The sequence below is a fragment of the Streptomyces sp. NPDC030820 genome (assembly GCF_055572075.1).
Genome location: NZ_JBVIEB010000002.1, coordinates 777,933 through 835,003, shown reverse-complemented (window position 1 = coordinate 835,003; position 57,071 = coordinate 777,933). Strand labels below are relative to the sequence as shown.

Here is a 57,071-nt window from a genome sequence, read left to right as displayed (position 1 = left end):
CGGAGCCGCTCCAGGGTGCCCCGGGGGCCACCAGTGCCCCCTTCGACCAGCGTCTCGATGTGGAGGTCCGCCGGCGCTTCGGCCAAGGTCCGGACTAGTCGTTTCGCCCAGGACAACGGGTAGCCCTGCTCCGGTGCCGAGATCTCAATGGAGGTGCGCAGTTTGCCGGTGCGGAGGTCAGCGCTGATCGCCAGAACGCCGGGCGTTCCCTCGATGCGCAGTTCCGCCTGCAGCAGCCCGTCGAGGCAAAGCTGATCGGCGAGACCGCTCCGGCGTGCTGCCGGATCCGTTCCCCTTTTGACTCGCTGGACGGGCAGTACTTTCTGTCCCAGTTCACCACCCAACCCGAGACACACCTGGCGGATCAGCCGCTCCCAGCTCTCGACGACCTCCAGTGCGCGTGTATCTCCCTGGCACAGGGTCTCGTCGTCGATTCCGTTGCGCACAGGCACCCAGGCCGGGCCCATGTTCTGGAAGCCGTGGCAGCCGGAGTTCTCATGCTGCAGGTAGTGGAGCAGTTCCTGGAGGAGCCACGCGTGCGCCCCGCTGCTGACACCCTCGTGCCGGATCAGCATCTGCGCCTGGTGCGCGACTTCCGCCCACGAAAGGTGCCGAAGCGCCACTTTGTGCTTGCGCCGTCCGTCGATCTTGACGTCGACGAGCGGGCTGCCCTCCAACGCGACATCGTTCGACATCGTGATCACGGCCTCGTAGCCACGGCGCGCGGCGATGTCCATGTACGCCTGTACCTGATCGGGCTTGAGGGCGTTGCCGTTGGTCTTCGTCTCGACCAGCGCCGTCCACAGCTTGCCGGCCCGCTCGACGCGGATCACCCCGTCAGGGCGTCGCGGTGTATCGCCGTGCGGCAGGGTGACTTCGGTGTAGGTCTCCATGCGGCCTGCTGGCGCCCCGAAGCCAGCGGTGAGTCGCCTGCCGAATTCAGGAACCTGTGCCATCACCGACAGCAGCACGGAGGTGGCCCGCATTTCACGATCCCGGTCACTCTTGAGCGCAGACACCGGGAACAGCCGAGCCACCCTCCAAGATTCATTCTCAGCCAGGGTCTTTTTAACCGTCTTGGGCAGAGTGACCTTCTTCTTCGCCGTACGCGGTCGAGCAGTCGGCTTCTGCGGCTCGTCGCCGTCTTCGGGGCGACGAGGAGATGGAACGACCCCCAGCGATCCTTGTGATATCGGCTCGTCGGCCGAGGCCGGACCCGTCATGTCCGCCTGATCGTCGCTCGCGCCGACCTGCGCTTCCACTGCCGTCGCATCGTCATCGATGTCGACGCCGAAGTCCGTTGCCAGACCAGCGAGACCAGCGTCGTAGCCCTGGCCCACAGCGCGAAACTTCCATTCTTGTCCGCGCCGATACAGCTCACCAAAGATGATCGCACTCACCGAGTCGACGTCATTGATGGCAAAGCGAAGAAGATCATCACCCGCCCCGTCGGCCAACGACAGCCTGACGTCCTCAAGTTCCCCGAAGCGCGCTCCGTCGTAACGGCTGGCAGCCACGATTATCCGGTCGACGTCAGCCGATACCGCAGTCAAGTCGAAGCTGATCCGGTCCTCGTTCCCGTCCGCCGTCGGCGTCTTGCCCAGAAGCTGCACACTTCCGTCGGCCGCGACTGGGTTGTTGTAGAAGTAGAAGTCGGTGTCACCGCGGACCTTGCCGTTCACGTCCACCAACAAGACGGAGACGTCCGCGTCACCCTCGCCAGTCGAGCTCCCCCAGCCCAAACTGACGATCACAGACCCAACGTTCTCACTCAGGGCTGCCAGAGCCACATTCGAGCCCTTGCTCATTTCATACACGTTGCCCCCCAATTGGCACAAGTCGGGCATAAAGGCCTGCCCCGACCGCCTGACATACGACGCAGTGTGACGCGCCGCACACGAGTAACTGTAGTGCCCACGGAACTGAACCGCGGGGACAAGCCAGGATTTCGGGCGCTATCCCCCGCACCCGACTGAAGCCCGACCCCCAGCCACCCGAAGGCCCGAGCCTGACCTCACTCGCGATCACTCGTACTCACGCAAGAGCTCTTCGATCTTGCGGTCGGCGATCTCCTGCCGTGCATCGAACGCTCCAGCAGCACCCGATCCCGCTCAAGCGTCGCCCACTCTCCGACGGTCAGACAGTGATTTATCTCATGAAGCGGTCAGACCAGCCCTATCTCATAAAACCCGATATAGCGAACATCGAACCGGTCGCGACTGCGCGGGAGACAGCCCAACACGCGAAGATCCCGCTGCCACCTGGACTGAAGCCCTGCGACAGCCAGGCCGGCACGCGCGCCCTCGACGGGTCGCCCAGGCCGTGCGGGACGCTCGACATGGACATAGGGGATCGAAGCAGACGAAGCAGTGACAAGCCACACAGGGGCAATCCCTTGCCTCACGGACGGCCTCAAGGTGGGATCGCAGACCACGGCCGAGCATGGTCTAGTCCACCACGAGGAGCATCAATGCGCAGGATTCATGCGCGGCGGCGCACTGCGGTCGCCGCAGCCGGGGTCACCAGCCTCACCAGTTTCGCAGCGATAGCAGGGCTTCTGTCTGGTTCCGTCGCCGTCGCTGCACCCGTGCGACCGGCGCAAGAAGTCAAGCCCGTGCCGGCGGCCGGACAGCAGTCGAAGAGCGCGCCCGGCAGCCTGATGACCACTGCGCAGTGCCGGGCGAAGTGGGGGTTCGACTGCTACAACGCGCTCCAGTACCGGCAGGCGTACAACCTGAACCCGCTGTACAAGGCAGGAGTGACCGGCAAGGGGCGCACGATCGTGATCGTGGATCCGTTCGGCTCGCCGACCATCCAGAAGGACCTGGACGTCTACAGCGCCCGGTTCGGCATGAAGAGCACCCATGTCGACGTGGTCAAGTGGGGCAACGTCCCGCGCTTCAACCCCAGCGACGCCGACCAGCTCGGCTGGGCCGGGGAGACCACCCTCGACGTGGAGATGGCGCATGCCGTCGCCCCGGACGCGCACATCGTCCTGGCGGAGACCGGGGTCGGCCGGATCGGGGACGGCACCACCGGCCTGAAAGAGGTCATGGACGCAGAGAAATCGCTCATCGACCGCGGCGTGGGCGACGTGATCAGCCAGAGCTGGGGCGTGGCGGAGAACAACTTCCCCGCCTTCAGCAAGGGCGACTTCTCCAGCATCCAGAACCTGCGGTACGCCTACAAGGACGCGGCCAAGCACCGTGTGACCGTCACCGACGCCTCCGGCGACAGCGGACCCACCGACACCACCTCGAACGGCCAGACAACCTATCCGTACCGGGTCAACGCCTGGCCGACCGACGACCCCCTGGTGGTCTCGGTCGGCGGCACCCAGCTGCACCTGGACGCCAACGGCAACCGCACCGCGCCGGACAGCGTCTACAACGACCACGGCGCCAGCGGCGGCGGCCAGTCCCACGTCTTCGCCCGTCCCTCGTATCAGAACGGGGTAGCCGGCAATCACCGCAGCACCCCGGACGTCTCCATGTCCGCCGCGCTGAAGGGCGGCGGATGGGTGTACTCCAGCTACGACCCCAAGCGGGTCGGCTGGGAGGTCTACGTCGGCACCAGCGAGGCCAGCCCGCTCTTCGCAGGAATCGTGGCCCTGGCCGACCAGGTTGCCGGGCACCGACTGGGAGACATCCACAAGGCGCTGTACTCGCTCTACGCGAAGTCCTCGTCGAACCCCTCCACCGGGATCGTGGACGTGAAGGACGGCACGAACAACAGCTACGCGGGAGTCACCGGCTACACCGCGGTGAAGGGCTACGACATGGCGACCGGTGTCGGAACGATCGACGCGGCCCGCTTCGTCCCGGCCCTCGCCAAGGCGGGCTGACCCCATCCTGTCCCCGCGGCGCGGGCGCCCGGCATACCACTGCCGGGCCCCGCGCCGAGACGGCGGCTCATACCCGCAGACGTACGCCGCCGGAAGTGGCCGTGTGGCGAGGCCTGTACCCGAGGCGTGGACGGGATCTTGGAGCGTCGCTGCAGGTGAGATCCAGGAAATGGCGAAGCCCGCACCACGGCCAGGCGCCCCGCCCCGCACGAATCATCACGCCACGGGGCTAGCAACGGGCGCCCATGAGGACTGCCGGCACTCTGCCGAGGCGACCAACTCAGTCCTGGTCCCAAGCCTGACGATGGCGAGCAACGCTGTACACCTGCTCCACCTGGTCGGCCGTGAGCACGCCTGAAAGCGGAGCGAGTGCCGCTACTTGGCGCTCCTGGTAGACCCGGACACTGAGCTGCGTAGCGACCACTTTCAGCTCGGCGACACCGACGAAGACGAGCACTGGCTCCACAGGTACGGGGAAGTCGCAATAGCGCTCAAGCACTCGGACGACTCGCTTGGCCTCCGCCCGGCTCTTGCGTGCGTATGGAGCCGGTTTCCCGTAATCGACTTTCACGGAGTCATCCCCGATCCATACGGCCCTCTTGTGGTGGTGCTTCGTATTGATGCTGAACACCCCACCAGGCCCGATCAGTAAGTGATCGATATGCACTTTGTTGGCCAAGGGGATGGAGTGCAGGACGCGCCAGCCGTGGCGCCCTAAGCGGTTCAACTCGGCTCCCACTCGCCGCTCCCCCGCCAATCCCATATTCGGTGCAGCGTGTGGCCACTTCATGGCGAGATACTTGAGCGCGAAGTCGTACCAGCTCAGTGGGGACTTCTTCTGCTCCATCGAGGTCGGCAGACAAGTCTCCGTGTCGAACTCTTCGCCGCCACGCATGGCACTCATGAGCTTCGCCCGGTAGTGATCGGCGAGCGCCTTGGTGCGAAATGAGTCCGAGAAGACGTTGCCCGCGACGGACCAGCGGACACCATACGACGGGGTCTTGGTGTCCCCCTTGCGTACGCTCCAGACCTTGACGTCGAGAGACTTCATGCAGCCCCCTCCAACTGCCGGAGCCACGAGGCGAAATCACTGCGCCAAATACGGAGCTCACCGTTGGGGAGCTTGAACGCGGCCGGCCCTTGCCCCAGCTCGCGCCAGCGATAGAACGTCCGCCGAGAAACACCGCCCAGCTCGTCCAAGACTTGTCGAACAGTCATCAGTTCGTCGCGGCGGGCGTCCATGTCGGTTCTCCTTCCGTTGCGAGGGCGGGTTCAAGGGATGCGGCAAGCCAGGCTTCGGCGCGGGACAGGCCAGTTCCGGCGAAGACCCAATGGGCGAGGACGAGCGTTGTCTCGCCGTCCTGCGGCACGGGTGGCGCCGCTTGCGCCCGACGCCAGGCGGCGCGCGTCGCGGAGGGCGCCGAGGGTGGTCGAGTAGCGGCGGGACTTGGTGGAGAAAAGGCCGCGGAAGCCAAGCATGTGCGCCCAAGCACGGAGCCGGAGGTCCGCCAGCTCGGGACGCGCGCCGAGGGACCAGGCGGTACGGATCATGCGCCGGGCGTGTTCGGTGATTCGGGCGTGGGCCAGCTCGGCGAGGAACCGAATGGGCCGGTCGAGGGTGCCCGTCGCTGTCTCGGCGCCCTTGGTGGCGTACTTGGCGATGTAGGCCGCCACGGCACACACCACGCTTGGCCGGGCGTGCCCGAGTGGCTGTGCGCGCTAGCGGCGTTCCTCGCCCTGCCCTGCATCCACGTCCGCCGAACTATCTGAAACGCGTTGCCATACAAGCCCTGCCGCACGAGCGGCAGAGCAGCTTCACTCCGCGGAGGGCTTATGGTCACCCTGACCTCGCCAGGTGGGATGCCAATCCCACATCCAGTGCTTGAGCTGCAACTCCCGGAAACTGCGGGCGCCTTCATCGTCGGCCAGTAGATGCAGCAGACGTTCCGTTTCTGCCAGCCCAGGCTCGCCGGCTTCCGAGTCCGATGCCTCCGCCCAGAGAGAGGGAAGGCGAGCAACGTCGTCAGGGCACAGAAGCCTCGGCCCCCAATGACGAAGGAACGTGAGCTTAGGCTCAGCATTCGTAGGGGAGAGGAGCACACGCGTTTCCCACGCCGCGCCGATTACGGCGCAGTCGGGTGAGCGGTAGAGCGCCCCGAAGCCGTGGAGCAGCCACCGAACCGTAGCCGTGCACCACACGTGACTGCCGATGCTGTGGGCGCTGACGTCCCGCACGGAACCGAGTGCGACTGACGGAGGCCCAAGCCAACGGTCCGCGAAGGAGTGGGATTGCACGCCGACACCACGGTGAGGAGCCGTGTTGCACATGAAAGGGTGCGTGAACGCCGTCGTGGACGCCGCGTACTCCGTAACTGCCTCCAAGCTGCTGGGCGTACGAAGGGCTTCCTCCACCTTTTCGGCATCGGCCTCGGCTGGCTTCGTGAACCTTGAGATCACCTCGTCCAAAGACGTCAGAATCTCGAACCGTCCCGCGATGTTGACAATGTCGCCGAACATCGCGTCCGGCAACGTCGTTCCGTCTCCGAAGTCGGTCGTGTTTCCGCTAACGAAGTAGACCATCTCGTCGTCGTGGTCCTCGGCGTAATTGACGGCGGTCAGCCAGATTGCTGCGTCGCGTGCGCCGATCTTGTAACCCTTGCCATTGCTGCGGACAGTTCTGCAGGGGGCAATCTGATTAGCCTCGCGATAGGCACCCTCGCGGTAGGCGCCCTCCTTCATCGGAATGACGTCCACGAGGTGGCCATACTCTTTCTGCCAGTGCGCGCGCACTCGATCAAGGTCACGCTTCCCGGGCCCCTGTACTCCACCCCATGGCGTGGCCCGCTTAAGGTCTCGCAGGGCTTTATCGGCCGCCTCGTACTTCTCCTGATAAGCCAGCGCCTGCTTCGCAGCAAGCTCCTCCATCACAAGCCACGGTACGGCTACACGCTCCACGTTGGACGCCCTGATCGCGCGCAGCAACTCGGCGCTGCTACCCCGCAGCGACATGCCCCAAAGGATGTTGGTGTCCAAGATAATCACGCGACTTCCCCTCCCCAGTGGTCCCGATCAAGGGTCTCAGAGAGGCGAGTGCGGCGTGCAGGAAATCGCGCTCCCCGCAGCCCTCATGTCGGCGGGCCTGCTCGATGACACCGCGAGTCTAAAACCGGGCAGGCCAACGGCCCAACCACCCCAGAGTGCTCACAGCTTCCCAAGCTGAGGGCTCAGGCACCGTCACCATGTTCCGGCCGTCACGGGGTGCTCTGGTCGACGGCGCTTAGCATCGTGGCTGAGGCTGGCGGAGCAGCGAGGCATCACCTTGCGTGGTCGGTCGACGTCCTCGCTGGCGTGGCTGACTGGCATGAGCTGAGGTCTGACCGGCCGCCTCGAAGACGTCGGCCCGTCAGTTGAGCACGCCAAAGCCGGTCCGCGCATCTGGCGCCGTTCAAGGACCCTTCGACAGTGGCCAAGGACGACCAACGGCGACCACCAAGTGCGCGAATTCACCACTCCTGAGCAGGAAAAATGCAGTACCAAGAGCCCCGATAAGGCCCAAGGTAAGAAGGCATCGAGGCCGCTGGTCTGACTGTGGTCTTTGACGGCAACGCCGGTGCACTCTGCCGTGCCAGGGAAATCGGTGCAGGACACTGCGCAGGACGCCAGCGAGCCGCACACCCGGCCCTTGGGCCGCTGGAAGGAACTCCTAAAGCGGGTGTCGAGGGCCGATGCCATCCTCGCGATGCTGAGCGAGCACCTGCTGCTGCTCGTCCTGCCAACTCCAGTTGGCCGGCCGAGAGAAGGGCAGGCTTCGGGCAAGGTCGGAGAACTGGTCGGATGGCTCCTGGCTGGCCTTGTTCACCACGATCGCCGAGAGCATCGGTGCTCGTCCGTCTTCGTTGCGGTGAAGGCAAACGTCCTTGAGCAGATAGGTCATGACTCCGCGGTGAGGCGGGATGGAGTCGAAGCCCTGTGCCGCCAACTCGGCGCTCAGCTCCCCGTACGTAATGGTCTGTCCCTGCCGGGCCCGCTTCCGCAGGATCTCCACAGCCGCTTCGACCGCTGCCGGGTACTCCGGGTCCTTGATCCTCATTGCCCTCCCCCATCGCGTGGACTCTGCCCAGCCTGCGCATCGTATCGGCCGGACACCGGCCCGGCACTGCTTCAGGCGGTACAGCAGCGAAGTACAGCAACCTGTCACGATTCGGACGCCTGCCGGCGAGCCCGCACGCTGACATGGCGAGGCCCCCGCTCGGGAACGTCCGCCGCGGGGGCTTCGTGTGGTTTCTGGTTATACTGCCGTCTTTTTTCGGTCGGCCGACTTCCTGCGGTCATCCGCTTTCGTCTTGCTCTGAGCAGGGGTGGCACGTTGCGCGGCCCGAGGGCGACCTACAGGGTTGTGGGCCTTCAAAAGCTGGTGGACGCGCTGAAACGAGACTCCCAGGACGCGCCCTGCGTCCCGCTGACTCAGTTGCTTAGTGAGGACAGCCGCAGCACGCTGCATCGCCTCCCGCTCCCGCTCCACCGCCTTGCGCGCCTCTTCCTGCGCCTGATGCACCGCCGCCAAGGCGTCTCGCACGTCCGAGGGAAGCGTCGGCTCGATCTCGACCGTGACTTTCTCGGGCTCCACATCAAGCATCACTGCGATCGCCTCACGAGCAGCCTCGTCAGCTTGCTCCAAGCGCTTGGCCTGACTGAAGACACCTGGAAGGTCAGGCACCTCTAGAGCCCACCATTCGCCGACGCGTCGCGCAGTAACGCGGTAGGTACTCACCGCCACCACCCCTTCCCGAGCTCTTCTTCCAGCCGCTTGCAGATTGATTCTGCCGTGATCTCGTTGACCTCGCTGTGATTGGGAATGACCACGGGAGTGGAACCGCAGGTCCAGTACTCGTGACTGCCCCGCTGGCGCTGCTTCTCGAAGGGAAGATCCTTCCCCTTGGCCGCTTCTCTGATCTTCTTGATCAGGTCCCTATGCTTCACGAGTATAAGTCTAGTTCCGCTAGAAGAGTCAAGTCAAGCAGCACTAGACACTGCGGTCTCCGGATGCCTAGGGTGGGCTTCCCTTCTCTGGCCTACAGCTCCGTTAGTTGCAACAGCATCGGCAGTACTGGCTCCCGCAAGGCCGGCAACGACGAGGCCTGCCACGCGATGGGCCCACCGCACCGGCGGTCAAGCGCCAAGGGCAGATCTCAGAGGCGAGGGCCAGGCCCGTCTCTCCGGGCCGTGTACGCACGTTCGAATCCTGCCGGGGGCACGCAGCAGTTTCTAGACGGATCAGCCCTCTGACCAGTACTCGTGCCACACCCGAAGGGTGGGACTCAGTCCAACTGAATCCCACCCTTCGCCGTTATCTGGCACTGATCGCGAGTGACTGGCGAGTGAGACGCGAAGCGGTCGATCCACGGATCGCCGCGCACGGGCCACTGGCCGGTGTGGCCCGTGCATGGCTCATGCCTCCTCTATTCACCCGGCCGGACTGGGCTACGGCAGGGGGCCGAGGCTGCCCTCCAGGGTGGTGCGGGTGATCAAGGGGCGGTGCCGGCGGGCGAGGATCTCGTTGGCGAGGTCCACGACCGGCAGGGGGTCGATGTGGTTGTGCACCGCGATGCCGGCGGCCAGCAGGCTGTGCGGGACCGCGTCGGCGTCCAGCAGCACGCGCCAGTCCTGCGGGCAGAGCTCCAGGAATTCCAGGCCGATGAGGCGGGAGATCTCCAACGGGTCGGCGAGCGTACCCGGTTCGGCCCTCAGGGTCCGCAGGCGCGGCAGGTCCATGACGGGCTGCAGGCTGAGCGGTTCGCCGTCCCAGACGCCGATGCTCAGGACTTCCAGTGCGGGGTGCGCGGCGGCCTCGATGCTTCGCACACCGCGGCTGTTGACGTACGCCACGGCCGGCGGCTCGTCGCCCGCGCGCCGGCGGGGGCTGCGCCTCCGCTGTCCGGGGAGCACCAGCTGGGTGAGGGAGTCGGCGATCAGGCCCGCGCCGATGCTCTCCTCGCGGCTGAGGATGATGACCTGCCCGGTGTGCCCGCCCGGTCCCGGGGTCAGGTCGACCGCGAGCCGGTCGCCGTCCCAGTGGCCGAAGACGATCCAGCCGGGTGAACCGACCAGCCCCTGCACCGCAGTGTCGGACCGGGTGTCGACCGCCTCGGCTTCCATGGCCGCGAACCGCCACAGGGAACGGCGTGAGGCGGCGTCGGCGATGTACAGCTCGTCGAGGGGCAAGAGTTGGCAGCCGACTGTCTCGGCGACCCGCATGGCCGACTCGTAGTCGTCGTTCCAGTCCTCCCACCGGGCCCGGGTCACCCGGTACAGCGCCTTGAGCTCGTCGGGCAGCGCGACACCCAGGCGTGCCTCCGCCTGCGTCAGCTCCGCCTCCGTGGCGCCGACGGCGTCGGGGAGGTTTTCGCGCAGACAGTTCTCCAGTGCCGCCGGATCCGCCGCCGGCGAGAGCTTCACGCCGGGCACCGGGTCGGGCAGCCGGCGCCAGGGCTCGAGCAGGGCGCCTTCGACCAGCACGAGCGCGCCCGGGAGCGGCCCGCTGACCTCGGCCTCCACGGCGGGCCCGAAGTCGAGCAGGTCCAGCACGGTCGGGCCGTTCGGGGGCATCCGGACGACGAAGGAGACACCGTCGGCGTCGGCCCCCGCGAGGGCGCCTCGCACCCGCTGCACGGCGTCGAACTCGGGCCGTCTGTCCGCCTCGTCAGACGGATGCCCGTGCATGGTGAACATCGTCCCCCCTGGCATCGGCACGCTGTACGCGTCGGTGCCGATCCGTCCGGCGAGGTGACCGCCCTGAGCGCCTGGCATCGCGGCGTGAGCGGACCGCAGGACGTGCAGCAGCGGCTCCCAGGTCGTGAACTCATGGAGCGTGGACAACAGGGGCCTCCGATCGGCGCGGTCAACGTGGTGGGGAGATTGTCACGGGAGGCACTGACAGCCCACGGACCGGTACGACACCAGGCTCGGCCGGTATTTCGAGGTGGGCCGGCAACTGTGGGGCGGTCAACGGCAGAAGGTGGCTCTGAGCCGGGCCTTCATGAGGAGGGCCCCGGTGGTCGTGCTCGACGAACCCGCGTCGGCCCCATCGACGCCGAGGCCGAGTCCGAGATCTCCGGCCGGCTTCGTGACATCGCGAGGGAGACCGCCTCCCTGATCACCGCGCAGCGGTTCGCCACGACCCGCAGTCAACGGTCGCGTCTGCCCGGTCCTCACGCATCCGCTCCCTGATCCGCGAATTCCGGCCTGCGGCGGTCCTCCGCGGGCTGGGGCGGGCGTGGGGGCGTCGGTGTCGGGCCCAGGGTCGCTTTGCCGTCGATGAGGCCGGCCCTGGCCGCGACGACGCCAGCTTGGAACCGGCTGGTGACGCCCAGCTTGTCCATGATGTTGGAGATATGGCGGCGGAAGGTCCTCGAGCCGACGCCGATGCGGCGGGCGACGACCTCGTCCTTCAGGCCCTGTGCCAGGAGGTTGAGAATGCCGGCGTTGAGATCGGTCAGCGTCTCCCCGTAGGAAACGGCATCGGTGTCGAAGCCCATGCCGGCCTGCCAGGCGAACTCGTACAGGCGATGCAGCAGAGAGATGATCACCGGCTCGTAGACGGCGATGATGCTGGGAATGTCGTCGTCCGACGCCTGGTGTTCCACGAACGCGACATCGTTGCCAACCAGGACGAGGTTGCCGAAGACGTGGTTGGTGGTGCGGACCCGGGCACCCGAGTCGATCATCTGACGCAGCCGGGCCCTGGTGGTCGTCCTGGCCCGGGCCGAGTGCGGGCAGATCAGCCGGAGCGGTACCCCGCTGGTCGTCGGCGGCAGCTCGCACGGCGGAAAGCTCTGGCGCGGTCCGCGGTCGAACAGCTGCATCGCCAGGACTCCCGAGGTGCAATGGTGCAGCGAGTCGGTCAGGTGGACAAACGCCTGCTGCGGGTCGAGCAGGGAGACGACCTTGTCGTTCGGCTGATGTGATCGACGCAGGGTGCTGAAAATACCCGAAATGGTATGCAATCGCTCATGAATGCTTGCGAGTTCCCGCCGCTTTTCGTTGACCGCCTGCTGCAGCGGAATGACCAGTTCGTTCTGCGCGGCGTCCGGGCCTATGGCCCTGAAGCTGTCGAACGTCTCGGAGTACCGAAGCAGCCGCAGATCACGCAGCAGACCGACGGCTCGCTTGACCTCGGCGACCGGCACCCGCAGGGCGGTCGCCACCCGGGATAATGTCGCCGGCTCGTGAGCCAGGGTGTATTCGTAGACGCGGACGACCAGTTCGTCGTCCACCCCGGTCGCGACGTGCTGGAACCGGACCTGCCCGCCGGTATCCGATATGCCGCCGACGGCGGAATGTTTCTTCATGCCCGACACCGCCCAGGAACGTTGTCCGTACGCGTTGCCTGCACGCTCGGCCCGAATTCCGGGGCACGTACTGCGGCGAGTGAACGGTTCGCGTTGTGTGGCTTCGCCATGACCTTGCCCATCAGACGTGTGACACCCTTCTTGGTGAAATTCAGGGAGCCGACGGCCGACCGGTGGCTCCTGCCGGCCGGACCGGCGGTGACGTGAAATCGATCGGCGCTGATGTCGTGGACCGCTTCGCGCATGTGCCGCGGAGGCGGGAGCGGATGCGGATGCCGTGCGAAGTTCGAGCGCGAGGACCTCGCACGCGTCAGCTCGGGTGGGCCGAGGAATGCCGTCACGGAGCGGGTTGCCGTCGCGGAGCCCCCGTGCCACACCGGCACGGGCGCCGGCCCCTCGGTGGGAAAGGGGCATGGCACTCCCTTGGTTGCGGGCCCATGTGGCCCTCGGGCATCCCGTCTTCGGGCGGCGGCCTCGGATGGGAAAGGTCCGCCGCCCGTCCGGCAAATGCCGAGCCTAGAGTGTCAGGACGGTGTCATGACCAGAGGTCAATCGGTCGTTTGTGGCTGCGGCTGCTTCTCGGGTACGAGATTCTCCGCGGGCTTGGCCTTCACCAGCCACAGGCCGGTGAAGAGGGCGGTGAGCCAGGAGGCGGCACCGGCGGTGATGAAGGCGCTGTTGAGGCCGGCCTCGAAGGACGCGCCGTTGGACTCCCGGGTGAGAACGATGGCACCGAGCACCGCCACGCCGAGCACCGCACCGATCTGCCGGGCCGTGCTGCTGATCCCGGAGGCGAGGCCGCCCTCCTGCGGGTTGACCGCCTGGATGGCGGCGCCGGTCAGCGGCGACATGGCCAGAGCGAAACCGCCGCCGGTGATCGCCAGGCGCCACCACACGTTCCAGTAGCTGGTGTCCGCATGGACGAACCCGAGGGTCAGCAGTCCCAGCCCGGCCAGCGACAGGCCGCTGGTGACCACGATCCGGAAGCCGTACTTCGCGGCCAGCCGGCCCGCGTACGGGCTGACCATCGCCATGCCGAGCGAGATGGGCAGGGTCTCCAGGCCGGCGCTCAGCACCGAACTGTGCTGCACCGCGACGAAGAACTGCGAGAAGAAGAAGACCGACCCCATGAGCGCGAAACCGACCATGACCATGGCCGTGTTGGACACCGTGAACAACCGGTTCCGGAACAGTCGCAGCGGCATCATCGGCGCCGGGGTACGTCCTTCCACGGCGACGAACAGCGCGAGAACCACGGCGGCGACGGCGAAGCTGCCCAGGATGGTCGGCGAGGTCCAGCCCTTGGAACCGCCTTCGATCAGCCCGTAGGTCAGCGCCCCGACGCCCAGGATGGACAGGATCGTTCCCGGGATGTCGATGGCCGGTGCGCCGGGGTTGCGGGACTCGCTCAGGGTGGGCAGCGCGGCCAGCACCAAGGCCACCCCGATGGGCACGTTGACCAGGAAGATGGAGCGCCAGTCGAAGGCGTCCACCAGGACGCCGCCGGCCAGCGGTCCCGCCGCCAGGCCGATTCCGCTGACACCGGCCCACAGCCCGATCGCCTTGACGCGTTCCTGGGGAACGGGATAGGCGGCTGCGAGCAGGGCGAGGGAGCCCGGGCTCATCGCCGCGGCCCCGATGCCCTGCAACACCCGTCCGGTGATCAGCCAGTCGAGCGACGGCGCGACGGCGCACACCACGGACGCGAGGGTGAAGACCACCGCGCCGGACAGGTATACGCGCTTACGGCCGAAGCGGTCGGCGAAGACGCCACCGGACAGCAGGAGCATGGCGACCAGCAACACATATGCGTCGACAATCCACTGCAGGCCGGACAGTTCGGTGTGCAAGCGCTGCTGCATGTCTGGGAGCGCCACACCGACGATGGTGCTGTCGAGTAGTACCATGAACTGCCCTACGCAGGCCATGGCGAGCACTACCGACCGGTTCGATCGAACTTCTGTGGACACAGAAGACCCCTTTTACCACTACCGATCTCGATGGATCCTCGCGACGAGCGAGAATGATGTTCGCGCACTAGCGACTTGTTGTTGCCACGGCCAGCCGTGAGCTGAACTCCCGGCCGTGCGCCAGCAATTCACCCGTCACCCGCGCAAGATGAACAGACTGTTCCGGGTTCAGTCGGGGATCGCAGACGCTGCGATAATTCGCGGCAAGGTATGTGTCGTCGATCCGTGTGGCGACGCATTCGCTGACATCGTCACCGGACACCTCCAGATGGATTCCACCCGGGGTGACGCCCGTGTCGTTGCAGGCGCTGAAGAACGCGCGTATTTCCTCCTCGATCGCGGAAACCTGGCGCGTCTTGACTCCTGCTGGGCTGACGACCGTGTTGCCGTGCATCGGGTCGCACAGGACCCGGTCGGCCCAGCCCTCCGCGACGATACGGCTCAGCATGGCGTAGACGAGGTCGTAGGCCCGTCGACGTCCCATCCGGAAGATGAAGGCCAGCCGGCCCGGGATGTTGTCGGGATTGAGCACGGCGTGCAGGTCCATCAGGTCCGCCGGTGTGGCGCTCGGCCCGATCTTCACCGCGAGCGGATTGGCTATCTGGGCGGCGAAGGCGATGTGGGGGCCGGTCAGCCATCGCGTGCGTTCGCCGATCCAGAGCAGATGTGCCGAATGATCGTACGTCCTGCCGTCGTCCGCGCTGCGGCGGGTCTGCGGCCGCTCGTAGTCGAGCAGCAGCGCTTCGTGCGAGCTGAACACGCCCGCTCTCTCCAGGTAGGAGAGGGTTTTGCCGGACTGTTCGTAGGCACGAACCAGGTTCCATGGGTCGGGAGTTCGTTTGCCCGGCGAGAAGGCGGCGTCGTTGACCGCGTCACCGAAGTAGGAGGGAAGTGTGAGTCCTGCACGGCGCTCCATGGGCGCCGAGCGTGGTTTTGCGTACTGTCCGGCGATCCGCCCGACGGTCACGACCGGGCGGCCGGACTTCGCCTCGATCGCATCGGACATGGTCTGTAACAGGGACACCCGTTTCGCCACCGACCGCCGCGTGTTGTCACGGAAGGTCTCGGCGCAGTCGCCGGCTTGCAGGAGAAATGCTGGTTCCGCCAGCCGGGCGCGTAAGCGGCGGATGTCGGAGGCCGGCACCAGAGGTGCCGCCCGGGCCAGCGCGAGGCGCGTGCGGCGCACCTCCGATTCCACTGGCCAATCCGGTTGGTGGTCGCGCTTGTACGTGGCCGGTAATCCGACGAAATCCACTGGCAAAACCCCCGTCAGACCCTATGGATGTGGAACAAGCGCAGCCTTCTAGGACAGCGCGCCGGGCAGCGATGACTCCGCGGCGGTGAGTCGCAGGATCGCATCGAGCAGCTCCGGAAAACGGTCGCGCAGGTCGTCGGTGCGCAACCAGATCCGCCGGCATCTGCCGTCGACGGCCATGCGCACGACCCCGGCCTCGCGAAGGATGCGCCAGTGACTGGTCAGCGTCGACTTCGGCACATCCAAACCATCGACTGCGCAGGTCAGACCGGGATTTGCGGCGGCCCGCCGCACCAACTCCAAGCGCACCGGATCGCCGAGCGCATAGAGCACCGACGCGAGGGTCAGTGTCTCGGGTGCAGGCTCGGGAAGCGGTCGCATGTCCATGACCCTACCACACAGTTCGATAGTTCGGGACTGTCGAACAGTTGGCTAGGCCATCCAGTTGCCGGCGGCCGCGCTCACGAGTGCGGCCTCCTGCCGCGCTCACTGCGACGCGGCCTCCTGACGCTGGTCACGGGCCAGCGCGTCCAGGCGTGTCTGCCAGGTCCGTGCGCGCGGCGCCGGTCCCGCCACGGTCGTACGTCCGACCCATGCGCGCACCGGCCGAACGCCGTGCAGCGCGTTGACCGCCCAGGTTTCCAGGCCGGACAGGTCCTGGGGGCGGGGGCACGCGTAGGCGACACGGATCCCGGAGGCGGCCGCGATCCGCAGGAGCGTTGTCCGCGTGACGCTTGGCAGCAGATCCAGGCGTTCCGCATCCGGCGCGTACAGGGTGTCGCCCCGCCACCAGAGCAGGCTGGTCGTCGTCCCCTCGACCAGCCTGCCGTCCTCGGAGAGAATGATCGCCTCGTCGGCGCCCCGGCGCCGGGCCTCCGACCGCAGATCGGCCAGCCAGTCCAGGTCGGGGCCCTTCACGTACGGATGCCGCCGCTGGTCGGCGCCGTCGTGCACCCAGACCCGGACGCTCGCGCCACGAGCCGGCGCCGTCCGCAGCCACAGATGAAATGTCGGTGAACCGTCCAGGACGCCGAGCTCCATCCGGGGGAACCAGCGGCCGCGGTCCGGAATGCGCTGGAGCGCGGCGCGCAGAAACCTGGATGTGCGTTCCCGCGGCAGGCCGAACGATGCCGCGCACGCGGTGGTGAAACGGTCGATGTGCGTCTCGAGCGCCACGACCCTGCCGTCGGCGACCAGCCACGAGTCGATGACGTCCACGTGTCCGCCCAGCGGTACGGCGGAGAAGGTGCCGCTGGACTCGGACCAGCGCCAGCGCCGGTCTGCGGTGCCGGCGCCAGTCACAGCCGCCGTCCCACGGTGTGCGACGGCAGGGCCCGCACCGAGGCACTGGCTTTGAGCAGCATCTCGTCGAGTTCTTCGGCGGGGCTGGAGTCGAGGACGATGGCGCCGCCGGCACCGATGCTCAGCTCGTCGCGGTACCGGACGGCGGTGCGGATCACGATGTTGAGATCGGCCGTGCCGGTCAGCCCGAGGTATCCGAGCGCACCCGAGTAGATGCCGCGGGCCTCCGTCTCCAGCCCGTCGATGATCTCCATGGTGCGCAACTTCGGCGCGCCGGTCATCGAGCCACCCGGGAAGCAGTGGCGTACACACTCCACGGCGCTGGTCTCCGGGCGCAGGACTCCCCTGACGGTGGACACCAGTTGGTGCACGGTGGCGTAGGACTCCACCGCCATGAAGCTCGGGACGCCGACGCTTCCGATCTCGCAGACCCGGCCCAGGTCGTTGCGGAGCAGATCGACGATCATGAGGTTCTCGGCCCGGGTCTTGGCGCTGCTCGCGAGTTCCGCGGCGAGTGCGGCGTCGCGGACCGGATCGGTGCTGCGGGGTGCCGTGCCCTTGATGGGTTTCGTCTCCACCACGCGGTCGGCGTCGATCTTGAGGAACCGCTCGGGCGACGAGCTGAAGACCGTGACCTCGCCGAGCCGCAGCAGGGCGGCGTACGGCGCCGGGTTGGAGGCGCGCAGCCGGCGGTAGTACGCCAGGTCGTCGCCGTGGAAGGGGACCCTGACCTTGTTCGTCAGGCATATCTCGTAGCTCTCACCGGCGACGAGTTGCCGCCTGCACTCCTCGATGTCCCGCACATAGCCCTCGGTGTCCCGGGCCAGCCACGGGCGCGGATCGACGCTGTCGTCGGCCGTCCCGGCGGCACTCGCCCCGTCGGCCGTCCGGGTGCCGTCGGGCCGGCCGAGCAACTCGACCAGGTTGGCGGCGGTGCCGTCGATCCACTTCTGCGCGGACTTCCTGCTCTCCGTATCGCCGCGGTGCAGGGCGACCACATAGGTGAACTCACGCTCGTGGTCGACGGCGATCAGGCGGTCGGCGAACATCCATGCGGCGTCGGGGGTTTCGGCGCCGTGCCGGTTGTCGGAGCCGAGGTCGCCCTTCAACTCGTAGCCGAAGTACCCGACATAGCCGCTCGTGAAGTCGAACGGCAGGCCCGGGTCGCTCAGTCGGCGTTCGGCGAGCCGCCGGTCCAGGACGTCGAAGACGGTGCCGTTCTCCGCGTGCACACCCGTCGCGTTCCGCACCAGCACGGCCCGGTCGGCACGTCGGTAGGTCAGCACCTCGCTGAGCGGTCCCGAGGCGTCGCCGAGGAAGGAGAACCGGGACAGTCCTGGCTCGATGCGGCTGCTGTCGAGCCAGAAGGCGTACTCCGACTGCCCGAACAGCGCGGTGTACGCCGCCTCGGTGTCCACCGCGCCCGGAACCGCGAGTTCGAGAAGCTGGTAGGCGGCGCGGCCCGGGCCTGCCGGGCGACGCTCGACGGCGGACGCCGGTCGGGCCTGCGCTCGGCCGGGAGCCCTGCCGCCGGTCCTCCCGGCGCGGGCGGCCGTGAGGGCCTTGAAGTTGGCCATCAGTTCGCGGCCGTATTCCGAGGCGATGGACTCGGGATGGAACTGCACTCCCCACAGGGGGCGGGTGCGGTGCCGGATCGCCATCACGACACCGTCCTCCGCCCAGGCCGTGGCCTCGATCGCCTCGGGCAGCGGCTCCTCGATGCACAACGAGTGATAGCGAACGGCGGTGAAATCCTGCGGGATACCGCTGAACAGTTCGCCGCCCTTGTGCCGGACCCTGGTCAGATGGCCGTGTCGCGGTTGTGGGGCACGGTCGACCGTCGCCCCGGTGGCGTGGGCGATCGCCTGATGACCGAGGCAGACTCCGAGCACCGGCAATTCCGCCCTGGCCAGGACCTCCCCGGCATACCCCAGATCGCGCGCGTTCCGCGGACTGCCGGGGCCGGGCGAAATCACCATGTTGTCGAATTCCGCCAGGTCCAGCGTTGCCAGCACTGGATCGTCGTTCTTCAGAACGACCGGCTCACACCCGTTCACCCCGGCGATCAACTGGAAGAGATTGAACGTGTACGAGTCGTAGTTGTCGATGATCAGGCTACGCATGGGAATACGTCCAGACGGTACGTCGGAATGCGGCATCGGCATGTGTCACCCGAGGGTGGGGACGGCGGATCGGGCGTCCCAGGCGGCACGGTGGTGTTCGCGGGGGTCGGGCTCGACTCGACAGGTCGTGTCGAAAATCATGACCGGGCGGTTCTCGTCGTAGCGGGGCCAGCCGGGATCGCCCGTCCTGGCGAACCGGACCCAGCTGCTGCGCAGGGAGCGGCCGAGGTCGGCGGGGGCGTCGGGGCCGACCTGGGGTGCGAAGGCCGGATCGGTGAGCTGGTCGAAGAGGAAGGGGACTTCCAGAAAATGGGCCGCGCCGTAGCGGCCGTCGAAGGCGGGAGACTGCTGCCAGGTGAATTCGTAGGCGAAGGTGTTGCCACCGGCCATGGCGTGCAGACGGGTGAGTTCGATGCAGGGGCCGCGCCAGATCCAGTTGGTCACCGTTTCGGCGAGCTGCTCTCCGAGCGGCAGGTGTCCGTAGAGGGATGCGGCGGCCGCGCGGCAGGCATCGGGCACGTCATAGGCGTTCTGGGCGTCCAGGAGGTCCTGCTCGGTGGCGGAGCCGAACTGCCCGTTGCGTGTCAGGAAGTAGCGCGCCTCGTCGCGGTTGGTGCCGATGAGGAGGTCGACGGAGGACGGAATGCGTTCGCTCAGTGCCGAGTCGGGGAACAGGGTGCCGTCCACGACCGGCATGTAGGGGCTGAACCAGTAGGTGTAGGGGTGCCAGCGGCGGGCGTCGCGGAAGCGGACGTCCAGGGCGCGCTGGCGACGGCCCAGCAGTTCCTTGAGCGGGATCTCCCCCAAGCCGGTCTCGGCGCCCAGGTCGGCGAGGACGCGCCGGGCGACCGCGCGTCCCTCCTCCTCTTCCACGACCAGGGTCGGGCACGGGCTCTGCAGGATGGCCCGGTGCAGCAGCCCTTCGCCGGCCGCGGTCCTGGCGATCGCCGAGATGATGGCGCTGCCGGAGGAGTTGCCGAAGACGGTGACGGCGTCCGGGTCGCCGCCGAAAGCCGCGATGTTGTCGCGCACCCACCGCAGCGCGGCGACGACGTCGTGCATGCCCGCATTGGTGGTGCCGCCCGGCACGGAGAGGAATCCGTCGACGCCGAGGCGGTAGTTCATCGCGACCACGACGACGCCCTCGCGCGCGAAGACCGACCCGTCCGCACGGGGCGTGGAGGCACTGCCGGAGATGTAACCGCCGGCGTGCACCCAGACCATGACCGGCAGCCGGGACTCCCCCGGTGCGGGGGTGTACACATTGAGGCTCAGGCAGTCGGTTCCCCACGGGTAGAGCGGGGTGGCGTCCACGAGCGAGTACGTGGTGGGCTGCGGTGCGGCGGGGCCGTACTCGAATGCCTCCCGCACCTCGTCCCAGGGCTGCGGCGGCTGCGGAGGTTTGAACCGGTTGTCGCCGTAAGGCTCCGCCGCGTACGGGATTCCCTTGAACGATATGACGCCCTCGTGTTCCCGGCCCGCGACGACACCCGAAGTCGTGGTCACCAGAGCCGGTTTCTCCGCGTTCTCGTGTGTGGTCACTGCTAATCCTTTCCGGATACGCTCTGCCGGCGCCGGGTCATCGCTGGGCAAACGCTAAAGAGGCCGAGTTGTGCCTCGCAATTGCCGGAAGGGGCTGGCCGCATTCGGCCAGTGCGACGGTATGCCGGCCGCTGCCGTACCGGTCGCGCAGAGCACGATATCCCCGCACAGCCAAGGCGGCTCGCCGTGGTCGAGCCATGCGAAGGGTGGCCACATGCGGCCGCCCGCTTCCGGTTGTTGCGGGTGTCCACCACCGATATCTAGCGTCTCCGACGTCCGAATATTAAGCGTCTATGCGAGACGAGGATTCGGTGATGGGGGAACGTACCCAGGTACTCGTGATCGGCGGCGGGCCGGCGGGCAGCACGGCCGCCGGACTGCTCGCGCGGCAGGGCATCCAGGTGACGCTGTTGGAGAGTGCGACATTTCCGCGGTACCACATCGGCGAGTCGATCTTGCCTTCGGTGCTTCCGGTGCTGGACCTGCTGGGCGTCCGGGAGAAGATCGACAAGCACGGCTTCGTACGGAAGGACGGTGCCTACTTCGAGTGGGGCCCGGAGAACTGGGATCTCAACTTCGACCATCTCACGGGATCCGGCCGGTACAGCTATCAGGTGGTCCGCTCGGAATTCGACCACATCCTGCTGAACAACGCGGCCGAACTCGGCGTGGACGTACGGCAGGGCGTCAGGGTCACCGAGCTCGAATTCAGCGAGGGCCGGCCGGTCAGGGCGCACTGGGCCGCCACCGGCGACCGGTCCGTCACCGGTGAGATCCGCTTCGACTTCCTGGTGGACGCCTCCGGCCGGGCGGGCCTGATGGCCACCAAGTACCTGAAGAACCGCCATTATCAGGAGGCTTTCAAGAACATCGCGGTGTGGTCCTACTGGCGCGGGGTGAAGCCGCTGGACCGGGGACCCGAGGGCGCGATCGCGGTCTGCTCGGTGCCCTACGGCTGGTTCTGGGCGATCCCGCTGCACGACGGCACCCACTCGATCGGCCTGGTGGCCAAGCGGACCGCCTTCACCGAGGAACGGGATCGGCTCGGCAGCATCGAGGCCGTCTACTTCGACGCGCTCGCCCAGTGCCCGCGGGTCGCCGAGATGGTCGACGGGGCGGAGCGGCTGCCCGAACTGAAGGTCGAGCAGGACTACTCGTACAGCTCGGAACAGTTCACCGGCCCGGGCTATCTGATGATCGGCGACGCGGCCTGCTTCCTGGACCCGCTGCTGTCCACGGGCGTGCACCTGGCCACGTTCAGCGCGCTGCTGGCCGCCGCGGCCATCTCCGCCGTCGTGGACGGCGACCTGTCCGAGGAGGAGGCCGGCTCCTTCTTCGCCAAGGCCTACCGGCAGGCGTACGAGCGGCTGCTGGTGGTGGTGTCCTTCTTCTACAAGAGCTACAACCGCCAGTCGCAGTTCTTCGAGGCGGACAAGCTGACCCGGCGGGAACGGCACATGCTCAACCTGTACGAGTCGTTCCTGCACATCGTGACCGGGGTCGAGGACCTGGACGACACCCGGGACGGCTCCGGCGCGCTGGACAAGGTGGCCGAACGCATCCGCGCCCAGGGCGACATCGACACCCAGGGCGGCATCCTGGCCGGCCACAACGAGGCGATGAACTCGATGCCCGCATCGCCGGAGAAGGCCGTCGGCGGGCTGTATCTCGAACTGGAGCCGAAGCTTCGCATCCGGCGGCTGGTCGAGCCGGCCGTCGAGGCGGAGTGACCTCGGCGCAGAGCGTGACGCTGCTGCTGGCGCTGGCCGTGGTGCTGGTCGTGGCCAAGGCGCTCGGCTCGCTGCTGGCCCGGTTCGGCCAGCCCTCGGTGATCGGGGAGATCCTGGCCGGCATCCTGCTCGGCCCGACCCTGCTGCCCTGCGCTGTGGAACGCACCTTGTTCCCGGCCGACATCCATCTGGTCCTCGGTGCGCTGGGCAACCTCGGGATCGCGCTGTTCCTGTTCCTGATCGGCCAGGACCTCGGCCGGCATCCGCCGCGCCGGCACACCGGTGTTGTGCTCGCCACCACGTTCGGCTCCCTCGCCCTGCCCTTCGGTCTCGGGTGCCTGCTGGCCGCGACCGTGATCGAGCCCTCCGGCGGGCGGTCGCTGGGCTTCGCCCTGTTCCTGGGGACCGCGATGTCGGTGACCGCGTTTCCGGTGCTGGCCCGCATCGTCCGCGACCGCGGTCTGCTGGGCACCCCGGTGGCCGGGATCTCGCTGGCCAGTGCCGCGATCGGAGACCTGCTCGCCTGGTCGATGCTGGCCGTGACGATCATGGTGAACTCCGGCCGGACCCAGTGGCGGCTGCTGCTGGTGATTCCGTTGCTGGGACTGGTGTTCGGGGTGGCACGACCGCTGCTGGCCCGGTGGGCGCGGTGGCGGGCGCGGCGCGCGCGGACGCCGGAGCCGTTCATGATGGCGCTGGCCGGACTGCTGGGCCTCGGCGCCACGACCGAGTGGCTGGGCCTGCACTTCATCTTCGGCGCGTTCGTGTTCGGCCTGATCATGCCGTCGGGCCCGGGCGGGCTGCGTGAGCCGGCCGGCCGCCGGTTGGGGCTGGTGACCGAACACCTGTTGCTGCCGGTCTACTTCGTGGTCGCCGGCGCGCAGGTGGACCTGTCCCGGCTCGGGGTGTCCGGGCTCGCCGAACTGGGCGCGATCATGCTGGTCGCGGTGGGCGGCAAGTTCCTCGGCGCGACGGCCGGCGCGCGGTGGGCCGGACTCGACTGGCGGCGCTCCGCGGTGCTGGCGACCCTGGCCAACACCAGAGGGCTCACCGAACTGATCATTCTCACCACCGGGTTGCAACTCGGACTGCTGGATCAGCGGCTGTACTCGCTGATGGTGCTCATGGCGGTGCTGACCACCGTGATGGCCGGTCCCCTGCTGCGCGTGCTCTACCCCCCTCGGCTGGTCGCCGTGGACCGGGACCGGGTCGAAGGACCGGTGTCCGGCCAGTCTCCGGCCGCCACCGGACCGGCCGCCGGCGTCCGGGCATAAATGATCTCGAATGGAGTGGCAGACCATGGTCAGCGAGCTGATCAATTCCGACAAACGATTCCTGGAGATACTCGACCGGCTGACCACCAAGTCGATCGACGACTACTACAACCCCTACCGGCTGTTCGAGTGGCCGGACAGCCTGCCGGACGACATGTGGTGGATGAGCCCGGAACTGACCACCACCCATGGCACCCCGCTCGCCGAGCGGCTGAGCGAAAGGGAGTTGTACGCGCTCTCCAGGTTCGAGAGCATCAACTTCTACAGCCTGAACGTGCACGGCATCCGGGAACTGCTCATCGAGGTCACCCGGCGCATCCACACCCGGGGATTCGAGACCCCGTCGGAGTTCTTCCACCACTTCATCGGTGAGGAGAACGAGCACATGTGGTTCTTCGCCGAGTTCTGCCTGCGCTACGGCGGGAAGATCTACCGGCAGCCGGCCGGGGCGAACGCGGAGATCCCGAGGTCGGACGTGGAGAGCCTGCTGGTCTTCGCGCGCATCCTGATCTTCGAGGAGCTGGTCGACCACTTCAACTCCCGGATGGCCCTGGACGAACGGCTGCACGACACCATCCGGGCCATCAACCGGATTCACCACCAGGACGAGTCCCGGCACATCGCGTTCGGCCGCGAGCTGGTCACCGCGCTCTTCGCCCAGGTGAAGCAGACCGCGACCGAGCAGGAACTGGCCGGCATAGCCGACTATCTGCGCCGGTACATGGCCTACAGCTTCGAATCGCTGTTCAACCCGCACGTCTACCGGGACGCCGGCCTCGCCGACCCGCTGGCCGTGCGCGACGAACTGCTGGCATCGCCCACGCGGGCGGAGTTCGAGCAGAACATCTTCCGCAAGACCTCGAAATTCCTCGAGAAGATCGGGATCGTCTCATGACCGCGCACGCCGCCCGGGCCACACACACCGACGCGCCGGCCATTCTCGACCCGGACCAGACCGATCTGCTGCACGAGCTGGACGGCGTGTTCACCGGCTGGGGGCGGGCCGCCGGTGCCCGGGAGATCCTGCCGCCGCCGGTCTACCGCGTCTCGGACCTGGAGAAGTTCGACGTCTACACGAATTTCCCGCACCTCGCCCTGGTCGCGGCCCCGCTGGAACTGGCGGGCGGCCCCGCCGAGCCCGCGGACGGCCGGTTCGCCCCGGACGACCTGCGTGCGGCCCGGCTCGGCCTGCCGCACGCCACCTGCTTCGGCGCCTACCTGTTCCACGAGGACGCCGAGCTCGCCCAGGACACCCTGATCACCCTGGTGAACCGGTGTTTCCGCAATGAGGAGCACTACGTCCCGCTGCGCCGGCTGGCCAGCTTCCAGATGCGGGAGATCGTGGCGCTGGGCTCGTACGAGCACACTCAGCGGGTGCTGGCCGAGTTCACCGAGCGGATCACCGGGTTCGGGGCGGCGCTGGGCCTGGCCCTGAACCGGGTGGCCGCGTCCGACCCGTTCTTCGAGAAGGACGGCGCGCGGGCGCTGATGTCCCGGCTCAGCCCGGTCAAGTACGAGTTCCAGGCCGGTGACCTGGCCATCGCCTCGGTCAACACGCACCGCAACTTCTTCGGCGAACGCTGCCGCATCCGGCTGGCCGGAGAAGACGGCTACGCCTTCACCAGCTGCGTGGCGTTCGGGCTGGAGCGCTGGCTGGCCGTGCTGCTGGACGCGCACGGAAGCGCGCCGAGGGCGCTGGCGGCGGTTCGGGACGCCGCCGCGAGGGTCCGGTGACGGCACCCGGCCGGGTCGGCATCGACATGGTCCCGTTCGGCCGCGTACGGGACCTGGTACGCGACGAGGCCGTGCTGGCCCGGATGCTCTCCGCCGAGGAGATCCGGATCTCCCGTGGCGACCGCGGACCGGACATCCCGGGTATCGCCGGCCGGCTGGCCGCGAAGGAGGCGGTGTTCAAGCTGTTCCAGGTGCCCGACCAGACCCTGCCGTGGCGCGGCATCGAGATCCTGCCCGCCGACGGCGGCTGGCCCGAGGTGCGGCTGGCCGGCCGGGCCGCCGAACTCGCCCGGCGCGCCGGTATCGAGCACATCTCGGTGAGCATCACCCACGACGACCCCTGTGCCGTGGCGGTGGCGTTCACGGCCTGCAACCCAGAGAACAGGAGTGCACATGGCAGCGACGGGCATTGACGAGGTCCGCAACTGGATCCTGAAGCGGCATCCGGAACGGCAGGCCATCGACGCCGAGGTGAATCTGATCCAGACCCGACTGGTCGACTCGCTGACCTTCGTGGAGCTGGTCTACGTGATCGAGAACGCCACCGGCGTGGAGATCGACTTCGACAACATCGACATCCAGGACTTCCAGACTCTCGCCGCGATCGAGAAGGCGTTCTTCGTCGCGGCCTGACCGGCAACAGGAGGGAGGCATCTCATGGAAGCCGTCTCGTACACGGCCCAATGGACTGCCGCGGCACGGGCGTTGGAGACCGAACGCGGGGACCGGGCGATCTTCTCGGATCGCTACGCCCGCGCGCTGGCAGCGCCGCGCGGATTCGAGCTGCTGGAGAAGAACCGGGGCAGCGGGCTGATCCCGTTCATCGCGATACGCACCCGGTACCTGGACGAGAGCATTCGGCAGATCCTCACGGACGACGGCATACGGCAGATCGTGTTCGTCGCAGCCGGCATGGACACCCGCCCGTTCCGGCTGGACTGGCCGGACGACGCCACGGTGTACGAGGTCGATTTCCCGGCGCTGCTGGAGGAGAAGCGCCGGCGGCTGACCGGACTGAGCGCGCAGCCGCGGGTGACCCGCCGTGAGGTGGCCGTGGACCTGCGCCAGGAGTGGCTGCCCCGGCTGGAGCAGGCCGGGTTCGACCGGGGCCGCCCCACCCTGTGGATCGTCGAGGGGCTGATGTTCTTCCTCACCCCGGAGCAGGCGACCAACCTGCTGCGCACCCTCGGCTCGGCGTCGGCCCCGGGCAGCTGGCTGGGCGTCGACTTCGTCAGCCAGGCGCTGCTGCGCAGCCCGTTCTCCCGGGAGTTCCGCCGCAACCTCGAAGAGGACGGCACGCCCTGGCTGTTCGGCACCGACGAGCCCGAGGAGTATCTGGCCTCGATCGGCTGGAAGGCGCGCGACGTCAGGGAACCCGGCGAGCCGAGCACCGCGCACGAGGACTGGCCGTTCGAGGTCCAGCCCCGGGAGCGCAAGGGGCCCTCGCGCAGCTGGCTGGTGCGCGCCGAGTTCGTGGGCGGCTGAGAGCGGGGGTCTGCTCGGGGCCCTCGTCCCTCCGCACCTCTCTGGCCCACCCACGAGGTGCCCGATCTCGGCTGTTCCGAAGTTTTTCCGATGCTGTTTCCGATGCGAAGGCCTTCCTGTCAGCGAAAGAAATGCGGGTCGGAGGGGAGAGATCATCATGGCGACCGACGGTGGGGAATGGTGGGCGGCGGCGGGCGGCTATGTGGCCGAGCTGCTGTCCGCCCTCGCGAAGGAACCGGAAAAGCCGGTGCTGCACTATCGCGGTTCCTGGACGACCGGGGGTGCGCATCAGCGCTCGGTGACCGGGATCTACCGGGCTCTGCGCGAATCCGGGGTGGGACACGGCACGGTCGTCGGCGTGCTGACCGCGTCGAACAGCCCGGACATACTCGCGGTGCGGCACGCGGCCCATCTGCTCAGGGCGGCGGTCGGGCATCTGCGCTCGACCAATCCGGGGTCGAGCACGGCGATGCTGTCGATCGACGATCAGCTCGAGATTCTCCGGGGCACCGGGGCGGCGGTGCTGTATGCCGATCGGGAAAGCGCCGGCCGGGCGGCCGAGCTCGCGCGGCTGGCCGGTGTTCCGCTGATCGGCCCCGCCGTACCCGGGGCGCGGGAGGTCACCCCGAGCGACGACCCGGGTCCGGGCGACGTCGTGCCGTGGTCACCGGAGGACCTGGCGGCCGTGGCGTTCACCAGCGGCAGTACCGGGCGGCCCAAGGGGATCAGGAAGTCGCGCCGGTCCTGGGACAGCGTGGTGTACGGCACCATCGCCCAGGGCCGGGAGGCCGAGCAGATCACGGCGCTGGTCGGCACACCGCTGAGTCAGACCGTGGCGCAGTTGGCCGATGCGGCGCTGATCGACGGCGGCCGGCTGGTGCTGTTGGAGGAGTTCACGCCGGACGCCTGGCTCGGTGCGGTGAAGGAGCACTCGGTGACCCGGACGTTCATGGCGACGAGTCATCTGTACCGGCTGCTCGATCACCTGGAGGAGCTGGGGCTGTGCGATCCGGTGGCCGCCGGGCTGACCGGCCTGCGCCGCCTCGACTACGCCGGAAGCCCGGCTGCTCCGGCCCGGCTCGCCGAGGCCGTGAAGCTGTTCGGTACCAGCCTGTTCCAGCAGTACGGCACCTCCGAGAGCGCCAGGATCAGTTTTCTGGCACCGCGGGAACACACCGACCCGGAGCTGCTGGCGACGGTGGGCCGGCCGTTCCCCGGTGTCGAGATCGGCATCTGCGATCTGGAAACGGGCGCTCCGCTGCCCGACGGGCAGACCGGCGAGGTGCGGGTCCGGTCCCCGCACGTCATGGACGGCTACCTCGACGAGGTGCTCACGGCGAAGGTGCTGCGCGACGGCTGGTATCACACCGGTGACATCGGCTACCGCGACGAGCACGGCTATCTCCATCTGCTGGACCGGATCGCCGACATGGTCAAGATCGACGGGGTCAAGGTGTATCCCACGGTGGTCGAGCGCGCGATGCTGACGCTTCCGGGGATCGCGCAGGCCGTCGTGTACGGCTTCCTGGGCCAGGACGGCCTGGAGCATCTGCACGCCGCGATCACCCTTCGCCCGGGTGCCTCCGTGGATGTCGGCGCGGTGCGCACCCACCTGGGCAACATCCTCTCGCCGGCGCACGTTCCGGAACAGGTGCTCGTCCTCGACGAGGTCCCCCTGAACGCCGCCGGCAAGCCCGACAAACCACGCCTGCGGCTGGAACACGCGTCACACGCCTGACGGCAGGCAGGATCCATCCCTATCGACGATGTGGAGAACCATGCCCACACATCTGGATTACTTCAGGACCGAGATCACCCCGGCACAGACGCAGACCCGTACGTTTCTCGAGATCGGCAGGCAGGCCGGGAACTTCCCGAGCGCCACGGCGCGGGTCCCCGAAGGGGACACCGAGGTGAGCGTGTGGTGCAGCAACGACTACCTCGGCATGGGGCAGCATCCGATGGTGCTGGCCGCGGTGCACAATGCCGTGGCCAGGTTCGGTGCCGGGTCGGGTGGTTCGCGCAACATCGGCGGCACGAACCACTGTCACGTCGAGTTGGAACAGGAGCTCGCCGACTGGCACGGCAAGGAGTCGGCGCTGCTGTTCTCGTCCGGCTACACCGCCAACGACGGTGCGCTGACGGTGCTGGCGGGCACGCCGGCCGACACCGTGGTCTTCTCCGACGAGCTGAACCATGCCTCGATCATCGACGGGCTGCGGCACAGTGGCGCGACCAAGCGGATATTCCGGCACAACGACGTCGGGCATCTGGCCCGGCTGCTCGCCGAGACGGACCCGGAGTTACCGAAACTGATCGTGCTGGAGTCGGTCTACTCGATGTCGGGCGACATCGCCCCGCTCGCCGAGATCGCCGATCTGGCGGAGCGTTTCGGTGCGACCACGTTCCTCGACGAGGTGCACGCGATCGGCATGTACGGGCCGGAGGGCGCGGGCATCGCGGCACGCGAGGGCATCGCCGACCGCTTCGACATCGTCATGGGCACCCTCGCCAAGGGGCTCGGGACGGTGGGCGGCTACATCGCCGGGCCGAACGCACTGGTCGATTACGTCAGGACCGCGTCGCGCGCGTTCGTCTTCACCACCTCCATGCCGCCGGCCACGGCGGCGGGCGCGCTCGCGGCGGTACGGCACCTGCGCGGATCGGAGGTGGAGCGGCAGCGGCTCGCCGAGAACGCCCGGCTGCTGCATCGTCTGCTGCAGGACGCCGGCATCCCGTTCAAGTCCGCCGACTCGCACATCGTCTCGGCGATGGTCGGCGACGACGCGCTGTGCAAGCAGGCCTCGGCGCTGCTGCTCGACCGGCATGGCATGTATGTGCAGGCCATCAACGCGCCCAGTGTGCGCGCGGGTGACGAGCTGCTGCGGATCGCACCGTCGGCGACCCATACCATGACGGATGTGAAGGAGTTCGCGGAGGCGCTCGCCGGGATCTGGCGCGACCTCGGCATCCCGACCGCCTCCATGCGCGGCGGAGCGTCCTCGGCCGTGAAGGAAGTGGTGTGACCCGACCACTGGCCGCCGTGCTCGCCGACACAGCGGCACGGCGGCCGGCCGCGCCGGCGGTGATCTTCGAATCCACCTCCGTCACCTACCGGCTGCTGTGGGAGCAGGCACGCACCTGTGCCGCCGAGCTGCGCCGGCACGGGATCGGGCCGGGTGACCGGGTCGCCCTGCTGCTGCCCAACACCCCTCGGTTCCCCGTCGCCTACTACGGCACGCTCGCCCTGGGCGCCACCGTGGTCCCGATGAACGTGCAACTGCGGGCCGAGGAGATCGAGTTCGTGCTCGCCGACAGTGGCGCACGCGCGCTGATCTGCGCCGGGCCCACGCTGAACGAGGGCGCCAGGGCGGCGGACGCCGCCGGCGTCACGCTGTTCTCGATCGGGGCGGAGAACGGGGCAGCGGTACGGCTGGACCCGCCCGAGCCGGCGTCCCCCGTCGCGGGGCACGTCCCCACCTCACCCGACGACATCGCAGCGATCCTGTACACCTCGGGCACCACCGGCCGCCCCAAGGGCGCCATGCTCACCCACCGCAACATCGTCACCAACATCGAGGTGACTGCGGTGTCCCCGTTCGACGTCCGCCCCGACGACGTCCTGCTGTGCAGTCTTCCGCTGTCCCACACCTTCGGCCAGACCTGTGTCATGGGCGTGGCCTTCCACGTCGGCGCGACCGTGGTGCTGATGCCCAGGTTCACGGCGGACAGCGCGCTCACGCTGATGGCCGAGCACGGCTGCACCGTGTTCATGGGCGTGCCGACGATGTATCACGCACTGTTGGAGGCGGTGGCGAACGGCGCGCCCGCGCCGCGGCTGCACCGGGCGTACAGCGGCGGTTCGGCACTGCCGGTGCCGGTGCTGAAACGGGTCGAGGAGACGCTGGGCTGCCAGGTGTACGAGGGGTACGGGCTGACCGAGACCTCCCCGTGCGTCGCCTACAACCAGCCGGGATCGATCACGCGGCCGGGCACGGTGGGCACACCGATCGCCGGTGTCGAGGTCGGCATCACCCGTGCCGGACTCGAGGACCGCATCGAGTTGCTGCCCGCGGGCGACGTCGGCGAGGTGGTGATCCGGGGCCACAACGTGATGTCCGGATATCTCGGCCTGCCCAAGGAGACGGCCGCCGTCCTCGTCGACGGCTGGTTCCGCTCGGGTGATCTGGGCGTGCTGGAGGCGGACGGGTACCTACGGCTGGTCGACCGGAAGAAGGACGTCGTCCTCCGCGGCGGATACAACGTCTATCCCCGTGAGGTCGAGGAGGTGCTGCTGCGGCACCCCGCCGTCGGCCAGGCCGCGGTGATCGGACTTCCGGACGACCGGCTGGGGGAAGAGATCTGCGCGGTCGTCATCGCCCGCCCGGCGTTCACGAAGGACGCGGCGCTGGCTGCCGACATCGTCGCCTGGAGCCGGGACCGCCTGGCCGGCTACAAGTACCCGCGCCGTGTCGAATTCACCGACTCCCTGCCCACCGGCCCCAGCGGCAAGGTACTCAAACGCCTTCTGGTGCAACGCTATTCGTGACATGGGGGCTCGCGTGCAGATCGCGCACAACACATCGAAGGGATCGTGTCAGTCCGGCACGGTGGAAGTCGGCCTGCACGAGCTCAGGTTCGGCTGCTCACCTCGCTTCCCGGAGGAGGACGTCGAACACACCCGGGCCCTGGCGGAAGTCGCCGCGGAGTCGTTGCCACCGATCATCGTTCATCGGCCGTCGATGACCGTCGTCGACGGCCTGCACCGATGCCGGGCGGCGCTGCTGCGCGGCGAACGCACGATCAGGGCCCGGTTCTTCGACGGAAGCCCGGAGGAAGCCTTCCAGCTGTCGGTCGAGGCCAACCGGGCCCATGGGCTGCCGCTGTCCCTTTCCGAGCGCAAGGCGGCGGCCGCCCGGCTGATCACGATGTTCCCTGACCGGTCGGACCGGTCCATCGGGCACTGCGCCGGTCTCTCCGACAAGACGGTGGCCAGGCTGCGTCGCACGAATCCGGAAAATCCGCAGTCGAACACGCGCATCGGCGCCGACCGGCGCAGGCGGCCCGTCGACGGCGCCGACCGGCGCAGGCTCGCGGCCCGGCTGCTCGCACTGGAGCCCGGCGCGTCCCTGCGGCAGGTGGCCGGCGCGGTGGGCATCTCCCCGGCGACCGTCCTGGACGTCCGCAGGCGGATGGCGCGCGGGGAGGACCCGGTGCCGGCGGGGGCGGCGCGCTCCGGAGGCCTGCGGGGCGTGCCGCGTCCCCGCACACCGGGCCGCCAGCACCCGGCACCCGATCCGCACAGCGTGCTGCGCAATCTGCGGCGGGATCCGGCCCTCAGATCGTCCGAGGCGGGCCGCGACCTGCTGCGCCTGTTGCATGCGACGGTGCTCAGCCGTGAGCGATGTGATGCCCTGCTCCGCCACTCCCCGCCGCACTGCCGGGACCGGATCGCGGACCTCGCGGAGGTCTACGCCGAGGGGTGGTACGTGCTGTCGAGGAGGCTGCGCGACCCGTCCGGTGACTCCTGGCCGATACCCGAGAAGAGAGGAAGCGAATGGTGACGCCGCCCTTCAAGAGGCTCGCGCCGATGACCGAGAACTGGCAGACGGGTCTGGCGATCGTCGCGCACCCGGACGACCTGGAGTACGGGGCCGCCTCCGCGATCGCCCGCTGGACCGCGCAGGGCAAGAAGCTGACCTACTGCCTGGTGACCAGCGGCGAGGCGGGCATCGACGGAATACCGCCGGAGGAGGCGAGGGCGGTCCGGGAGGCCGAACAGCGCGCGTCCGCCGCGATCGTCGGTGTCGACGCCGTGGAGTTCCTCGGGTTTCCGGACGGTGTCCTGGAGTACGGGTTGCCGCTGCGGCGGGCCATCGCCCGGGAGATCCGCATCCGCCGTCCGGAGATCGTGGTGACCAACAACCTCCGTGACACCTGGGACGCCGAGGAGCTGGGCCGGGAACACGCCCCGCTCAATCATGCCGACCACATCGCCACGGGGCGGGCGATTCTCGACGCCGTCCGGGATGCCGCCAACCGCTGGGTCTTCACGGACCTGCTCGACGAGGGCCTGGAGCCATGGGGCGGCGTACGGCAGCTCTGGGCCGCGCACTCCCCGCTGGCCGAGCACGGGGTCGACGTCACCGAGTCCTTCTCGCGCGGTGTGGCCTCGCTGCAGGCCCACGAGGCCTATGTCAAGGGCCTCGGCCGGGCCGACTTCGACCCGGCGGAGTTCCTGGAGTCCCTGGGCCGGCGCGCGGGCACCAAGTTCGGCAGCAAGCTGGCGACGTCCTTCGAGGTGATCAGGTTCACCGCCGAGGACTGACCTTCTCCGGTTCCGAGGGGAGTTCGCCGTGGCTCCGGGTGTCCCGCCCGCCACGGCGAACTCCTTTTTCGTCCGCTTTTCCGTCCGCTTTTCCGTCCTCGTCCTCTCACGGGCTCGGCTGCCGGTCAGCGCGGGAAGAACACCCCTTCGGCCGGCAGGCAGCCCGCCGCCACCAAGGCCCTGGACAGCTCGGAGCCGACCTCGACCAGCCGCTGCGTTCCCGCGTCGCCCAGCGCCCGCCACGGCGGGGCCGCCAGCCGATCGGTTGCGGCCTCCACCCGGGCGCGCAGCGCGGCACCCTGCTCGGTGATGGCCCCGTCCGCGTCCACCACGCCGCGCACCCGCAGCTCCTCCACCGCGGCGTTCCACTGCTCCTGCGACCAGCCACGGTGGGACTGCGCGAACGACGGCAGGAAGCCGGCGCGGGTCGCGGAGTGGCTGACCATCGACTGCAGCCCACCGAGGCCGGCGTCGACCAGGGCGGCGATGTGCCCGTCACCGCGGTGTTCCCGCAGGATGGCCAGCCCCTGCCACAGCACCATGTGCGGCTCGTCCGGCCACTCCAGCTCCTGGTGGGAGGCGGCCAGCGGGCGTCCCTCGGTGTCCGCGCTCATCGCGGCGCGGCGCGCGAGTCCGGCGGCCTCGGCGACACGGGGCGAACCGAGCGCGTCGGAACCCAGCATGCGCGTCAGCGCGCGGTCCGCCGCGACGAGACGGGCCTCGACGAGCTTCGCCGGGGTGGCCAGCTCCCATGCCCTCGGAACATTCTCCCGGACCCGTTCCGGATTGAAGTTGTAGAACGTCGCATGCACCACCGATGCGGGCACCGCGCCCAGCGGCGCCGCCCTGCCTCCGAGATAGCACATCAATCCGGGTTCCAGCCCCGCCGCGCCCAGCTCTTCGTCGTATTCCGGCGCGAAATACACCATGGCCGCGAATATCTGGAGCTGACGCATCGCCTGACCGATCTGCGTGTCATCCATGAGCAGCACACTAACTTCAGTTCTTTTGAATTGTCACCCCAACGGCCGACACAAACATTGCACGGCAATAAAAGAAGGCACCGGCGAACGCTTTCCGTTCGCCGGTGCCTGCCTTTCTGGAATTCCGTTATCCCACCGGATCGCCGGGGCCGGTGGTGCCGATCCCGAGGACACGGGCCCGCGGGTTCTCCGCGACGCGCCGGGCCAGTTCGTCGAGGTCGTCGCGGGCATGGACGAATCGGCCGTGCAGCATGTCGTACCGCCCGGACACCAGGGCGGCCACCATCTTCGCGGAAACCGTCACCGGCAGGAACGCCTTGTCCGGTATCTCGTGGTAGTCCGGGCGCGCCTCGGTCATCGCGGTGCGCACCATGCCGGGGTTGATGTCGAGGACCACGACGCCGCGGCCGGCGGTCTCGTGCGCGAGGGCGCCGCTGAAGCGGGCCAGGGCCGCCTTGGACGTGGCCAACGCGCTGAAGGTGGCCACCGAGTCGTCCCGGGTCGCCACCCGGGTGTTGATGTTGATCACGTACCCGTGGCCGCGGTCCAGCATGGACGGGACCAGCCGGCGGCAGAACAGCATGGGCCCCCGCACATTGGTCGCCATGACCTCCCACCAGTCGTCCGGATCCGACTCGGCGAAACAGCCGAATCTTCCCGCGTAACCGGCGTTGTTGACCAGGACGTCGACGCGTTCGAAGCATTTCTCCACGGTGTCGCAGCAATGCTCGACATTCACCGGATTCGTGACGTCTCCGGTTACCGTGACGACCTCGCCGCCCATCCGTTCGATGTGTTCCGCGGTGACCGATAGCTCGTCCGACAGCTTGTCCACAAGACCCAGGCGATAACCGTGCTTGGACAACGTGAGGGCGATCTGCCGACCAATTCCGCGGGCCGCTCCCGTCACCAGAGCGACCTGTCCCGCGCCGACGCTCCCAAGTTCAGACAAGGTGCCTTCCTTCATGGCGTACGGTATTTGGCCCGACGGTAACGGCGCTCCGCGATTCTGTCGATGCGTTCACGTCGTTGTGCTCGAACAGAAGGAAGTGCCGAACTCAGGCCGTGCGCTTGCGGGACGCGGTCTTCTTGGCGGCTGTCTTGGTGGCTGTCTTCGCCTCCGTCTTCTTCGCCGCCTTCGCCGCCGTGCTCTTCGTCGCCGCCGCCTTCTTCGCCCCCTGAGCCGCCTTGGACGTCGACTTGCGCGCAGGCTCCGCCTTCTTCGCGGTGGCCGTCCTCTTCGCCGTGGACGTGGACTTCTTGCCGCCCGCCGCCTTGGGTGCGGCTCTCCTCGACAGGGGTCTGACCTCGCCCTCGGCGGGCGCCTCGCCGCGGGACTCCCGGGCCGCCCGCACGCTGTTCTCCAGCGCGGCCATCAGGTCCAGCACCTTGCCGCCGGCGGCCGGGGCCGGGGCCTGAGGCGGGGCCTCGCCGGAGGCCTTCGCGGCGATGACCTCCTCCAGGGCCGCCCGGTACTCGTCATGGAGGTCTTCCAGGTCGACCTCGCCGAGGGTGTCCATCAGGGCGTCGGCGAGGTCGAGTTCCTTGTCACGGATGGTGACGTGGGCGTCGGGGGCGACGCCCTCGGGGGCGCGGACCTCGTCCGGCCACAGCAGGCCGTGCATGGCGATGGCGTCGCCGACCACCCGGAGCATGCCGAGGCGTTCGCGGCCGCGCAGGGCGTACTTGGCGATGGCCACCTTGTTGCTGCGTTTCAGGGCCTCGCGGAGCAGGGTGTACGGCTTGGCCGCGGGGGCGCCGCCGGCTGCCAGGTAGTACGCCGCGCCCATCTGGAGCGGGTCGATCCGGTCGACCGGCACGAAGGCCACGATCTCGATCGTGCGGGCGGTCGGGATCGGCAGGTGGGAGAGGTCGTCGTCGCTGATCGGGATGATCGTGCCGTCCGCGTCCTCGTACCCCTTGCCGATCTCGGCCTGGCTGACCTCGCGGTCCTCCAGCTCGCACACCTTGCGGTAGCGGATGCGGCCGTTGTCCTCGGTGTGGATCTGGCGGAAGGAGATCGAGTGGCTCTCCGTGGCGTTCACCAGCTTGATCGGGATGCTGACGAGCCCGAAGGAGATGGCCCCGTTCCAGATGGATCGCACGTGCCGCACCCTTCCTCTGCCGAGTCCACCGGGATTCCGCCGGTTTCAGTGGTTTGTCTGGGATTGTCATCGTATGACGCCTATCACAGAGGTGGAGGGGCGGCGGGTCGCGCTCAGCAACCTGGAGAAGGTGCTGTATCCGGAGACCGGCTTCACCAAGGCGGAGCTGGTGCACTACTACGCGACCAGCGCCGATGTGCTGCTGCCGCACCTGCGCGACCGGGCCGTGTCCTTCCTGCGCTATCCGGACGGACCGGAGGGGCAGCGGTTCTTCACCAAGAACGTTCCGCCGGGTACGCCCGAGTGGGTCACCACCGCCGAGGTGCCGCGTTCCTCGGCGGACAGTCCGGCTCGGATGGTGGTGCTGCAGGATCTGGCGAGCCTCGTCTGGGCGGCGAACCTCGTCACCGAGTTCCACACCCATCAGTGGCTGGTGCAGACCCCGGACGAGGCCGACCGGCTGGTCTTCGACCTCGACCCGGGCGCGCCCGCGACCGTCGTCCACTGCTGTCAGGTGGCCCTGTGGCTGCGCGAGCGGCTCGCGGCGGACGGCATCGAGGCATACCCGAAGACGGCCGGGTCGAAGGGGCTGCACCTGCTGGCCGCCGTGCGGGGCTCGTCCGCCGAGCGCACCAGCGAGTACGCGAAGGCGCTGGCCGTGGAGGCCGAGCGGGCGATGCCCCGGCTGGTGGTGCACCGGATGACGAAGAGTCTCAGGCCGGGGAAGGTGTTCGTCGACTGGAGCCAGAACGCGGCCCGCAAGACCACGGCGACCCCCTACACGCTGCGCGCCCGCCGGGCCCCGCTGGTGTCCGCGCCGGTGACCTGGGAGGAGGTCGCCGACTGCCGCGACCCGGCTCAGCTGGAGTTCCAGGCGGAGGACATCGCGCCGCGGCTGCAGGACCTCGGTGACCTGATGGCACCCATGCTGGACCCGGAGAGGGCGGCCCCGCTCCCCTGAGCTACACCCTCCCCCACGTGTTCCGGTCCCGCGCCATCCCGTGCAGCGCCTCCACGTCCGCCGGCTTCAGCACCCCGCCGAACCGGGCCAGGCCCGCCAGCTCGGTGTCCTGGAGGATCCGTACCGAGCGCGGCGGGACGGTCACCGTCACCTCGGCCGGGCCCGCCAGGGCCAGTACCGGGCGGACCTCGGCGGTCAGGGCGTAGGAGGCCCGGTCGGCGACGGAACGCAGCCGGCGCAGCAGCGGCTCCGCCTCGCGGCGGCCGACGGTGACCATCGGGTCGGCGACCAGGACCCGGGCCCTGCGGGCGTACAGGGCGTGCAGGGCGAACAGGCCGCCGGGGCCGAGGAGCAGATGGTGGATGCGGTCGCCGCCGGGCAGGTCTATGGAGTGCAGGGTGTGCCAGCCGGCCCCCTCCAGGCCGTCCAGGGCCGTGCCGACGGTCTCCTCGGCGGCCAGGGCGCGCCGGCGCGGGTCGGGGCGCAGCCGGTGGGCGGGGCCGGGGTCGCGGTCGAGGGCGACGAGCAGGGCCTCGCCGGGGCGGTTGGGCGCCAGGTCGTCGTCGGGGTGCAGGGTCAGCCGGGCGAGTTCCGCGGGGGTCGGCACCGGCGGCGGGCCGACGGTCACCGGGCCGGTCAGGAACGGCTTCAGGGCCTGGAGTACGTCGTCCCGGCTGTCCTCGCCGAGCAGGTTGACCCGGCCCGTCTCACGGTCGTACCAGGCGACATTGCTTCCGTCCGGGCGGCAGACGTACAGCCGTTCCCGGCCGTGCCGATAGGCCGGCACCACGCGCAGTGCGCTCATGCGCCATCACCCCTCGACCATGGGAACAGGCGGGGTGCTCCCGGGGCAAGACCGGTTACCGTGGAGGTCGGCCCGGGTTGGGGGAGTTGGGGAGGCGCCGTTGCGGATCCGCGGGAAGCAGCCCGACGTACCGGCTCCGGAGAGCCCGTGGAACGAGATCGTGCCCGGCCTGTGGATGGGCGGGCACGAGTTCCGGGGCCGCTCGGGACGGCCGGAGCTCGCCGTCGTACGTGATGAGTTCGATGTGGTGCAGACGCTGCTGCGGCTGCCGGGGTACGGCCCCGATCCGGGGGTCGAGCACCATGTGTGGCCGATACCGGACGGCCCGCTGGACGGGACGCAGCTCGCCGGGGTGATCCGGCTGGCCCGGGCGGCGAACGAGGCGCTGGACGCCGGGCGCCGGGTGCTCGTGCGCTGCTATCACGGGTACAACCGCTCGGGTCTGGTCGTCGCGCACGCGCTGGTCCAGCGGGGGCATGCCGCGCCGGACGAGGTGATCCGGCTGATCCGGGCCCGGCGCTCGGCGTGGGCGCTGCACAACGAGCTGTTCGTGGAGTACCTGCGCGCGGGCCTGTCGACGGTACGGCTGCTGGAGGAGCTGGCCGAGTAGCCTCTCTCCCAGCACCCACCCCCACGGGCGCAAAAAGGACTTACGTACGACTTACATAAGAAGTTTCCGCGTCTACGAATAAGGTGTACGGGCCCCGACCGACCCCGACACCCCAGGAGCACCGTGCCAGCCCGCCGTCCCGCGCGCACCGCCCTCACCGTGGCCGCCGTCGCCCTGCTGTCGGTGACTGCGGTGGCCTGCGGGGACACCGGCGGGCTGCGGGGCGCGGGCACCACCCCGGCCGCCGTCAGCCCCGCCAAGCTCTGGCCGGACCTGCGTCCGGCGTCCAGCCCGGCGTACAGCTACGACGTGGCGACCAGGAGCGTCGTCAAGGGCATCACGGTCCCCGGCGACGACATCCGCAAGGTGGACCCGGTGGCGGTGGTCGAGGCCGAGGTCAGGGCGCATCCGGACGACTACGGGTCGAAGGGGCCGTACCACGCGACCGTGGACCGGCTGAAGGACTGCCGGCCGGGCGGCGACCAGGCCCGCTGCCCGCTGCTGAAGCCGTACTACCGGGACCTCACCGGCGACGGCCGGGACGACATGACGCTCGGCTTCCGGCTCTACCCGACCAACCAGACGGGCGTGCGGGTCTACACCGTCGAGAAGCACAAGCTGGTGCAGGTACTGGCCGACAACGATGCGATCCTCGGCGTGGAGCTGGCCGGCCGGTCACTGATCGAGCGCTCGCCGGCCGACATCTCCGGCTACGAGTACCGCACGACCTGGGTGTGGGATCCGGGGCAGCGCGCGATGGTGTTCTCCCGCGACGAGTACCTGCACACCGGAAAGGGCCGGCACGCCAAGAAGCCCTCCCCCTCGCCGTCCGCCTCCCCGTCCGCCCCCTCCTCGGCGAGCGCGCGATGAGGCTCGCACTGCCCCGCTGGGCCGGGCCGCTCGCCGTGAAGGCGGCCGCGTTCATCACCGTGATGTGCTGTGCGCTGGCCGCGCTGCTCGGCGTCCTGGTGCATGTCTCGGTGACCAACCAGACCGTCGGCCAGGCCCGCAGCAGGGCCCTGTCCCGCCTCGCGGACGCCACCGAGGCGTACGAGGCCGGGGACACGCTGCTGCCGAACGCCGGGGTGGACCCCGAGGGGCTGCCCGCGCCGCTGCGCGCCCTCGCGGCGGCCGGCCGGCGCGGCACCATGGTCTCCCAGCACGACGGACACCCGACCATGTGGGCGGCGGGCCCGGTGGCCGGGCACCGGGCGCTCGCCGTGGCGGTCGACTATTCGCAGCAGTCCCGCACCATCAACGGGCTCGACAACTCGATCCTGTGGTCGTCGGCGCTCGCGATCGGGGCGACGGTGCTGGTCGGCGTGTTCGCGGTGACCCGGGTGACCCGGCGGCTGCACGGCACGGCCCGGGTGGCCCGGCGGATCAGCGCGGGAGACCTGGACGCGCGGGTCGACGACCCCCGTACGAAGGATCCGTCCCGCCCGCAGGACGAGGTGGCCGCGGTGGCGGCGGCGCTGGACTCCATGGCGTCGAGCCTGCAGAGCAAGCTGCTGAGCGAGCAGCGGTTCACCGCGGACGTGGCGCACGAGCTGCGCACCCCGCTGACCGGACTGCACGCGGCGGCCGAGCTGTTGCCTCCGGGCCGGCCGACGGAGCTGGTGCGGGACCGGGTGGCGGCGCTGCGCACCCTCACCGAGGACCTGCTGGAGATCTCCCGGCTGGACACCGGGCGGGAGAAGCCGGCGGTGGACATCGAGGAGCTGGGGGCGCTGGCCCGGCGGGTGGTACGGGCCTCCGGCACCGACACGGAGGTGCGCGTCCTGGCCGACGCCCGGGTGGAGACCGACCGGCGGCGGCTGGAGCGGGTGCTCGGGAACCTGGTGGCGAACGCGCACAAGCACGGGGCGCCGCCGGTGGTTCTGACGGTGAACGGGGCCATGGTGACCGTACGTGATCACGGGGCCGGGTACCCGGACTATCTGGTGGCTCATGGGCCGCAGCGGTTCCGTACGGAGGGTGGGGCGACCGGGCACGGGCTGGGGCTGACCATCGCCGTGGGGCAGGCGGAGGTCCTGGGGGCGCGGTTGTTCTTCGGCAACGCGGTGGACGGCGGGGCCGTTGCCACGTTGATCCTGCCGGTGGTCGAGGCGCGGTAAAGCGCACCTCACGCCACGCTGGCACCGGCGGGCACAGCACACAAGACGTCCCGTTTGGGTAGGTTCCGGGCATGACCAAGGCCGGAACCACCGTGGCGGCCAAGCAGGCTCCCGCACCCGTCGTACGCCTCCCCCGGCGTCGTGGCATCGAACTCGCCCTGATCGTGCTGGCCGTGCTGCTGTCCGTCTACGGCTACTGCGCGGTGGGTCTGGCCCGGACCGGTACCGTCCCGCCCGGCGCGGCCGGTTACGGCGCCGGGCTCGCCGGGCTCGCGCTGTGCGCGCATCTCGCGGTGCGCATCCGGGCGCCGTACGCCGACCCGTTGTTCCTGCCGATCGGGGTGCTGCTCAACGGGCTGGGGCTGGTCCTGATCTACCGGCTGGACCGGGAGACCCCGAACAAACAGGCGGCCCCGGCCCAGCTGGTGTGGTCCACGCTCGGCATCGCGCTGTTCATCGGTGTCGTGCTGGTGCTGCGCGACCACCGGGTGCTCCAGCGGTACGCCTACCTCTGCGTGGCCGCCGCGCTCGGGCTGCTCGCGCTGCCGATCCTGTTCCCGGCGATCAACGGCGCCCGGATCTGGATCCGGATCGCCGGATTCTCCATCCAGCCCGGCGAGTTCGCGAAGGTGCTGCTCGCGGTGTTCTTCGCCGCCTATCTGGCCGCCAACCGCAACGCGCTCGCGTACACGGGCCGCCGGCTGTGGCGGCTGCAGTTCCCGACCGGGCGGGTGCTCGGGCCGATCCTGACGATCTGGCTGCTCAGCGTCGGAGTGCTGGTCCTGGAGCGGGACCTGGGCACCTCGCTGCTGTTCTTCGCGCTGTTCGTGGTGCTGCTGTACGTCGCCACGGGGCGGACGGGCTGGATCGCGGTCGGGCTGCTGCTCGCCCTCCTCGGTGCGGTGGCCGTAGGGCGGACGGAGCCGCATGTGCACCAGCGGATCGAGGACTGGCTGCATCCGTTCGCCACCATCGAGGCCGGGCGGGGACCGAACCAGCTCTCCCAGTCGCTGTTCGCCTTCGCCGCCGGCGGAGTGCTGGGCACCGGGCTCGGGCTCGGGCACTCCGTCCTCATCGGCTTCGCCGTCAAGTCGGACTTCATCCTGGCCACGGCGGGCGAGGAGCTGGGGCTCGCGGGGCTCGCCGCGATCTTCGTACTGTACGCGCTGCTGGTGGAACGGGGTTACCGGGCGGGCCTCGCCCTGCGCGAGCCCTTCGGCCGGCTGCTCGCGGTCGGGCTGGCCTCGATCCTGGCGCTCCAGGTGTTCGTGATCGCGGGCGGGGTCACCGGGCTGATCCCGCTGACCGGCATGGCGATGCCCTTCCTCGCCCAGGGCGGCTCCTCGGTGGTCACCAACTGGGCGATCGTGGCGCTGCTGATCCGGGTGAGCGACTCGGCGCGCAGCCAGTACGACGGGCAGGAGGCGGCGTGAGCGACTACGGCGGCGGGCGGCCGATGGGGCGCTACATCCGACACGCCTGCGGGTTCTGCGCGCTGCTGCTGGCGGCCCTGCTGGTGAACGCGGCCCGGGTGCAGGTGGTGCAGTCCGGGGTCTACGACGGCAACCCGGCCAACCGGCGCGCCGAGATCGCCCGTTACGGCCATCCGCGCGGCAACATCCTGGTCGGCGACCAGCCGGTCACCGGCTCCGTGGACACCGGAGAGCAGCTGCGCTACGAACGCTCCTACAAGGACGGCCCGTTGTACGCGCCGGTCACCGGCTTCTCCTCGCAGTCGTACGGCACCACGTTCCTGGAGCACGCCGGGGACGGGGTGCTCTCCGGCACGGATCCGGTGCTGGCGCCGCTGCCGCTGTGGAACGACATGACGCGCGGGCTCGCTCCGGCCGGGAACGTCGTCACCACGCTGAACCGGGCCGCGCAGCAGGCGGCGTACCGGGGGCTGGCCGGGCGCAAGGGCGCGGTGGCCGCGATCGAGCCGGCCACGGGCCGCGTCCTGGCGCTGGTGTCGAGTCCGTCGTACGACCCCGGGGTGCTGTCCGGCAACGGCGAGGCGGTGGCCTCGGCGTGGGCGCGGCTCAACCACGACCCGGAGAAGCCGATGCTCAACCGGGCGGTACGGCAGACCTATCCGCCGGGGTCGACGTTCAAGGTGGTCACCGCGGCGGCGGCGCTGGACGCGGGCCGGGTCACGGACCTGGACGCGCGCACCGACTCCCCCGACCCCTACCGGCTGCCCGGCACCACGACCCGGCTGACCAACGAGGGCGACGGCTGCCGGGACGCCTCGCTGCGGTCGGCCTTCGAGTGGTCCTGCAACACGGTCTTCGCCAAGCTGGGCGTGGACGTCGGGGTGCAGAACATGGTGGCCACGGCGCGGGCGTTCGGGTTCGACGACCCCGGGCTGCGCATCCCCTTCTCCGTCGCGCCCAGCACCTTCGACCCGCATGTGGACCGGGCGCAGCTGGCGCTGTCCTCGATCGGGCAGTACAACACGCGGGCCACGCCCCTGCAGATGGCGATGGTCGCGGCGGCCGTCGCGGACCGCGGGCAGCTGCGGACGCCGTACCTGGTGGACCGGACGACCCGGCACAGCGGGGAGACGGTGGCCGGGAGCGGGGCGCATCCGGTGCGGCAGGTGATCAACCCCTCCACGGCCGAGCAGCTGAAGGAGCTGATGGCCGATGTGGTCCGGGAGGGCACCGGCACCCGGGCGGCCATCCCCGGCGCCCTGGTCGGCGGCAAGAGCGGCACCGCGCAGCACGGCGTCGGCAACTCCGGTGTGCCGTACGCCTGGTTCGTCTCCTGGGCGCAGGCCGACAACTCCCTGGATCCGCAGGTGGCGGTCGCGGTGGTGGTCGAGGACGCCTCGGCGAACCGGGGCGAGATCAGCGGCGGCGACGACGCGGCACCGATCGCGCGGGACGTGATGCGGGCGGTCCTCGGCCGGTGAGCACCGGCCGAGGGGGCCGGAGTTCAGATCGGCGCGACGGCCTCGGAGCGGATCCGGACGGTCTGCCTGGCGAGCGCCGCGAGATCGACGTCCGACGGGTTCTGCGAGGCGTGCGGCGTGTCCACGAAGGCCACGGTGGCGCTGGTGTTGCCGTCGGCCCAGACGCACGCGGGGATGGTGATCTTCGTGCCCGCCTGCTCCTGGGTCACGACTTCGCAGCTGATCGTCATCTGCAGGTGGAACTCCTTGGGGGAGACCGCCAGTTCAGGGTTGCTACCGCCATGGGCGAAGCCCTTCATCGCCCCCCGGCGGACCAGGTCGGCGTTCTTGAACCGGCCGTACATGCCCGACACCACCACGTTGCCCTTGGCGGCGTCACCGCCCAGGGCGTAGGTGCCGACGACTCCGTGGGTGTCCTTGGCGTCCCAGGCGCCGTCGGCCTCGTCCTCGATCTTCTTGCCGTCGGTGGCGGAGAGGTCCTTGGCGAGCCGGTACTTGCCGTCGAGCAAGGTCTGGGGGAGCGTGAGCTTGTTCTTCGCCTCGGGGAAGCCGCTCTCGACCGCCATCCCGATCAGGGCGAGCACCACGACGACCGCCATCACGGCGCCGCCCACGATCCCGAGGATCAGCCCGACCCGCCGCTTCTTCGGCAGCGGCGCCATCGGCGGCACGCCCCAGCCCGGGTACGGCTGCTGGGGGTACCCGGGCTGGGGTGGGTACTGCGCCTGCGGCGGGTAGCCGTACGGGCCGGGGGCGGCCTGCGGGGGCTGCGGGCCGTACGGACCCGGGGCGGCCTGCGGGGGCGGGCCGTAGGGGTTCGGCGGCTGCTGGGGGCCGTTGGGGTACGGCTGGCCGTTCGGGTACGGCTGCTGCGGGGGCGGAGGCATGGACACGCCCGCACGCTACTGCACCGGGGTGAACGGCCCGACAGCCGCTCCGGCTGTGCGCCCGCCTCGGCGCCGCGCCGCCTCAGCTCTCCCCCGCCCCCGACTCGATCGCCTCCTGGACCTCCGCGATCCGCTCCCGCTCCTCGGCGGCGAAGCGCTGGGCGTCCAACTGCTCGGCGAGTTCCTCGTCCTGGGCCATCAGCAGATCGAGGTTGGCGTCCCCCATCTCGAACACGCCCATGTCCACATAGGCCTGCTGGAGCCGCTTGCCCCACAGCCCGATGTCCTTGACGCAGGGCACGATGCGGCTGAACAGCAGCTTGCGGAACAGCTGGAGGAACTCGGAGCGCTCGCTCAGCGCCTCCGCCTCGGCCTTGGGGATGCCGAAGTTCTCCAGGACCTCCACGCCCCGGAGCCGGTCGCGCATGAGATAGCAGCCCTCGATGACGAACTCCTCGCGCTCGCGCAGTTCGGCGTCGGTGAGCTGCTTGTAGTAGTCCCTCAGGGCCAGCCGGCCGAAGGCCACGTGCCGGGCCTCGTCCTGCATGACGTAGGTCAGGATCTGCTTGGGCAGCGGCTTGTCGGTGGTGTCCCGGATCATCCCGAAGGCGGCCAGCGCCAGCCCCTCGATGAGGACCTGCATGCCCAGGTACGGCATGTCCCAGCGGCTGTCGCGGAGCGTGTCGCCGAGCAGCGACTGCAGATTGTCGTTGATCGGGTAGACGAGCCCGATCTTCTCGTGCAGGAACCGGCCGTAGATCTCGGCGTGCCGGGCCTCGTCCATGGTCTGGGTCGCGGAGTAGAACTTGGCGTCCAGGTCGGGCACCGACTCCACGATCCGCGCCGCGCAGATCATCGCGCCCTGCTCGCCGTGCAGGAACTGGCTGAACTGCCAGGAGGCGTAGTGCCGCCGCAGCTCACCCTTGTCCTTTTCGGTCATCTTGTCCCAGTACTTGGTGCCGTACAGGGACATGGCCTCCTCGGGCGTGCCGAGCGCGTCGTACGGGTCGACCTCCAGGTCCCAGTCGATGCGCTGCTGCCCGTCCCACTGCTTGTCCTTGCCCTTCTGGTACAGGGCGAGCAGGCGTTCACGGCCGTCGTCGTACTCCCAGCTGAACCGGGCGGAACCGCTCGCGGGCACCTGCCAGAGGGGGTCGCCGGGGTCATTGGCGTACAGGTCATGGGTCGGCATACCTCGCAGGCTCACACGTAGACGCGAAGTCAACAAGTCACGTGCAAGGGATTGACGGGCTTGCTGACAGGCAGTCTCATAAGAGCCGTGACGACGTACCCCCGGTAACGAGGTGAGGGAGCCATGACGACCCTGACGGAAGCGGACGCGCTGGACGGTCTGCGCGATGCGCTCGGCCTGCTCAAGGACCGGGAGCAGGTGGCCGAACGGCTGCTCGCCTCCTCCGCCAAGCACTCCTTCGACCCGGACAAGGAGCTGGACTGGGACGCGCCCTTCGAAGAGGGCAAGTGGTTCTGGCCGCCGGAACTGGTCTCGCTCTACGACACGCCGATGTGGCAGCGGATGAGCGAGGAGCAGCGGATCCTGCTCTCCCAGCACGAGGCGGCGGCACTGGCCTCGCTCGGCATCTGGTTCGAGATCATCCTGATGCAGCTGCTGGTCCGGCACATCTACGACAAGGCGGCGACGAGCGCGCACGTCCGCTACGCCCTCACCGAGATCGAGGACGAGTGCCGGCACTCCAAGATGTTCGCCCGCCTGATCTCGCACGGCGGCACGCCCTGGTACCCGGTCAGCAAGGTCCACCAGAACCTCGGCCGCCTGTTCAAGACCATCTCCACGACCCCGGGTTCCTTCACCGCCACCCTCCTCGGCGAGGAGGTCCTGGACTGGATGCAGCGGCTGACGTTCCCGGACGAGCGGGTCCAGCCGCTGATCCGTGGCGTGACGCGCATCCACGTGGTCGAGGAGGCACGGCACGTCCGGTACGCCCGTGAGGAACTGCGGCGCCAGATGGTGACGGCGCCGAAGTGGTCGCAGGAGTTCACCCGGGTCACGTCCGGCGAGTTCGCCCGGGTGTTCTCGGTCGCCTTCGTGAACCCCGAGGTCTACACGAACGTGGGCCTGGACAAGCGGGAGGCGATGGCCCAGGTCAAGGCGAGCGGGCATCGCCGGGAAGTCATGCAGACGGGGGCGAAGCGGTTGACGGACTTCCTGGACGAGATCGGGGTGCTGCGGGGGATGGGGCGGCGGCTGTGGAGGTCGTCCGGCCTCTTGGCCTAGGCGAGCGGGCCGGCCCGAGGGGCCCGGGGCCGTATCGGCATACGGCCCCGCCGCGTGGGCGCGACCAGCCACAACGGACCGGCGGACGAGGGACGGCCCCGAGCGGAGCGATTACGCTGACGGCCATGACCCCGTCCGCCGCCACCCCCGCCTACCGCCGCCTGAGCGTCGAGGAGCGGCGAAGCCAGCTCCTCGCCGCCGCCCTGAACCTCTTCGCTCACCGCGCCCCCGAGGACGTGTCGCTGGACGACGTGGCGGAGGCCGCCGGAGTGTCGCGACCCCTGGTGTACCGGTACTTCCCGGGCGGCAAGCAGCAGCTGTACGAGGCCGCGCTGCGCTCGGCCGCCGACGAACTCCAGCTGTGCTTCGACGAGCCCCGCGAGGGCCCCCTGCTGCCCCGCCTGTCCCGCGCCCTGGACCGCTATCTGAGCTTCGTCGACGAGCACGACACCGGCTTCAGCGCGCTGCTCCAGGGCGGGAGCGTGGTGGAGACCTCGCGGACCACGGCCATCGTGGACGGGGTGCGGCGGGCCGCCGCGGAGCACATCTACAGCCACCTCGGTGTCGCCGAACCCGGCCCCCGGCTGCGCATGACCGTCCGGACCTGGATCACGGCCGTGGAGGCGGCCTCGCTGATCTGGCTGGACGAGGACAAACAGCCCCCGGTCGAGGAGCTGCGCGCCTGGCTGGTGGAGCAGTTCGTGGCCGTACTCACGGTCACCGCGGCCCGGGACCCGCAGACCGCCGCCCTCGTCAGCGCACTCGGCGCGGAAGGCTGAGACTGAAGCCGTGAAGAGTCAGGACACCCCCTTCGAGGGCGGCCCCATGGACGGACGCGTGCTGCCGGTCCTGGTCGGGCCCACCGGGCACCCCCCGAAGACGTACCGCATCCCCGTCCCGGACCCGGACGGCGGACCGCCCACGGTACTGGTCTACCGCCGGGTGCCGCGCGGACACAGCAGGCGGCTGGGCCTGATCCAGGGGTGGAAGTACCAGTACGACCCGGACGACACCTCCGGCGGAAAGCTCCGGTGGCCCTGGTCGAAGCCGGCCGCCATGCCGCCCGGCGAGCCGGACGACACGAAGGAGTGACAGGCCTGCGCCGAACCGCGCACGCCGGGAGCGCGTCCCCCACGGATACATCTGATTATCGCGGTGCGATAGGAGGCGACCAGCCCGCCCGCCGGGACTCCCTCCCCGCACCCGAGGTGATGACGTGTCAGGGATGCTTCTGCGCCTGGCCTGTACGACCGCGCTGGCGGCCCAGGCCGTCCTCGTGCCCGCCCCCGCCGCGGCCGCACCGGACCCGCAGCCGACCGGTGCGGGTCCGCAGCGGCCCGGAGCGGGTCCGCAGCGGTCGGTGTCCCAGCTGCTGACGTCCCTTCAGCAGCTGTACCGCCAGGCCGAAAAGGCCACCGAGACCTACAACGCCACCGCAGAGAAGCTGAAACGTCAGCGTGCCGCGGTGGCCCGCCTCGACGGCGAACTCGCCCGCACCCGCCTCGCCCTGCAGGACAGCCGGACCGATGCCGGCCGACTGGCCCGCCGGCAGTACCAGAGCACCGACGGCCTCGGCCCGTACGTCCGCGTGCTCCTCTCGCCCGATCCGCAGCACGCGCTGGACGAGGGCCATGTCATCGGCGAGCTGGTCCGCGCGCAGGCCCGTACGGTGAACCGGCTGACCACCACGGAGAAGCGGAGCGACGTCCTGGCCCGGGCGGCCCGCAAGGCGCTGGACACCCAGCTCACCCTCGCCGACCAGCGGCAGAAGCAGCGCGACGACGTGCAGAAGAGGCTGGCCGACGTGGAACGCCTGCTGGCCTCCCTCACCCCGGCCCAGCTGGCCGCGGTCGCCGCGCTGGAACAGCGGGGCGTCACCGAGGCCCAGCACAAGCTCGCCACCGCGGGCTCCCTCCCCGCGAACCGCCCCGCCTCCCCCGAGGGCGCCCTCGCGGTCCGCTATGCCCTGTATCAGCTCGGCAAACCGTACGTCTGGGGCGCGGAGGGCCCCGAGTCCTACGACTGCTCGGGCCTCACCGCCGAGGCCTGGCAATACGCGGGCAGATCCATCCCCCGCACCAGCCAGGAGCAGTGGCGGCGCCTGAAGCGGATCCCGCTCGGCGACCTCCGCCCCGGTGACCTGGTGGTGTACTTCCCGGACGCGACCCACGTGGCGATGTACGTGGGCGACGGCAAGGTCGTACAGGCACCGAGACCCGGAGCGAACGTCCAGCTGTCACCGCTGGCGTCCTATCCGGTACTCGGTGCCGTACGACCGGACGCTCAGGACTCCGCCGCCGAAGACAAGTAGGCCTCTGTCAGCAGCTACTCGATATCCAGGCGCTCCGGGCCGCTGAGCGAGAGTTCCTGGCTGCCGCCCGCCGAGAGCGGGGATTGCCCCCCGTCTCCCGGGACACGACTGGCTGGACGTAGTCGGCCGCCGACGGACCCCCAGCGGCCCCGGTACAGCCGGGGCCGTGAGAGCCCAGGTCAGGGGCCCGTCAGGCGCCGGCGACCGAGGCCAGGTAGGCGGCTGTCTTCTCCGGCTCGTAGAAGAAGTTCTCGAAGTCGGACGGGTCGTTGAAGGCGTTGGCGAAGCGGTCGGCCACCGGCTGGAGCTGGCCGGCCGCGCCGATGAGGTTCAGGATGTGCTCCGGCGGCGGCATGAGCATCGCGTTCGTCCACTTGGTGACGTGCTGCGCGGTGTTCCAGTACCGGTCGAACGTGGCCTGCATCCACTCCTCGTCGAACGGCTTCTCACCCTGCTCCAGGATGGAGGCGAGGTACGACGCCGCGCACTTGGACGCCGAGTTCGAGCCCTGGCCGGTGATCGGGTCGTTGGCCACGACCACGTCCGCGACGCCCAGGACGAGACCGCCGCCGGGGAGGCGGCCGATCGGGTTGCGGACCGTGGGGGCGTAGCGGCCGGCCAGCGTGCCGCCCGCGTCCGTCAGTTCGACCTTGGTCGCCCGCGCGTACTCCCAGGGCGTGAACTTCTCCATGAGTTCCAGGGTCAGGGAGAGGTGCTCCGCCGGGTCCTTGACGCCGTTGAAGACGTCGAGCGGGCCGCCGGGTATGCCCTCCCAGAACAGGATGTCGGCCGGGCCGGAGGTGGTGAGCGTCGGCATCACGAACAGCTCGCCGACGCCGGGGACCAGGTTGCAGCGGACGGCATTGAAGTCGGGGTGCTCCGGGCGGGGGCCGAGACCGTGGACGTACGCCACCGCGAGCGCGCGCTGCGGCTCGCTGTACGGGGAGCGCGAGGCGTCGCGGCCGAACATCTGGACCAGCTCGCCCTTGCCCGCCGAGACCAGGACGAGGTCGTACGTACGGGAGAAATAGTCGAGGTCGCCGACCGCCGCGCCGTGGATGACCAGCTGGCCGCCGCGCTGGGCGAAGGTCTCCATCCAGCCGGCCATCTTCACCCGCTGGTCGACGGACTGCGCGTACCCGTCCAGCTTGCCCACCCAGTCGATCGCCCGCTGCGTGGGGCCCGGGTCGTGCGAGCCGGGGGCCGCGACCGAGACGCCGAGTCCTTCGATCTTCGGGGCCTGGGACTCCCAGAAGTTCAGCTGGAGATCGCGCTCGTGCTGCAGTGCCGTGTGGAACATGCACTGCGTCGACATGACCCGGCCGGTGCGGATCTCGTCCGCGGTCCGGTTCGACATCAGGGTGACCTCGTAACCGTGCGACTGCAGGCCGAGGGCGAGCTGGAGACCGGACTGGCCGGCTCCGACGACGAGTATCTTCCGCATGCGGGTGGGGACTCCTAACGGGTACTGCTCGGGGACTACTCGGGGGTTTCGTCCAGCGCGTGGCCGACCAGGGACAGCAGTGTCTCGATGACCGAGATCCGACGCCGCGCGTCCATGATCATGACAGGGATGTGCGCGGGTATCGTCAGCGCCTCCCGTACGTCCTCCGGCTCGAACAGCTCGCTGTCGTCGAAGTGGTTGACCGCGACGACGTACGGCAGTCCGCAGCTCTCGAAGTAGTCCAGCGCCGGGAAGCAGTCCTTCAGCCGACGGGTGTCGGCCATGACGACCGCGCCGATCGCGCCGCGCACGAGGTCGTCCCACATGAACCAGAACCGCTGCTGGCCCGGCGTGCCGAACAGGTAGAGCACCAGGTCGTCGTCGAGCGTGATGCGGCCGAAGTCCATGGCCACGGTGGTGGTGAGCTTGCCCGGCGTGGCGGTGAGGTCGTCGGTCTCCTCGCTCGCCTCGGTCATCAGCGCCTCGGTCTGCAGGGGCGTGATCTCCGAGACGGCGGTGACCAGGGTGGTCTTGCCGACACCGAAGCCTCCCGCCACGACTATCTTCGTGGCGATGGGGGCCCGGCTGCGGTCCGTCTGCCAGGACTTCAGATCCTCGTCGGGCTCGGCGAATCCGGCGACGAGGGGAGTGCCTCCGACGACGGAGGCGGCGGCGTCAGAGACGACGGAGTCCACTCAGCACCCTTTCCAGCAGAGCGCGGTCCGGACGGCCGGTGCCGTGACCGGTTCCGGTGCCGTACACACGGATCTTTCCCTGGTCCGCGAGGTCGCTCAGGAGCACCCGGACCACGCCGAGCGGCATACTCAGCAGCGCGGCTATCTCGGCCACCGTACGCATCCGGCGGCACAGTTCGACGATGGCCCGCATCTCCGGCATCACCCGGGTGGTGAGGGAGCCGTTCGTCAGTTCCTTGCGCTCCTCGGGGGCCTCCAGCGCCGCCACGAACGTCTCCACGAGGAGGACATGGCCGAAGCGGGTACGGCCGCCGGTGAGCGAGTAGGGGCGGACGCGGGCGGGTTTGCGTTCGCCGCCGCGCACGGGGAGTTTCTTCGGGGTGCCGCTCATCGGGCGCTCCCCGCCGACTCGGCCTCCAGGGACTTGCGCAGCTCGCTGCGGAGTTCCGGGGTGAGCACGTGGCCGGCACGGCCGACGAACAGCGCCATGTGGTACGCGACCACGCTCATGTCGCACTCGGCGCTGCCGTGCACGCCGAGCAGCGAGCCGTCGCTGATCGACATGACGAACAGGCTGCCTTCCTCCATCGCGATCATCGTGTGCTTGACGCCGCCGAGGTCCATCAGCTTCGCGGCGCCGACGGTGAGGCTGCCGATGCCGGAGACGATGGTGGCCAGGTCGGCGGACGAGCCGCGGGGGCCCTTCGCCGGGCGGGTCTGACGGGACTGCTCGGTGTGGCCGGGGTCGGACGAGAGGAGCAGCAGGCCGTCGGAGGAGACCACGGCGACCGACTCGATGCCGGGGACTTCCTCCACCAGGTTGGTCAGCAGCCAGTGCAGGTTGCGGGCTTCACTGCTCAGTCCGTAGGTACTGGAGGTACTGGGCGCGGTCAACTGCTTGCCTCCTCGGCTGTGCCCCCCGTGGCTGTTTCGGTACGTGATGCGATCTCTGCCTCCACGTCGCGGTAGCCGGCCTGGGCGCCCTGGCGGAACCCGCCGAGTCTCCTGCGGAGGGCTTCGGCGTCCACAGAGCGGGTCCGCTGGCGCGGGGCCTGGGTCGGTACGGTGATCTTGGGTGTGCGCTTGGGGAGGCCCTTGGCGGTGATCGCCTCGGCTTCGCCTTCGGCGGCTTCGTTCCCACCCGCACCACCCGTGCGGCTTTCGTCGTCGGGTGCGGGTGGCCCCTGTGGGACGCGTCCACCGTCGGCGGCCGGCGGGGCCGTGGGCAGTGCCTGCGGCGCGTCCGGGCGGTCGGCCGTGGGCTCCTGCGTCAGGTCCGGGAGCAGCAGCTCCATCGTCGACTCTGCGAAGGTCTCCGCCGGTGCCTTCGGACGGGTCTCGGTGTCCTGGGTGCCCGGCGTGGCCTGTTCATGGACCGCGTGGTCCCCCGGGCGGAACACCGCGTCCCGGGCCGACTGCTCGCCCCGAACACCGAAGCCATCCGGCGCCGGGTCCCCGGCCGACCCGCCGAAGGCGTCCCGCGCCGCGACCTCGGCCGAGTCACCGAAGGCATCCCGCGCCGCATCCCCGGCCGACCCGCCAAAGGCATCCCGGGCAGCATCCCCGGCCGACCCACCGAAAGCGCCCCGCACCGAGTCACCGGACGACCCGCCGAAGGCGTCCCGCGCCGCGACCTCGGCCGAGTCACCGAAGGCATCTCGCGCCGCATCCCCGGCCGACCCACCAAAGGCATCCCGGGCAGCATCCCCGGCCGAGCCACCAAGCACCCCGCGCGAGTCGTCGGCCGACCCACCGAAAGCACCCCGCACCAAGTCACCGGACGACCCGCCGAAGGCGTCCCGCGCCGCGACCTCGGCCGAGTCACCGAAGGCATCCGGCGTCGGGTCCGCGGCCGCCCCGCCGAAAGCGTCCCGCACCAAGTCACCGGACGACCCGGCGAAGGCGTCCCGTACCGCATCCCCGGCCGAGTCACCGAAGGCATCCCGCGCCGCATCCCCGGCCGAGCCGTCGAAGGCGTCCTGTGCCGCGGTCTCGGCCGTGTCGGTGGAGGCGTCGGCGTTCTGCCTCTCGGTCAGATCGCCGTAGGCAGTCGCGGTTTCGGACGTGGGTGCCGTTGGCTCTGCTGGAGGGGCCGGCTGGGTGGGGACGGTGTCGGCCTTCGGCTGGGCGTCGGAGGCGTGTGCCACCGCTCGTTCTGCCAGCGCGACCAGGGGGTCGGTGCCCTTGGTGCGGCCGTGGAGGACGTTGGAGTTGGCCTCGGCGTCGGCGCCGGGGAGGGAGAAGGTGCCCGTGGTACTCGCGGACGAGGTCTGCGGGGGCAGGGCGGTGGGCGGGGCCTCACTGAGCAGGGTGGCCGGGAGGACGACCACCGCGGCGATGCCGCCCTGCTTCTGCTCCCGCAGTTGCACTCGGACACCGTGGCGATGAGCGAGGCGGGCGACGACGTACAGGCCGAGGCCGAGGCCGGCGCCGCCCTGGTTGTCGTAGTGGCTCTCGGGGTCGAAGTCGCTCAGGCGCGCGTTGAGCAGGTCCAGGCGGTCGGCCGCCATGCCGATGCCCCCGTCCTGGACGGAGAGCATCACCTCACCGCTCTCCAGCAGCCAGCCGGAGAGCTCGACGGGCAGGTCCGGCGGGGAGAACGACGTGGCGTTCTCCATCAGCTCGGCCAGCAGGTGGGAGAGGTCGTCCGCCGCGAAGCCAGCCACGTGCGCGTGCGGGGGCAGCGCCGCGATCCGGACCCGCTCGTAGCGCTCGATCTCGCTGACGCCCGCCCGGACCACGTCGACCAGCGGCACCGGGCCGTGGTGCTGCTGGACGTGCTCGGCACCGGCCAGGACCAGGAGGTTCTCGCTGTGGCGGCGCATCACCGTGGCGAAGTGGTCCAGCTTGAACAGCGTGGCGAGGCGGTCGGGGTCCTGTTCGCGTTCCTCAAGGCCCTCGATGACCGCGAGCTGGCGTTCGACCAGGCCGAGGGTGCGCAGGGCCAGGTTGACGAACGTGCCGCCGATGCTGGTGCGCAGCCGCTCCAGCTGGGCGGCGGACTCGGCGAGTTCGGCGCGGAGTTCCTCGCGGGCGTCGGCCATCTTCTGGCGCTGGCCGACCAGGTGCTTGCGGTCCGTCTCCAGGGTGGCCACGCGCTCGTGCAGGGCCGCCGCATGCCCGTGCAGGGCGTTGACCGAGCGGACGACCTCGGCGAACTCGTCGTTGCGGCCGGTGAAGGCGATCGGCTCCTGGGTCGCCGGGTCCTCGGACTGGGCCAGCCGGGCCGAGCCGCGGCGCAGCACCGACAGGGGTCGGGTCAGGGTGCGGGCCATGGCCGTGGCGAGGCCGACCGCGACCAGCATGAGCGCACCGAGCACGGCGATGCGGATCTCCAGCGCCGTGACGTCGTCGTCGCGGAGTTTCGCCAGGTCCTTGGTGCGGTGGTCGTAGAGGGCCGACTCCGCGCCGCGCATCTCGTCGACGCGGGCGGACAGGGCCGCGTCCAGCTTCTTGGTGCTGGTGGTCAGCTCGCTGTCGGCCAGCGTCGGCTGGTCGGTGAGCGTGGCGAGGTACTTCTCCGCCGAGTTGACCTCGGAGCCGGTGACGGTGGAGTCGTAGGAGTCGACGGCCGCCTTGGGGGCGGTCGCGCGGAAGTCGGCGAGAGCGGCGTCGGCGCGCAGCCGTGCCTGCTGGGCGGCGGCGGTCAGCTGGTCGCGCTGTTTCCGGTCGGCCTCGGAGGTGGTGGAGGTCGTGGTGGGCAGGCCGGTGACGGGGCTGATCACCGTCCGGGTGGAGGTCGGCACGTTCAGCGCGGCGAGCAGCAGGCCACGGGCGGCGGCGGACTGCTGGACGGCGGTGTCCAGCTCGGCGAGCGCATGGGCGCCGGAGCCGGCCCGCGGGGGCGTCCGGTCGGCCAGCTGCTCGGCGAGGCGGTGCAGTTCGGCGATGGCCGCCGAGTACGCCTGGTGGGCCTGGAGGGCCGTGGTCTTGCCGGTGAGGGCGGCCCGGCGGACGGCGGCGATGCCGTCGAGGTCGCCGCGGAGGCTCGCCGGGGTGTCGTCCTCGGCGCGCAGGTCCTGGACCTGGCGGTCGACGCGGGCGCTGCGGTCCTCGGAGGGTGCCTTGGACTCGGGGCGGCCCGCGGCGATGTAGGAGGTGACGTCGTCGCGCTCGTCGGCGAGGGAGTTCGCGAGGGCGAGGGCGTCCTGGGTACGGCCGGCCAGCGTCACCAGGTCCTGGGAGTCGCTGACGTCCTGGGAGGCGGTGAGCAGGGAGGGCGCGCCGGCTCCCGCGACGGCGGCGGCCACCACGGCGACGGCGACGATCAGCCGGGTGCGCACATGGGTGGGGCGGCCGGTGCCCACGGGGGTCTGCGGTTCGGTCCCTGTGGGGGCCGTCTGCCTGCCTGTGCGCCGAGGCCGCTTCATCTGCACCGGTGCTCGCATTCCTGAACTCGACTAGCCAAGGACCCGGGTGGCACTCCGTCATCTCGGTGCCAGGTGGTGCGTTCACCCGGTTCGTACGGTTCCCGACCCTCCCAGTGCCGGTGGGCAGTGGTCGCGCATCACCTGACCCGCCACCCGAAGGAGTGAACATCGGAGGGGAGTTGGCGGGCAAGTTCCTCCGGCGTGTGCGAAGCCCTTGCGCGGCATGCCGGTTGGACGAGCGGGGCAGGGTTTGGCAGTATTCGCCACCACGCCTTGGCGGAGTGGCTGATTCCATCCCAAACCAGGCGGCTGACCTGCAGGGTCGTGCCAATTCTGGGGCGGTTGCCAGCCTTTGGTGCATCCTGTGAAGGCCTCGTGCAGACTGGCTGAATGCGAACTGATCTCGTTTCGGAACCCGGCGACGCGAACCGACCCAACGAGGACTTCGCCGCTGTCGGACTACCCGCTTCCGGACAGGGTGGTTGTGTGATCGTCCTGGATGGAGTGACTCCGCCACGGGGTGAGACGGGGTGTCTTCATTCCGTCCCCTGGTTCACCGCGCGGCTCGGCGGCGCGCTGACCGAACTGACCGTTTCAGGCGGAGATCTGACGCTGCCGGAGATTCTGTCGCGGGCGATCAGCCGCACCGCGGAGGCCCACGCGCAAACCTGTGAGCTTTCTCACCCGCGTACCCCCCAGGCGACCGTCGCCCTGGCCCGCTGGTCCGCCGAGACCGTCGAGTGCCTGGTGCTGTCCGACTCCGCGCTGCTGCTGCAGGGCGCCGACGGGACGGTCACCCCGGTCCTGGACGACCGGCTGGCCCGGCTCCCGCGGTCCGCGCTCGCCACGGAGGCCCTGGTGGACGCCACCCTGCGCAACAAGGAGGGCGGCTTCTTCACGGCCGCCGCCGATCCCTCGGTGGCCGCCCGCGCGGTCGTCGGCGCGGTGCCCCGGGGCGAGGTCCGCGCCCTGGCCGCGCTGACGGACGGCGCGACCCGCTGGACGGAGAAGTTCCACGAGGGCGACTGGCAGGCCCTGTTCGAGACGGTAGCGAAGCAGGGCGCCCGGTCTCTGGTGGACCGAGTGCGGGAACTGGAGACGGCGGACCGCGAGCAGCGGGCATTCCTGGGCCGGAGCAAGACACACGACGACGCGACGGTGGTGTACACGGAGCTGTGACCGCCCGCCGACTCCGCCCGGCTCCCACCCGGCCACTTCTGCCCCGGTCCCCCGTCCGACCCCGTCCGCCCACCCCCTCCGGTGCGCCCTACCTCTCCATAACCCCGTTCAACTGATGTAGAAGCCGGGCCAGTTCGGCGACCTCGCGGCGGTCCCAGTGGGCGAGTTGCCGGACGTAGCGGGCGCGGCGGGCCTCGCGGACCTTGCCGACGCGGCCGCGGCCCTCCTCGGTCAGGGTGACGAGCCAGGCGCGGCCGTCGGCGGGGTCGGGTTCGCGGGCGATCAGGCCCAGCTCCTCCAGGGCACGCAGCTGGCGGGACATGGTGGCCTTGCCGACGCCGATGTAGCCGGCGAGCTCCGTGGCCCGCTGGCCGCCGCACTCGTCCAGCCGGATGAGCAGGCCGTACGCGGAGGACTCCAGGTCGGGATGGACCTCGCGGGCCATCTCGCCCTGGTTGGCCCGGGCCCGCCTGAGCAGCACGGTCAACTCCCGTTCCAGTG

52 protein-coding genes and 1 pseudogene (2 of these 53 cut by a window edge) are annotated in these 57,071 nt (G+C 69.6%); 25 read left to right on the top strand and 28 right to left on the bottom strand.

Going from position 1 to position 57,071, the window contains the following annotated elements:
- A protein-coding gene (locus ACZ418_RS08480) for a TerD family protein (protein WP_468358825.1) crosses the window boundary here: on the bottom strand, nt 1-1,808 show its 5' portion. The gene continues 223 nt to the left of window position 1, outside the view; only the first 1,808 of its 2,031 coding nucleotides appear in the window; it begins with the start codon at nt 1,806-1,808; its stop codon lies off the left edge, out of view.
- Between the two features lie 806 nt (nt 1,809-2,614).
- Between ACZ418_RS08480 and ACZ418_RS08475 the strand changes: the two genes are divergently transcribed.
- Entirely contained in the window at nt 2,615-3,844 is a 1,230-nt protein-coding gene (locus ACZ418_RS08475; RefSeq protein WP_468358822.1) for a S53 family peptidase, read from the top strand.
- Nucleotides 3,845-4,124: 280 nt separating this feature from the next.
- On the opposite strand, the gene ACZ418_RS08470 is transcribed toward ACZ418_RS08475, so the two are convergent.
- The 8 genes and pseudogenes from ACZ418_RS08470 to ACZ418_RS08435 all read right to left on the bottom strand — a co-directional run bounded on the left by ACZ418_RS08470 (nt 4,125) and on the right by ACZ418_RS08435 (nt 10,720).
- The gene (locus tag ACZ418_RS08470) at nt 4,125-4,895 is read right to left on the bottom strand and encodes a nuclease-related domain-containing protein (RefSeq protein ID WP_468358819.1); all 771 of its coding nucleotides are present in this window, start codon (nt 4,893-4,895) and stop codon (nt 4,125-4,127) included.
- Complete coding sequence (locus ACZ418_RS08465; protein WP_468358816.1) at nt 4,892-5,086, bottom strand: helix-turn-helix transcriptional regulator; 195 nt, start codon at nt 5,084-5,086, stop codon at nt 4,892-4,894. The genes ACZ418_RS08470 and ACZ418_RS08465 overlap by 4 nt, the downstream gene beginning before the upstream one ends.
- Nucleotides 5,062-5,521: pseudogene (locus ACZ418_RS08460) on the bottom strand (replication initiator); the annotation flags it as partial. The pseudogene ACZ418_RS08460 and the gene ACZ418_RS08465, both read right to left, overlap by 25 nt.
- 138 nt (nt 5,522-5,659) lie before the next feature.
- A complete protein-coding gene (locus ACZ418_RS08455; RefSeq protein ID WP_468358813.1) occupies nt 5,660-6,877 on the bottom strand; it encodes a PIN domain-containing protein in 1,218 nt (405 codons plus the stop codon).
- A 670-nt stretch (nt 6,878-7,547) separates the two neighbouring features.
- Nucleotides 7,548-7,934 carry a hypothetical protein gene (locus ACZ418_RS08450; RefSeq protein WP_468358810.1) on the bottom strand — a complete coding sequence of 129 codons (387 nt, stop codon included), beginning with the start codon at nt 7,932-7,934 and terminating at the stop codon, nt 7,548-7,550.
- Nucleotides 7,935-8,132: 198 nt separating this feature from the next.
- The gene (locus tag ACZ418_RS08445; protein ID WP_468358807.1) at nt 8,133-8,615 is read right to left on the bottom strand and encodes a type II toxin-antitoxin system HicB family antitoxin; all 483 of its coding nucleotides are present in this window, start codon (nt 8,613-8,615) and stop codon (nt 8,133-8,135) included.
- Nucleotides 8,612-8,824: a type II toxin-antitoxin system HicA family toxin gene (locus ACZ418_RS08440; protein ID WP_468358803.1), complete on the bottom strand. Its 213-nt coding sequence runs from the start codon at nt 8,822-8,824 to the stop codon at nt 8,612-8,614. The genes ACZ418_RS08445 and ACZ418_RS08440 overlap by 4 nt, the downstream gene beginning before the upstream one ends.
- A gap of 501 nt (nt 8,825-9,325) precedes the next feature.
- On the bottom strand, nt 9,326-10,720 hold the full coding sequence (locus ACZ418_RS08435; protein ID WP_468358800.1) for an SMI1/KNR4 family protein: 1,395 nt from the start codon (nt 10,718-10,720) through the stop codon (nt 9,326-9,328).
- A 103-nt stretch (nt 10,721-10,823) separates the two neighbouring features.
- On the opposite strand from ACZ418_RS08435, the gene ACZ418_RS08430 reads away from it, so the two are divergent.
- Nucleotides 10,824-10,997 (top strand): ATP-binding cassette domain-containing protein, encoded by a 174-nt coding sequence (locus ACZ418_RS08430; protein WP_468358797.1) that lies wholly within the window; start codon nt 10,824-10,826, stop codon nt 10,995-10,997.
- Nucleotides 10,998-11,052: 55 nt separating this feature from the next.
- Here ACZ418_RS08430 and ACZ418_RS08425 read toward each other — a convergent pair whose 3' ends face one another.
- The 7 genes from ACZ418_RS08425 to ACZ418_RS08395 all read right to left on the bottom strand — a co-directional run bounded on the left by ACZ418_RS08425 (nt 11,053) and on the right by ACZ418_RS08395 (nt 20,384).
- Nucleotides 11,053-12,192: a helix-turn-helix transcriptional regulator gene (locus tag ACZ418_RS08425; protein WP_468358794.1), complete on the bottom strand. Its 1,140-nt coding sequence runs from the start codon at nt 12,190-12,192 to the stop codon at nt 11,053-11,055.
- Nucleotides 12,193-12,740: 548 nt separating this feature from the next.
- Nucleotides 12,741-14,120 (bottom strand): DHA2 family efflux MFS transporter permease subunit, encoded by a 1,380-nt coding sequence (locus tag ACZ418_RS08420; protein WP_468358961.1) that lies wholly within the window; start codon nt 14,118-14,120, stop codon nt 12,741-12,743.
- Between the two features lie 109 nt (nt 14,121-14,229).
- Nucleotides 14,230-15,417: a 3-deoxy-7-phosphoheptulonate synthase gene (locus ACZ418_RS08415; RefSeq protein ID WP_468358791.1), complete on the bottom strand. Its 1,188-nt coding sequence runs from the start codon at nt 15,415-15,417 to the stop codon at nt 14,230-14,232.
- A 48-nt stretch (nt 15,418-15,465) separates the two neighbouring features.
- The gene (locus ACZ418_RS08410) at nt 15,466-15,798 is read right to left on the bottom strand and encodes an ArsR/SmtB family transcription factor (protein ID WP_468358788.1); all 333 of its coding nucleotides are present in this window, start codon (nt 15,796-15,798) and stop codon (nt 15,466-15,468) included.
- A gap of 105 nt (nt 15,799-15,903) precedes the next feature.
- Nucleotides 15,904-16,719, bottom strand: a complete 816-nt coding sequence (locus ACZ418_RS08405) for an aminotransferase class IV (RefSeq protein WP_468358785.1) — start codon at nt 16,717-16,719, stop codon at nt 15,904-15,906.
- Nucleotides 16,716-18,842, bottom strand: a complete 2,127-nt coding sequence (pabB, locus tag ACZ418_RS08400) for an aminodeoxychorismate synthase component I (RefSeq protein WP_468358782.1) — start codon at nt 18,840-18,842, stop codon at nt 16,716-16,718. Before pabB ends, ACZ418_RS08405 begins: the two co-directional genes overlap by 4 nt.
- 45 nt (nt 18,843-18,887) lie before the next feature.
- Nucleotides 18,888-20,384, bottom strand: a complete 1,497-nt coding sequence (locus tag ACZ418_RS08395) for a carboxylesterase/lipase family protein (RefSeq protein WP_468358779.1) — start codon at nt 20,382-20,384, stop codon at nt 18,888-18,890.
- A gap of 314 nt (nt 20,385-20,698) precedes the next feature.
- On the opposite strand from ACZ418_RS08395, the gene ACZ418_RS08390 reads away from it, so the two are divergent.
- The 12 genes from ACZ418_RS08390 (at nt 20,699) to ACZ418_RS08335 (ending at nt 32,935) form a co-directional block, all read left to right on the top strand.
- Nucleotides 20,699-22,114 (top strand): NAD(P)/FAD-dependent oxidoreductase, encoded by a 1,416-nt coding sequence (locus tag ACZ418_RS08390; protein WP_468358776.1) that lies wholly within the window; start codon nt 20,699-20,701, stop codon nt 22,112-22,114.
- Nucleotides 22,111-23,388, top strand: a complete 1,278-nt coding sequence (locus ACZ418_RS08385; protein WP_468358773.1) for a cation:proton antiporter domain-containing protein — start codon at nt 22,111-22,113, stop codon at nt 23,386-23,388. The genes ACZ418_RS08390 and ACZ418_RS08385 overlap by 4 nt, the downstream gene beginning before the upstream one ends.
- 25 nt (nt 23,389-23,413) lie before the next feature.
- Nucleotides 23,414-24,283 carry a diiron oxygenase gene (locus tag ACZ418_RS08380; RefSeq protein WP_468358958.1) on the top strand — a complete coding sequence of 290 codons (870 nt, stop codon included), beginning with the start codon at nt 23,414-23,416 and terminating at the stop codon, nt 24,281-24,283.
- Nucleotides 24,280-25,122 (top strand): class-II aminoacyl-tRNA synthetase family protein, encoded by an 843-nt coding sequence (locus tag ACZ418_RS08375; protein ID WP_468358770.1) that lies wholly within the window; start codon nt 24,280-24,282, stop codon nt 25,120-25,122. The genes ACZ418_RS08380 and ACZ418_RS08375 overlap by 4 nt, the downstream gene beginning before the upstream one ends.
- Entirely contained in the window at nt 25,119-25,535 is a 417-nt protein-coding gene (locus ACZ418_RS08370) for a holo-ACP synthase (RefSeq protein WP_468358768.1), read from the top strand. The genes ACZ418_RS08375 and ACZ418_RS08370 overlap by 4 nt, the downstream gene beginning before the upstream one ends.
- The gene (locus ACZ418_RS08365) at nt 25,516-25,755 is read left to right on the top strand and encodes a phosphopantetheine-binding protein (protein ID WP_468358766.1); all 240 of its coding nucleotides are present in this window, start codon (nt 25,516-25,518) and stop codon (nt 25,753-25,755) included. Before ACZ418_RS08370 ends, ACZ418_RS08365 begins: the two co-directional genes overlap by 20 nt.
- A gap of 24 nt (nt 25,756-25,779) precedes the next feature.
- Nucleotides 25,780-26,607, top strand: coding sequence for a class I SAM-dependent methyltransferase (locus ACZ418_RS08360; protein ID WP_468358763.1), 828 nt, complete (start codon nt 25,780-25,782; stop codon nt 26,605-26,607).
- A gap of 157 nt (nt 26,608-26,764) precedes the next feature.
- The gene (locus tag ACZ418_RS08355) at nt 26,765-28,345 is read left to right on the top strand and encodes a class I adenylate-forming enzyme family protein (protein ID WP_468358760.1); all 1,581 of its coding nucleotides are present in this window, start codon (nt 26,765-26,767) and stop codon (nt 28,343-28,345) included.
- Nucleotides 28,346-28,385: 40 nt separating this feature from the next.
- Nucleotides 28,386-29,633: a 5-aminolevulinate synthase gene (hemA, locus tag ACZ418_RS08350; RefSeq protein WP_468358757.1), complete on the top strand. Its 1,248-nt coding sequence runs from the start codon at nt 28,386-28,388 to the stop codon at nt 29,631-29,633.
- The gene (locus ACZ418_RS08345; RefSeq protein WP_468358754.1) at nt 29,630-31,156 is read left to right on the top strand and encodes a long-chain-fatty-acid--CoA ligase; all 1,527 of its coding nucleotides are present in this window, start codon (nt 29,630-29,632) and stop codon (nt 31,154-31,156) included. The genes hemA and ACZ418_RS08345 overlap by 4 nt, the downstream gene beginning before the upstream one ends.
- A 1-nt stretch (nt 31,157) precedes the next feature.
- On the top strand, nt 31,158-32,171 hold the full coding sequence (locus ACZ418_RS08340; protein WP_468358751.1) for a ParB/RepB/Spo0J family partition protein: 1,014 nt from the start codon (nt 31,158-31,160) through the stop codon (nt 32,169-32,171).
- A gap of 26 nt (nt 32,172-32,197) precedes the next feature.
- Nucleotides 32,198-32,935: a PIG-L deacetylase family protein gene (locus ACZ418_RS08335; RefSeq protein ID WP_468358748.1), complete on the top strand. Its 738-nt coding sequence runs from the start codon at nt 32,198-32,200 to the stop codon at nt 32,933-32,935.
- A gap of 125 nt (nt 32,936-33,060) precedes the next feature.
- Here ACZ418_RS08335 and ACZ418_RS08330 read toward each other — a convergent pair whose 3' ends face one another.
- From ACZ418_RS08330 to ku, 3 genes are all read right to left on the bottom strand, one after another.
- The gene (locus ACZ418_RS08330; RefSeq protein ID WP_468358745.1) at nt 33,061-33,918 is read right to left on the bottom strand and encodes an SCO6745 family protein; all 858 of its coding nucleotides are present in this window, start codon (nt 33,916-33,918) and stop codon (nt 33,061-33,063) included.
- Between the two features lie 127 nt (nt 33,919-34,045).
- On the bottom strand, nt 34,046-34,870 hold the full coding sequence (locus tag ACZ418_RS08325; protein WP_468358742.1) for an SDR family NAD(P)-dependent oxidoreductase: 825 nt from the start codon (nt 34,868-34,870) through the stop codon (nt 34,046-34,048).
- Nucleotides 34,871-34,976: 106 nt separating this feature from the next.
- Entirely contained in the window at nt 34,977-36,023 is a 1,047-nt protein-coding gene (gene ku, locus ACZ418_RS08320; RefSeq protein ID WP_468358739.1) for a non-homologous end joining protein Ku, read from the bottom strand.
- A gap of 73 nt (nt 36,024-36,096) precedes the next feature.
- On the opposite strand from ku, the gene ligD reads away from it, so the two are divergent.
- Nucleotides 36,097-36,984, top strand: coding sequence for a non-homologous end-joining DNA ligase (gene ligD, locus ACZ418_RS08315; protein WP_468358736.1), 888 nt, complete (start codon nt 36,097-36,099; stop codon nt 36,982-36,984).
- 1 nt (nt 36,985) lies between these two features.
- On the opposite strand, the gene ACZ418_RS08310 is transcribed toward ligD, so the two are convergent.
- A complete protein-coding gene (locus ACZ418_RS08310; RefSeq protein WP_468358733.1) occupies nt 36,986-37,789 on the bottom strand; it encodes an NERD domain-containing protein in 804 nt (267 codons plus the stop codon).
- A gap of 100 nt (nt 37,790-37,889) precedes the next feature.
- Here ACZ418_RS08310 and ACZ418_RS08305 point away from each other — a divergent pair, with 100 nt between their 5' ends.
- The 5 genes from ACZ418_RS08305 (at nt 37,890) to ACZ418_RS08285 (ending at nt 43,430) form a co-directional block, all read left to right on the top strand.
- A complete protein-coding gene (locus tag ACZ418_RS08305) occupies nt 37,890-38,399 on the top strand; it encodes a protein-tyrosine phosphatase family protein (RefSeq protein WP_468358730.1) in 510 nt (169 codons plus the stop codon).
- Nucleotides 38,400-38,522: 123 nt separating this feature from the next.
- Nucleotides 38,523-39,269, top strand: coding sequence for a hypothetical protein (locus tag ACZ418_RS08300; RefSeq protein ID WP_468358728.1), 747 nt, complete (start codon nt 38,523-38,525; stop codon nt 39,267-39,269).
- Nucleotides 39,266-40,516: an ATP-binding protein gene (locus ACZ418_RS08295; protein ID WP_468358725.1), complete on the top strand. Its 1,251-nt coding sequence runs from the start codon at nt 39,266-39,268 to the stop codon at nt 40,514-40,516. Before ACZ418_RS08300 ends, ACZ418_RS08295 begins: the two co-directional genes overlap by 4 nt.
- Nucleotides 40,517-40,587: 71 nt before the next feature.
- The gene (locus ACZ418_RS08290; RefSeq protein ID WP_468358721.1) at nt 40,588-41,949 is read left to right on the top strand and encodes an FtsW/RodA/SpoVE family cell cycle protein; all 1,362 of its coding nucleotides are present in this window, start codon (nt 40,588-40,590) and stop codon (nt 41,947-41,949) included.
- Nucleotides 41,950-41,972: 23 nt separating this feature from the next.
- Complete coding sequence (locus tag ACZ418_RS08285; RefSeq protein WP_468358955.1) at nt 41,973-43,430, top strand: penicillin-binding transpeptidase domain-containing protein; 1,458 nt, start codon at nt 41,973-41,975, stop codon at nt 43,428-43,430.
- Between the two features lie 23 nt (nt 43,431-43,453).
- On the opposite strand, the gene ACZ418_RS08280 is transcribed toward ACZ418_RS08285, so the two are convergent.
- Nucleotides 43,454-44,317, bottom strand: coding sequence for a hypothetical protein (locus tag ACZ418_RS08280; RefSeq protein ID WP_468358952.1), 864 nt, complete (start codon nt 44,315-44,317; stop codon nt 43,454-43,456).
- A gap of 82 nt (nt 44,318-44,399) precedes the next feature.
- On the bottom strand, nt 44,400-45,509 hold the full coding sequence (locus ACZ418_RS08275; RefSeq protein WP_468358718.1) for a ferritin-like domain-containing protein: 1,110 nt from the start codon (nt 45,507-45,509) through the stop codon (nt 44,400-44,402).
- A gap of 123 nt (nt 45,510-45,632) precedes the next feature.
- Here ACZ418_RS08275 and ACZ418_RS08270 point away from each other — a divergent pair, with 123 nt between their 5' ends.
- From ACZ418_RS08270 to ACZ418_RS08255, 4 genes are all read left to right on the top strand, one after another.
- A complete protein-coding gene (locus tag ACZ418_RS08270) occupies nt 45,633-46,571 on the top strand; it encodes an AurF N-oxygenase family protein (RefSeq protein WP_468358715.1) in 939 nt (312 codons plus the stop codon).
- A 125-nt stretch (nt 46,572-46,696) separates the two neighbouring features.
- On the top strand, nt 46,697-47,350 hold the full coding sequence (locus ACZ418_RS08265; protein WP_468358712.1) for a TetR/AcrR family transcriptional regulator: 654 nt from the start codon (nt 46,697-46,699) through the stop codon (nt 47,348-47,350).
- A gap of 10 nt (nt 47,351-47,360) precedes the next feature.
- Nucleotides 47,361-47,663 (top strand): hypothetical protein, encoded by a 303-nt coding sequence (locus ACZ418_RS08260; RefSeq protein ID WP_468358709.1) that lies wholly within the window; start codon nt 47,361-47,363, stop codon nt 47,661-47,663.
- A gap of 124 nt (nt 47,664-47,787) precedes the next feature.
- Nucleotides 47,788-48,882 (top strand): C40 family peptidase, encoded by a 1,095-nt coding sequence (locus ACZ418_RS08255; RefSeq protein WP_468358706.1) that lies wholly within the window; start codon nt 47,788-47,790, stop codon nt 48,880-48,882.
- 190 nt (nt 48,883-49,072) lie between these two features.
- Here ACZ418_RS08255 and ACZ418_RS08250 read toward each other — a convergent pair whose 3' ends face one another.
- From ACZ418_RS08250 to ACZ418_RS08230, 5 genes are read right to left on the bottom strand one after another with little or no spacing between them, the layout of a single operon-like run.
- The gene (locus ACZ418_RS08250) at nt 49,073-50,326 is read right to left on the bottom strand and encodes a styrene monooxygenase/indole monooxygenase family protein (protein WP_468358703.1); all 1,254 of its coding nucleotides are present in this window, start codon (nt 50,324-50,326) and stop codon (nt 49,073-49,075) included.
- Between the two features lie 35 nt (nt 50,327-50,361).
- Nucleotides 50,362-51,021: a GTP-binding protein gene (locus ACZ418_RS08245; RefSeq protein WP_468358700.1), complete on the bottom strand. Its 660-nt coding sequence runs from the start codon at nt 51,019-51,021 to the stop codon at nt 50,362-50,364.
- Nucleotides 51,002-51,412, bottom strand: coding sequence for a DUF742 domain-containing protein (locus ACZ418_RS08240; protein WP_468358697.1), 411 nt, complete (start codon nt 51,410-51,412; stop codon nt 51,002-51,004). Before ACZ418_RS08240 ends, ACZ418_RS08245 begins: the two co-directional genes overlap by 20 nt.
- Nucleotides 51,409-51,915 (bottom strand): roadblock/LC7 domain-containing protein, encoded by a 507-nt coding sequence (locus ACZ418_RS08235; protein WP_468358694.1) that lies wholly within the window; start codon nt 51,913-51,915, stop codon nt 51,409-51,411. Before ACZ418_RS08235 ends, ACZ418_RS08240 begins: the two co-directional genes overlap by 4 nt.
- Nucleotides 51,912-55,397 (bottom strand): sensor histidine kinase, encoded by a 3,486-nt coding sequence (locus tag ACZ418_RS08230; protein ID WP_468358691.1) that lies wholly within the window; start codon nt 55,395-55,397, stop codon nt 51,912-51,914. Before ACZ418_RS08230 ends, ACZ418_RS08235 begins: the two co-directional genes overlap by 4 nt.
- A 384-nt stretch (nt 55,398-55,781) precedes the next feature.
- Between ACZ418_RS08230 and ACZ418_RS08225 the strand changes: the two genes are divergently transcribed.
- Nucleotides 55,782-56,570, top strand: coding sequence for a protein phosphatase 2C domain-containing protein (locus ACZ418_RS08225; protein WP_468358688.1), 789 nt, complete (start codon nt 55,782-55,784; stop codon nt 56,568-56,570).
- Nucleotides 56,571-56,658: 88 nt separating this feature from the next.
- Here the strand turns inward: ACZ418_RS08225 and ACZ418_RS08220 are convergent, their stop codons facing one another.
- Nucleotides 56,659-57,071, bottom strand: partial view of a MarR family winged helix-turn-helix transcriptional regulator gene (locus ACZ418_RS08220; protein WP_468358685.1) — the 3' portion only. The gene runs 79 nt beyond the window's last position; 413 of the gene's 492 nt are visible here — the last part of the coding sequence; its start codon lies beyond the right edge, outside the window — the gene reads right to left on this strand; it ends in the stop codon at nt 56,659-56,661.

Bases quoted from the DNA above. Each gene is read 5' to 3' on its own strand.
- hemA (WP_468358757.1), top strand. From the start codon at position 28,386: ATGCCCACACATCTGGATTACTTCAGGACCGAGATCACCCCGGCACAG.
- ACZ418_RS08285 (WP_468358955.1), top strand. From the start codon at position 41,973: ATGGGGCGCTACATCCGACACGCCTGCGGGTTCTGCGCGCTGCTGCTG.
- ACZ418_RS08450 (WP_468358810.1), bottom strand. From the start codon at position 7,934: ATGAGGATCAAGGACCCGGAGTACCCGGCAGCGGTCGAAGCGGCTGTG.
- ACZ418_RS08365 (WP_468358766.1), top strand. From the start codon at position 25,516: ATGGCAGCGACGGGCATTGACGAGGTCCGCAACTGGATCCTGAAGCGG.
- ACZ418_RS08375 (WP_468358770.1), top strand. From the start codon at position 24,280: ATGACCGCGCACGCCGCCCGGGCCACACACACCGACGCGCCGGCCATT.
- ACZ418_RS08465 (WP_468358816.1), bottom strand. From the start codon at position 5,086: ATGGACGCCCGCCGCGACGAACTGATGACTGTTCGACAAGTCTTGGAC.
- ACZ418_RS08425 (WP_468358794.1), bottom strand. From the start codon at position 12,192: ATGAAGAAACATTCCGCCGTCGGCGGCATATCGGATACCGGCGGGCAG.
- ACZ418_RS08280 (WP_468358952.1), bottom strand. From the start codon at position 44,317: ATGCCTCCGCCCCCGCAGCAGCCGTACCCGAACGGCCAGCCGTACCCC.
- ACZ418_RS08340 (WP_468358751.1), top strand. From the start codon at position 31,158: ATGGGGGCTCGCGTGCAGATCGCGCACAACACATCGAAGGGATCGTGT.
- ACZ418_RS08335 (WP_468358748.1), top strand. From the start codon at position 32,198: ATGACCGAGAACTGGCAGACGGGTCTGGCGATCGTCGCGCACCCGGAC.
- ACZ418_RS08290 (WP_468358721.1), top strand. From the start codon at position 40,588: ATGACCAAGGCCGGAACCACCGTGGCGGCCAAGCAGGCTCCCGCACCC.
- ACZ418_RS08275 (WP_468358718.1), bottom strand. From the start codon at position 45,509: ATGCCGACCCATGACCTGTACGCCAATGACCCCGGCGACCCCCTCTGG.
- ACZ418_RS08380 (WP_468358958.1), top strand. From the start codon at position 23,414: ATGGTCAGCGAGCTGATCAATTCCGACAAACGATTCCTGGAGATACTC.
- ACZ418_RS08265 (WP_468358712.1), top strand. From the start codon at position 46,697: ATGACCCCGTCCGCCGCCACCCCCGCCTACCGCCGCCTGAGCGTCGAG.
- ACZ418_RS08355 (WP_468358760.1), top strand. From the start codon at position 26,765: ATGGCGACCGACGGTGGGGAATGGTGGGCGGCGGCGGGCGGCTATGTG.
- ligD (WP_468358736.1), top strand. From the start codon at position 36,097: ATGACGCCTATCACAGAGGTGGAGGGGCGGCGGGTCGCGCTCAGCAAC.
- ACZ418_RS08250 (WP_468358703.1), bottom strand. From the start codon at position 50,326: ATGCGGAAGATACTCGTCGTCGGAGCCGGCCAGTCCGGTCTCCAGCTC.
- ACZ418_RS08240 (WP_468358697.1), bottom strand. From the start codon at position 51,412: ATGAGCGGCACCCCGAAGAAACTCCCCGTGCGCGGCGGCGAACGCAAA.
- ACZ418_RS08420 (WP_468358961.1), bottom strand. From the start codon at position 14,120: ATGGCCTGCGTAGGGCAGTTCATGGTACTACTCGACAGCACCATCGTC.
- ACZ418_RS08310 (WP_468358733.1), bottom strand. From the start codon at position 37,789: ATGAGCGCACTGCGCGTGGTGCCGGCCTATCGGCACGGCCGGGAACGG.
- ACZ418_RS08360 (WP_468358763.1), top strand. From the start codon at position 25,780: ATGGAAGCCGTCTCGTACACGGCCCAATGGACTGCCGCGGCACGGGCG.
- ACZ418_RS08270 (WP_468358715.1), top strand. From the start codon at position 45,633: ATGACGACCCTGACGGAAGCGGACGCGCTGGACGGTCTGCGCGATGCG.
- ACZ418_RS08390 (WP_468358776.1), top strand. From the start codon at position 20,699: ATGGGGGAACGTACCCAGGTACTCGTGATCGGCGGCGGGCCGGCGGGC.
- ACZ418_RS08295 (WP_468358725.1), top strand. From the start codon at position 39,266: ATGAGGCTCGCACTGCCCCGCTGGGCCGGGCCGCTCGCCGTGAAGGCG.
- pabB (WP_468358782.1), bottom strand. From the start codon at position 18,842: ATGCGTAGCCTGATCATCGACAACTACGACTCGTACACGTTCAATCTC.
- ACZ418_RS08410 (WP_468358788.1), bottom strand. From the start codon at position 15,798: ATGCGACCGCTTCCCGAGCCTGCACCCGAGACACTGACCCTCGCGTCG.
- ACZ418_RS08470 (WP_468358819.1), bottom strand. From the start codon at position 4,895: ATGAAGTCTCTCGACGTCAAGGTCTGGAGCGTACGCAAGGGGGACACC.
- ACZ418_RS08225 (WP_468358688.1), top strand. From the start codon at position 55,782: ATGCGAACTGATCTCGTTTCGGAACCCGGCGACGCGAACCGACCCAAC.
- ACZ418_RS08330 (WP_468358745.1), bottom strand. From the start codon at position 33,918: ATGGATGACACGCAGATCGGTCAGGCGATGCGTCAGCTCCAGATATTC.